The 57,671-nt window shown below is 42.2% G+C and carries 50 protein-coding genes, 22 tRNA genes, 2 rRNA genes and 1 riboswitch (1 of these 75 running past the window's edge); of the genes, 58 read left to right on the top strand and 16 right to left on the bottom strand.

Annotation, left to right across the window (positions count from 1 at the left end):
* The 29 genes from AB685_RS12505 to AB685_RS12645 form a co-directional block, all read left to right on the top strand.
* Nucleotides 1-273, top strand: a 23S ribosomal RNA gene (locus AB685_RS12505); the annotation flags it as partial.
* Nucleotides 274-386: 113 nt separating this feature from the next.
* Nucleotides 387-503: ribosomal RNA gene (gene rrf / locus AB685_RS12510) — 5S ribosomal RNA — on the top strand.
* Nucleotides 504-515: 12 nt separating this feature from the next.
* Nucleotides 516-591, top strand: a tRNA-Val gene (locus AB685_RS12515).
* A 48-nt stretch (nt 592-639) separates the two neighbouring features.
* Nucleotides 640-715: transfer RNA gene (locus tag AB685_RS12520), tRNA-Thr, on the top strand.
* Between the two features lie 4 nt (nt 716-719).
* Nucleotides 720-795: transfer RNA gene (locus AB685_RS12525), tRNA-Lys, on the top strand.
* An 8-nt stretch (nt 796-803) separates the two neighbouring features.
* Nucleotides 804-884: transfer RNA gene (locus tag AB685_RS12530), tRNA-Leu, on the top strand.
* 16 nt (nt 885-900) lie between these two features.
* Nucleotides 901-975: transfer RNA gene (locus AB685_RS12535), tRNA-Gly, on the top strand.
* 8 nt (nt 976-983) lie between these two features.
* Nucleotides 984-1,072 (top strand) — tRNA-Leu (locus AB685_RS12540).
* Nucleotides 1,073-1,109: 37 nt separating this feature from the next.
* A tRNA-Arg gene (locus tag AB685_RS12545) sits at nt 1,110-1,186 on the top strand.
* A 4-nt stretch (nt 1,187-1,190) separates the two neighbouring features.
* Nucleotides 1,191-1,267: transfer RNA gene (locus AB685_RS12550), tRNA-Pro, on the top strand.
* A gap of 21 nt (nt 1,268-1,288) precedes the next feature.
* Nucleotides 1,289-1,361, top strand: a tRNA-Ala gene (locus AB685_RS12555).
* Between the two features lie 162 nt (nt 1,362-1,523).
* A tRNA-Met gene (locus AB685_RS12560) sits at nt 1,524-1,600 on the top strand.
* A gap of 4 nt (nt 1,601-1,604) precedes the next feature.
* A tRNA-Ile gene (locus AB685_RS12565) sits at nt 1,605-1,681 on the top strand.
* Nucleotides 1,682-1,696: 15 nt separating this feature from the next.
* Nucleotides 1,697-1,789 (top strand) — tRNA-Ser (locus AB685_RS12570).
* Nucleotides 1,790-1,971: 182 nt separating this feature from the next.
* Nucleotides 1,972-2,048: transfer RNA gene (locus AB685_RS12575), tRNA-Met, on the top strand.
* A gap of 3 nt (nt 2,049-2,051) precedes the next feature.
* Nucleotides 2,052-2,127: transfer RNA gene (locus AB685_RS12580), tRNA-Asp, on the top strand.
* A gap of 19 nt (nt 2,128-2,146) precedes the next feature.
* Nucleotides 2,147-2,219, top strand: a tRNA-Phe gene (locus AB685_RS12585).
* 65 nt (nt 2,220-2,284) lie between these two features.
* Nucleotides 2,285-2,360: transfer RNA gene (locus AB685_RS12590), tRNA-Thr, on the top strand.
* Nucleotides 2,361-2,384: 24 nt separating this feature from the next.
* Nucleotides 2,385-2,457 (top strand) — tRNA-His (locus tag AB685_RS12595).
* A gap of 7 nt (nt 2,458-2,464) precedes the next feature.
* Nucleotides 2,465-2,538: transfer RNA gene (locus AB685_RS12600), tRNA-Gly, on the top strand.
* Nucleotides 2,539-2,545: 7 nt separating this feature from the next.
* Nucleotides 2,546-2,622: transfer RNA gene (locus AB685_RS12605), tRNA-Ile, on the top strand.
* A gap of 30 nt (nt 2,623-2,652) precedes the next feature.
* Nucleotides 2,653-2,727: transfer RNA gene (locus tag AB685_RS12610), tRNA-Asn, on the top strand.
* Nucleotides 2,728-2,732: 5 nt separating this feature from the next.
* Nucleotides 2,733-2,823 (top strand) — tRNA-Ser (locus AB685_RS12615).
* Nucleotides 2,824-2,830: 7 nt separating this feature from the next.
* A tRNA-Glu gene (locus AB685_RS12620) sits at nt 2,831-2,902 on the top strand.
* A 541-nt stretch (nt 2,903-3,443) separates the two neighbouring features.
* Nucleotides 3,444-5,327, top strand: coding sequence for a 1,4-alpha-glucan branching enzyme (gene glgB / locus AB685_RS12625; RefSeq protein ID WP_047971376.1), 1,884 nt, complete (start codon nt 3,444-3,446; stop codon nt 5,325-5,327).
* Between the two features lie 4 nt (nt 5,328-5,331).
* Nucleotides 5,332-6,489, top strand: a complete 1,158-nt coding sequence (locus AB685_RS12630) for a glucose-1-phosphate adenylyltransferase (RefSeq protein WP_047970975.1) — start codon at nt 5,332-5,334, stop codon at nt 6,487-6,489.
* A gap of 36 nt (nt 6,490-6,525) precedes the next feature.
* On the top strand, nt 6,526-7,542 hold the full coding sequence (locus tag AB685_RS12635; protein ID WP_047970976.1) for a sugar phosphate nucleotidyltransferase: 1,017 nt from the start codon (nt 6,526-6,528) through the stop codon (nt 7,540-7,542).
* A complete protein-coding gene (gene glgA / locus AB685_RS12640; RefSeq protein ID WP_047970977.1) occupies nt 7,539-8,990 on the top strand; it encodes a glycogen synthase GlgA in 1,452 nt (483 codons plus the stop codon). The genes AB685_RS12635 and glgA overlap by 4 nt, the downstream gene beginning before the upstream one ends.
* Nucleotides 8,980-11,385, top strand: coding sequence for a glycogen/starch/alpha-glucan phosphorylase (locus AB685_RS12645; protein ID WP_047970978.1), 2,406 nt, complete (start codon nt 8,980-8,982; stop codon nt 11,383-11,385). The genes glgA and AB685_RS12645 overlap by 11 nt, the downstream gene beginning before the upstream one ends.
* An 84-nt stretch (nt 11,386-11,469) precedes the next feature.
* Here the strand turns inward: AB685_RS12645 and AB685_RS12650 are convergent, their stop codons facing one another.
* Nucleotides 11,470-12,207, bottom strand: coding sequence for a lipase family protein (locus AB685_RS12650; RefSeq protein ID WP_047970979.1), 738 nt, complete (start codon nt 12,205-12,207; stop codon nt 11,470-11,472).
* A gap of 152 nt (nt 12,208-12,359) precedes the next feature.
* Between AB685_RS12650 and AB685_RS12655 the strand changes: the two genes are divergently transcribed.
* Nucleotides 12,360-12,788, top strand: coding sequence for a DUF1801 domain-containing protein (locus AB685_RS12655; RefSeq protein ID WP_047970980.1), 429 nt, complete (start codon nt 12,360-12,362; stop codon nt 12,786-12,788).
* Nucleotides 12,789-12,830: 42 nt separating this feature from the next.
* Here AB685_RS12655 and AB685_RS12660 read toward each other — a convergent pair whose 3' ends face one another.
* Together AB685_RS12660 and AB685_RS12665 are read right to left on the bottom strand one after the other, a co-directional pair.
* Nucleotides 12,831-13,574 (bottom strand): TraR/DksA C4-type zinc finger protein, encoded by a 744-nt coding sequence (locus tag AB685_RS12660; protein ID WP_047970981.1) that lies wholly within the window; start codon nt 13,572-13,574, stop codon nt 12,831-12,833.
* A 112-nt stretch (nt 13,575-13,686) separates the two neighbouring features.
* A complete protein-coding gene (locus AB685_RS12665) occupies nt 13,687-14,625 on the bottom strand; it encodes a 1,4-dihydroxy-2-naphthoate polyprenyltransferase (protein WP_047970982.1) in 939 nt (312 codons plus the stop codon).
* Between the two features lie 278 nt (nt 14,626-14,903).
* Here AB685_RS12665 and AB685_RS12670 point away from each other — a divergent pair, with 278 nt between their 5' ends.
* The 10 genes from AB685_RS12670 (at nt 14,904) to AB685_RS12715 (ending at nt 26,920) form a co-directional block, all read left to right on the top strand.
* The gene (locus AB685_RS12670; RefSeq protein ID WP_047970983.1) at nt 14,904-16,298 is read left to right on the top strand and encodes an isochorismate synthase; all 1,395 of its coding nucleotides are present in this window, start codon (nt 14,904-14,906) and stop codon (nt 16,296-16,298) included.
* Nucleotides 16,295-18,064, top strand: coding sequence for a 2-succinyl-5-enolpyruvyl-6-hydroxy-3-cyclohexene-1-carboxylic-acid synthase (gene menD / locus AB685_RS12675; RefSeq protein WP_047970984.1), 1,770 nt, complete (start codon nt 16,295-16,297; stop codon nt 18,062-18,064). The genes AB685_RS12670 and menD overlap by 4 nt, the downstream gene beginning before the upstream one ends.
* Nucleotides 18,054-18,863: a 2-succinyl-6-hydroxy-2,4-cyclohexadiene-1-carboxylate synthase gene (gene menH / locus AB685_RS12680; RefSeq protein ID WP_047970985.1), complete on the top strand. Its 810-nt coding sequence runs from the start codon at nt 18,054-18,056 to the stop codon at nt 18,861-18,863. Before menD ends, menH begins: the two co-directional genes overlap by 11 nt.
* Nucleotides 18,864-18,886: 23 nt before the next feature.
* Nucleotides 18,887-19,708: a 1,4-dihydroxy-2-naphthoyl-CoA synthase gene (menB, locus tag AB685_RS12685; protein ID WP_047970986.1), complete on the top strand. Its 822-nt coding sequence runs from the start codon at nt 18,887-18,889 to the stop codon at nt 19,706-19,708.
* 93 nt (nt 19,709-19,801) lie between these two features.
* Complete coding sequence (locus tag AB685_RS12690; protein ID WP_047970987.1) at nt 19,802-21,286, top strand: o-succinylbenzoate--CoA ligase; 1,485 nt, start codon at nt 19,802-19,804, stop codon at nt 21,284-21,286.
* Nucleotides 21,276-22,382 carry an o-succinylbenzoate synthase gene (gene menC, locus AB685_RS12695; protein WP_047970988.1) on the top strand — a complete coding sequence of 369 codons (1,107 nt, stop codon included), beginning with the start codon at nt 21,276-21,278 and terminating at the stop codon, nt 22,380-22,382. The genes AB685_RS12690 and menC overlap by 11 nt, the downstream gene beginning before the upstream one ends.
* A gap of 410 nt (nt 22,383-22,792) precedes the next feature.
* Complete coding sequence (locus tag AB685_RS12700; protein WP_047970989.1) at nt 22,793-23,719, top strand: zinc ABC transporter substrate-binding protein; 927 nt, start codon at nt 22,793-22,795, stop codon at nt 23,717-23,719.
* A gap of 198 nt (nt 23,720-23,917) precedes the next feature.
* Complete coding sequence (locus AB685_RS12705) at nt 23,918-24,664, top strand: metal ABC transporter ATP-binding protein (protein ID WP_047970990.1); 747 nt, start codon at nt 23,918-23,920, stop codon at nt 24,662-24,664.
* A gap of 10 nt (nt 24,665-24,674) precedes the next feature.
* On the top strand, nt 24,675-26,033 hold the full coding sequence (locus tag AB685_RS12710) for an iron chelate uptake ABC transporter family permease subunit (protein WP_047970991.1): 1,359 nt from the start codon (nt 24,675-24,677) through the stop codon (nt 26,031-26,033).
* Complete coding sequence (locus tag AB685_RS12715; RefSeq protein WP_047970992.1) at nt 26,030-26,920, top strand: metal ABC transporter permease; 891 nt, start codon at nt 26,030-26,032, stop codon at nt 26,918-26,920. The genes AB685_RS12710 and AB685_RS12715 overlap by 4 nt, the downstream gene beginning before the upstream one ends.
* Nucleotides 26,921-26,967: 47 nt before the next feature.
* Here the strand turns inward: AB685_RS12715 and AB685_RS30305 are convergent, their stop codons facing one another.
* Entirely contained in the window at nt 26,968-27,129 is a 162-nt protein-coding gene (locus AB685_RS30305) for a DUF1540 domain-containing protein (protein WP_082153614.1), read from the bottom strand.
* Between the two features lie 186 nt (nt 27,130-27,315).
* On the opposite strand from AB685_RS30305, the gene AB685_RS12720 reads away from it, so the two are divergent.
* A complete protein-coding gene (locus tag AB685_RS12720) occupies nt 27,316-27,600 on the top strand; it encodes a DUF2325 domain-containing protein (RefSeq protein ID WP_047970993.1) in 285 nt (94 codons plus the stop codon).
* A gap of 34 nt (nt 27,601-27,634) precedes the next feature.
* Here AB685_RS12720 and AB685_RS12725 read toward each other — a convergent pair whose 3' ends face one another.
* Both AB685_RS12725 and AB685_RS12730 read right to left on the bottom strand, forming a co-directional pair.
* The gene (locus AB685_RS12725; RefSeq protein ID WP_047970994.1) at nt 27,635-28,663 is read right to left on the bottom strand and encodes a cytochrome d ubiquinol oxidase subunit II; all 1,029 of its coding nucleotides are present in this window, start codon (nt 28,661-28,663) and stop codon (nt 27,635-27,637) included.
* A 15-nt stretch (nt 28,664-28,678) separates the two neighbouring features.
* A complete protein-coding gene (locus AB685_RS12730; RefSeq protein ID WP_047970995.1) occupies nt 28,679-30,031 on the bottom strand; it encodes a cytochrome ubiquinol oxidase subunit I in 1,353 nt (450 codons plus the stop codon).
* A gap of 248 nt (nt 30,032-30,279) precedes the next feature.
* Here AB685_RS12730 and AB685_RS12735 point away from each other — a divergent pair, with 248 nt between their 5' ends.
* Nucleotides 30,280-31,251 carry a GTP-binding protein gene (locus AB685_RS12735; protein WP_047970996.1) on the top strand — a complete coding sequence of 324 codons (972 nt, stop codon included), beginning with the start codon at nt 30,280-30,282 and terminating at the stop codon, nt 31,249-31,251.
* A gap of 49 nt (nt 31,252-31,300) precedes the next feature.
* Here AB685_RS12735 and AB685_RS12740 read toward each other — a convergent pair whose 3' ends face one another.
* Together AB685_RS12740 and AB685_RS12745 are read right to left on the bottom strand one after the other, a co-directional pair.
* Nucleotides 31,301-32,593 carry a zinc ABC transporter substrate-binding protein gene (locus tag AB685_RS12740; RefSeq protein ID WP_047970997.1) on the bottom strand — a complete coding sequence of 431 codons (1,293 nt, stop codon included), beginning with the start codon at nt 32,591-32,593 and terminating at the stop codon, nt 31,301-31,303.
* A 92-nt stretch (nt 32,594-32,685) separates the two neighbouring features.
* Nucleotides 32,686-33,870 carry a GTP-binding protein gene (locus tag AB685_RS12745; RefSeq protein WP_047970998.1) on the bottom strand — a complete coding sequence of 395 codons (1,185 nt, stop codon included), beginning with the start codon at nt 33,868-33,870 and terminating at the stop codon, nt 32,686-32,688.
* 167 nt (nt 33,871-34,037) lie between these two features.
* Here AB685_RS12745 and AB685_RS12750 point away from each other — a divergent pair, with 167 nt between their 5' ends.
* Complete coding sequence (locus tag AB685_RS12750) at nt 34,038-34,604, top strand: carbonic anhydrase (protein ID WP_047970999.1); 567 nt, start codon at nt 34,038-34,040, stop codon at nt 34,602-34,604.
* Nucleotides 34,605-34,648: 44 nt separating this feature from the next.
* On the opposite strand, the gene yidD is transcribed toward AB685_RS12750, so the two are convergent.
* Nucleotides 34,649-34,891, bottom strand: a complete 243-nt coding sequence (gene yidD, locus AB685_RS12755) for a membrane protein insertion efficiency factor YidD (RefSeq protein ID WP_047971000.1) — start codon at nt 34,889-34,891, stop codon at nt 34,649-34,651.
* Nucleotides 34,892-35,032: 141 nt separating this feature from the next.
* On the opposite strand from yidD, the gene AB685_RS12760 reads away from it, so the two are divergent.
* Nucleotides 35,033-35,506, top strand: a complete 474-nt coding sequence (locus AB685_RS12760; RefSeq protein WP_047971001.1) for an S-ribosylhomocysteine lyase — start codon at nt 35,033-35,035, stop codon at nt 35,504-35,506.
* Nucleotides 35,507-35,728: 222 nt separating this feature from the next.
* Here the strand turns inward: AB685_RS12760 and AB685_RS12765 are convergent, their stop codons facing one another.
* On the bottom strand, nt 35,729-36,910 hold the full coding sequence (locus AB685_RS12765) for an FAD/NAD(P)-binding protein (protein WP_241773301.1): 1,182 nt from the start codon (nt 36,908-36,910) through the stop codon (nt 35,729-35,731).
* Nucleotides 36,911-37,122: 212 nt separating this feature from the next.
* Between AB685_RS12765 and AB685_RS12770 the strand changes: the two genes are divergently transcribed.
* Nucleotides 37,123-38,133 carry a permease gene (locus AB685_RS12770; protein WP_047971003.1) on the top strand — a complete coding sequence of 337 codons (1,011 nt, stop codon included), beginning with the start codon at nt 37,123-37,125 and terminating at the stop codon, nt 38,131-38,133.
* Between the two features lie 19 nt (nt 38,134-38,152).
* Nucleotides 38,153-39,154 carry a TIGR03943 family protein gene (locus AB685_RS12775; protein WP_047971004.1) on the top strand — a complete coding sequence of 334 codons (1,002 nt, stop codon included), beginning with the start codon at nt 38,153-38,155 and terminating at the stop codon, nt 39,152-39,154.
* A gap of 58 nt (nt 39,155-39,212) precedes the next feature.
* On the opposite strand, the gene ytzI is transcribed toward AB685_RS12775, so the two are convergent.
* Nucleotides 39,213-39,365, bottom strand: coding sequence for a YtzI protein (gene ytzI / locus AB685_RS30310; RefSeq protein WP_082153615.1), 153 nt, complete (start codon nt 39,363-39,365; stop codon nt 39,213-39,215).
* A gap of 167 nt (nt 39,366-39,532) precedes the next feature.
* Here ytzI and AB685_RS12780 point away from each other — a divergent pair, with 167 nt between their 5' ends.
* Nucleotides 39,533-39,973 carry a Dps family protein gene (locus tag AB685_RS12780; protein WP_047971005.1) on the top strand — a complete coding sequence of 147 codons (441 nt, stop codon included), beginning with the start codon at nt 39,533-39,535 and terminating at the stop codon, nt 39,971-39,973.
* A 297-nt stretch (nt 39,974-40,270) separates the two neighbouring features.
* On the opposite strand, the gene AB685_RS12785 is transcribed toward AB685_RS12780, so the two are convergent.
* Nucleotides 40,271-40,507: a DUF6154 family protein gene (locus tag AB685_RS12785; protein WP_047971006.1), complete on the bottom strand. Its 237-nt coding sequence runs from the start codon at nt 40,505-40,507 to the stop codon at nt 40,271-40,273.
* 143 nt (nt 40,508-40,650) lie between these two features.
* On the opposite strand from AB685_RS12785, the gene AB685_RS12790 reads away from it, so the two are divergent.
* From AB685_RS12790 to ytkD, 3 genes are all read left to right on the top strand, one after another.
* On the top strand, nt 40,651-41,049 hold the full coding sequence (locus tag AB685_RS12790) for a phage holin family protein (protein ID WP_047971007.1): 399 nt from the start codon (nt 40,651-40,653) through the stop codon (nt 41,047-41,049).
* Between the two features lie 73 nt (nt 41,050-41,122).
* Nucleotides 41,123-41,443 (top strand): hypothetical protein, encoded by a 321-nt coding sequence (locus tag AB685_RS12795; protein WP_047971008.1) that lies wholly within the window; start codon nt 41,123-41,125, stop codon nt 41,441-41,443.
* Between the two features lie 105 nt (nt 41,444-41,548).
* Entirely contained in the window at nt 41,549-42,022 is a 474-nt protein-coding gene (gene ytkD / locus AB685_RS12800; RefSeq protein ID WP_047971009.1) for an RNA deprotection pyrophosphohydrolase, read from the top strand.
* Between the two features lie 13 nt (nt 42,023-42,035).
* Here ytkD and AB685_RS12805 read toward each other — a convergent pair whose 3' ends face one another.
* Genes AB685_RS12805 through AB685_RS12815 form a run of 3 tightly spaced genes read right to left on the bottom strand, consistent with a single transcriptional unit; the run spans nt 42,036 to nt 44,606 of the window.
* A complete protein-coding gene (locus AB685_RS12805) occupies nt 42,036-42,842 on the bottom strand; it encodes an ABC transporter permease (protein ID WP_047971010.1) in 807 nt (268 codons plus the stop codon).
* Nucleotides 42,820-43,599 (bottom strand): ABC transporter ATP-binding protein, encoded by a 780-nt coding sequence (locus tag AB685_RS12810; protein ID WP_047971011.1) that lies wholly within the window; start codon nt 43,597-43,599, stop codon nt 42,820-42,822. The genes AB685_RS12805 and AB685_RS12810 overlap by 23 nt, the downstream gene beginning before the upstream one ends.
* An 11-nt stretch (nt 43,600-43,610) precedes the next feature.
* Entirely contained in the window at nt 43,611-44,606 is a 996-nt protein-coding gene (locus AB685_RS12815) for an ABC transporter substrate-binding protein (protein WP_047971012.1), read from the bottom strand.
* A 123-nt stretch (nt 44,607-44,729) separates the two neighbouring features.
* Between AB685_RS12815 and AB685_RS12820 the strand changes: the two genes are divergently transcribed.
* Nucleotides 44,730-45,518, top strand: coding sequence for a prolyl oligopeptidase family serine peptidase (locus AB685_RS12820; RefSeq protein WP_047971377.1), 789 nt, complete (start codon nt 44,730-44,732; stop codon nt 45,516-45,518).
* 22 nt (nt 45,519-45,540) lie between these two features.
* On the opposite strand, the gene pckA is transcribed toward AB685_RS12820, so the two are convergent.
* On the bottom strand, nt 45,541-47,127 hold the full coding sequence (pckA, locus tag AB685_RS12825) for a phosphoenolpyruvate carboxykinase (ATP) (RefSeq protein WP_047971378.1): 1,587 nt from the start codon (nt 47,125-47,127) through the stop codon (nt 45,541-45,543).
* Nucleotides 47,128-47,583: 456 nt separating this feature from the next.
* A riboswitch (SAM riboswitch) is annotated at nt 47,584-47,749 on the top strand.
* A 177-nt stretch (nt 47,750-47,926) separates the two neighbouring features.
* On the opposite strand from pckA, the gene metK reads away from it, so the two are divergent.
* From metK to AB685_RS12860, 7 genes are all read left to right on the top strand, one after another.
* Complete coding sequence (gene metK / locus AB685_RS12830) at nt 47,927-49,126, top strand: methionine adenosyltransferase (RefSeq protein WP_047971013.1); 1,200 nt, start codon at nt 47,927-47,929, stop codon at nt 49,124-49,126.
* Between the two features lie 441 nt (nt 49,127-49,567).
* Complete coding sequence (locus AB685_RS12835) at nt 49,568-52,126, top strand: PIG-L family deacetylase (RefSeq protein ID WP_047971014.1); 2,559 nt, start codon at nt 49,568-49,570, stop codon at nt 52,124-52,126.
* 169 nt (nt 52,127-52,295) lie between these two features.
* Nucleotides 52,296-53,510: an ROK family transcriptional regulator gene (locus tag AB685_RS12840; protein ID WP_047971015.1), complete on the top strand. Its 1,215-nt coding sequence runs from the start codon at nt 52,296-52,298 to the stop codon at nt 53,508-53,510.
* Entirely contained in the window at nt 53,511-54,995 is a 1,485-nt protein-coding gene (gene argH / locus AB685_RS12845; protein ID WP_053073804.1) for an argininosuccinate lyase, read from the top strand. It abuts the gene before it with no gap.
* A 16-nt stretch (nt 54,996-55,011) separates the two neighbouring features.
* On the top strand, nt 55,012-56,298 hold the full coding sequence (locus AB685_RS12850; protein WP_047971016.1) for an extracellular solute-binding protein: 1,287 nt from the start codon (nt 55,012-55,014) through the stop codon (nt 56,296-56,298).
* A 116-nt stretch (nt 56,299-56,414) separates the two neighbouring features.
* Complete coding sequence (locus AB685_RS12855) at nt 56,415-57,365, top strand: sugar ABC transporter permease (protein WP_241773287.1); 951 nt, start codon at nt 56,415-56,417, stop codon at nt 57,363-57,365.
* 14 nt (nt 57,366-57,379) lie between these two features.
* Nucleotides 57,380-57,671 carry the start of a carbohydrate ABC transporter permease gene (locus tag AB685_RS12860; RefSeq protein ID WP_047971017.1) on the top strand. Its footprint extends 524 nt past the window's final position, so the window shows 292 of its 816 coding nt (coding positions 1-292); it begins with the start codon at nt 57,380-57,382; its stop codon lies beyond the right edge, outside the window.

Below are 57,671 nucleotides of genomic sequence, written 5' to 3' on the forward strand. Positions count from 1 at the left end.
GCAGGAAATTTGAGAGGAGCTGTCCTTAGTACGAGAGGACCGGGATGGACGCACCGCTGGTGTACCAGTTGTCTTGCCAAAGGCATAGCTGGGTAGCTACGTGCGGACGGGATAAGTGCTGAAAGCATCTAAGCATGAAGCCCCCCTCAAGATGAGATTTCCTTTTGCTTCGGCAAGTAAGATCCCTGAAAGATGATCAGGTAGATAGGTTCGAGGTGGAAGCGTGGCGACACGTGCAGCTGACGAATACTAATCGATCGAGGACTTAACCCAAAACATTTGAACGATAGGAATGCCTTGATATGAACACATTATCTAGTTTTGAAGGAACAAGATAGTTGAAAAACTTCTTGATTTTCTTTCTTAATTCTATATAATATTATTTGTCTGGTAATGATGGCGAAGAGGTCACACCCGTTCCCATACCGAACACGGAAGTTAAGCTCTTCAGCGCCGATGGTAGTTGGGGGATCTCCCCCTGTGAGAGTAGGACGTTGCCAGGCAGATTTATATATGGAGGATTAGCTCAGCTGGGAGAGCACCTGCCTTACAAGCAGGGGGTCGGCGGTTCGATCCCGTCATCCTCCACCAATATTTTTTCATACAATGGAAAAAATCCAAAAAATCCAACTTTAATATGCCGGTGTAGCTCAGTTGGTAGAGCAACTGACTTGTAATCAGTAGGTCGTGGGTTCGACTCCTATCGCCGGCACCATTTAGTGCCATTAGCTCAGTCGGTAGAGCATCTGACTTTTAATCAGAGGGTCGAAGGTTCGAGTCCTTCATGGCACACCATTTATCTTGCGGGTGTGGCGGAATTGGCAGACGCGCTAGACTTAGGATCTAGTGTCTTTGACGTGGGGGTTCGAGTCCCTTCACCCGCATTTTAATCTTATATTAGCGGAAGTAGTTCAGTGGTAGAACATCACCTTGCCAAGGTGGGGGTCGCGGGTTCGAATCCCGTCTTCCGCTCCAAGAGACTTGCCGGGGTGGCGGAACTGGCAGACGCACAGGACTTAAAATCCTGCGGTAGGTGACTACCGTACCGGTTCGATTCCGGTCCTCGGCACCAGAGATTTTTAAAGCAGTAAAATAACTTTCATTTATAAGCGCCCGTAGCTCAATTGGATAGAGCGTTTGACTACGGATCAAAAGGTTAGGGGTTCAAGTCCTCTCGGGCGCGCCATTATCGGGGAGTAGCTCAGCTTGGTAGAGCACTTGGTTTGGGACCAAGGGGTCGCAGGTTCAAATCCTGTCTTCCCGACCATTAATTTCCTTTATCATTTACGGGGCCTTAGCTCAGCTGGGAGAGCGCCTGCTTTGCACGCAGGAGGTCAGCGGTTCGATCCCGCTAGGCTCCACTTTAATACTTTTTCTTTTTGGCGGTGTAGCGACGAGCGTTACTACAAGAATATGCTCCGAGTTGTCCCGACGGATTTACATCCTTGAATTTGCTTGCAGAGGAAGGGACACAGACCAATAACAATGGTACCAGTAAATCTAATGAAATACTTTTTCTTTTTGGCGGTGTAGCTCAGCTGGCTAGAGCGTACGGTTCATACCCGTGAGGTCGGGGGTTCGATCCCCTCCGCCGCTACCAAAAAGGACCTTTAGCTCAGCTGGTTAGAGCAGACGGCTCATAACCGTCCGGTCGTAGGTTCGAGTCCTACAAGGTCCACCAGTTCTTTCTATACGCGGAGGAATACCCAAGTCCGGCTGAAGGGATCGGTCTTGAAAACCGACAGGGGTGTCAAAGCCCGCGGGGGTTCGAATCCCTCTTCCTCTGCCATATTATTTAATTGTTATGGTGAGTATAGAATGAAGTTATTATCGCAGGATGGAGCAACGAGCATCTGCTTCTTGCAAAAGCTTCGAGTTGTACCGATCGATATACTTCACTGAATAAGCTTTCAGAGGTCGGGACAGTCAGTATGAAAAGTACATACGTAAACAAATCTTAATTAATATTATCGCGGGGTGGAGCAGTCCGGTAGCTCGTCGGGCTCATAATCCGAAGGTCGCAGGTTCAAATCCTGTCCCCGCAACCAAATGGTCCCGTGGTGTAGCGGTTAACATGCCTGCCTGTCACGCAGGAGATCGCCGGTTCGATCCCGGTCGGGACCGCCATTTTTCAACTCAATAGTATGGCTCGGTAGCTCAGTTGGTAGAGCAATGGACTGAAAATCCATGTGTCGGCGGTTCGATTCCGTCCCGAGCCACTTTGATTTTTTTACGTGGTGAAAATAATAAGATTTTTTCAAACAGTGAAAATAATCATTATCATGCCGGTGTAGCTCAGTTGGTAGAGCAACTGACTTGTAATCAGTAGGTCGTGGGTTCGACTCCTATCGCCGGCACCATTTTTACAAAAAAATATTATTATGGCGGTTGTGGCGAAGTGGTTAACGCACCTGATTGTGGTTCAGGCATTCGTGGGTTCGATTCCCATCAGTCGCCCTTTTTAGCGGGTGTAGTTTAATGGTAAAACCTCAGCCTTCCAAGCTGATGTCGTGGGTTCGATTCCCATCACCCGCTCCATTTTTATGGGCCTATAGCTCAGCTGGTTAGAGCGCACGCCTGATAAGCGTGAGGTCGGTGGTTCGAGTCCACTTAGGCCCACCATAGAGTATTATATTTAAATCTTTGTAATATTCCACCATAGCTCAGCGGTAGAGCATTCGGCTGTTAACCGAAGGGTCGTAGGTTCGAATCCTACTGGTGGAGCCATTTCTGGGGAAGTACTCAAGTGGCTGAAGAGGCGCCCCTGCTAAGGGTGTAGGTCGTGTAAGCGGCGCGAGGGTTCAAATCCCTCCTTCTCCGCCAGAATTTAGGCCCGTTGGTCAAGCGGTTAAGACACCGCCCTTTCACGGCGGTAACACGGGTTCGAATCCCGTACGGGTCATCAAAAGTTGTGGTATTTTTAAAATATCATGGCTTTTTTTATTTGTCCTCTTTCTTCTTTTCTATCAATAGTTTTTATCGCTCCTGCAATTTCCTTTTCCTACTAATTTCAATACACCCAATCTTTTTTTTATAACTTATTCCATTCCCTTTTTCAATTCCTTTTAAACCTGATTTTCAATAATAAATTTAGTATTTAAATATAACAATAAAATGTAAGCGTGTACATTTTACTAATCATACTCTAGTTATCGAAAAAACTTTTCGACATATAACTACAAAAATCCTCCTAGTATTTAGTCGAATCAACTCAGTTTGTAACCCCTTACAAAAACGTTGATAAATCAAGAGTTCAAGTAGAACAACAATGAAAACGATTTCCTAAAAAATTGAAATTTCGACAAATTCCCCTATGAGAATAAATTCTGTTGCTTTATGTCATACGATTCTGACTTGTCGTATAAAGGAGAATATTATAAAAAAGAGAATATGTAGTGTATAACAATATTCTTTTTATAGGGAATGACGGAAGGGTGAAAAATTTGATTGCTACAAGTGCCACTGATTTTCAACTGCACCTTTTTCATGAGGGGACGTTATATAAAAGTTATGAGCTTTTTGGAGCACATATCATACGCCATCGAAAGAAAGTATTAGGGACAAGATTTACTGTGTGGGCTCCCAATGCGAAGGCTGTTCGTGTAATGGGTTCTTTTAACGAGTGGAACGGAGAGAAGCATCCACTTGAAAGGTTAAATAATGAGGGTGTGTGGAGCATCCATATTGATGAAGATCTAAGCAAACATTTATATAAGTATGAAATTGTTACAGAGTCGGGAGATGTATTACATAAGGCGGACCCATTTGCTTTTCATGCTGAGGTTCGTCCTAAAACGGCTTCCATAGTCTATGATTTGGAAGGATATAAATGGAAAGATCAGAACTGGCGCAGAAAGAAAAAGCGAAAGCTGGTTTACGAGAAACCCATGTTCATATATGAGCTGCATCTTGGTTCCTGGAAGAAGAAAGATGGAGGCGAGCTCTATTCCTATAAAGAACTGATTGCCGAGCTTATCCCTTATGTAAAGGACCATGGATTCACTCATATTGAATTGCTTCCGCTTATAGAGCACCCCTATGACCGTTCTTGGGGGTATCAAGGTACTGGCTACTATGCAGCGACAAGTAGATATGGAAATCCAAACGATCTGATGGCTTTCATCGATGCATGTCACCGGGAGGACATTGGAGTGATATTGGATTGGGTTCCTGGTCACTTCTGTAAGGATGCACATGGACTATATATGTTTGACGGAGCACCAGTCTTTGAATATGAAAATTATCATGACCGGGAGAATGAAATATGGGGTACTGCGAACTTTGACCTTGGTAAGCCTGAAGTCCGAAGCTTTCTGATTTCCAATGCTCTGTTCTGGATGGAGTATTTCCATGTGGACGGTTTCAGGGTAGATGCAGTGGCAAATATGCTGTATTGGCCCAATTCACAGGAGGAGCATGCTAACCCTTATGCACAGCAGTTTTTGAAAAAGTTGAACGAGGCGGTATTTGAGCAGGATTACAGTGCGCTGATGATTGCGGAAGATTCTACGGATTGGCCTCTTGTAACTACTCCTACTACCAGTGGTGGATTAGGATTCAATTATAAATGGAATATGGGATGGATGAATGACATTCTAAGGTATATGGAGGCTTCACCTGAGCAAAGAAGGCACTTACACGATAAAGTGACATTCTCCATCGTGTATGCATTCTCCGAAAATTTCATTTTACCTTTTTCACACGATGAGGTCGTTCATGGTAAAAAGTCATTGCTAAATAAAATGCCGGGAGATTACCACGAGAAATTCGCACAGCTTAGATTATTATATGGCTTCCTTCTTGCGCACCCAGGAAAAAAGCTTCTATACATGGGTGGAGAATTTGGTCAGTTTGATGAGTGGAAGGATCTGGAGCAATTGGATTGGTTTTTATTGGACCAATATGAATCCCATCAACAAATGCATCACTATGTTAAAGAGTTATTGGATTTTTACCATAAACAGAAAGCTTTGTATGAATTGGATCATGTTCCTGAAGGGTTTGAATGGATAGATGCAGACAACCGGGATCAGAGCATCTTCTCCTTTATCAGAAAAGGTAAAAAGCCTGCGGATATGTTAGTTGTAATATGTAATTTCACTGGAGCATCTTATGAAGGTTTTAGAGTAGGTGTGCCTTTGCTTGCGGAATATGAGGAAGTGTTCAACTCGGATGAACAAAGATACGGTGGGAACGGACTTTTAAATGATCAGGAAATTAGTGCTGTAGAGGGAGCATATCATGGCAAGGACTATCATATGATGGTCAATGTTGCTCCATTTGGTGTGAGTATGTGGCGGCCGAAGAAAATTAGAGGGGAGAGATAACGCGATGTCGAAAAATAAATGTGTAGCTATGTTACTAGCAGGAGGAAAAGGAAGCAGACTCAGTTCCTTAACGAAAACTTTAGCAAAACCGGCGGTACCTTTCGGAGGGAAATATAGAATCATTGATTTTGCATTGAGCAATTGCACAAATTCAGGAATTACTACTGTAGGGGTTTTGACTCAATACCAACCTCTAGTACTGAACTCATATATCGGAATCGGAAGTACATGGGACTTGGACCGTAAAAATGGTGGAGTGACTGTATTGCCGCCTTATACGGAATCTTCCGGTGTCAAGTGGTACACAGGTACTGCCAGCGCAATCTATCAAAATCTCAATTACCTTACGCAATTTGACCCTGAATATGTCCTTATTTTATCAGGAGACCATATTTACAAAATGAATTATGAGGAAATGTTGGATTATCATATACAGAAAGACGCGGATGTATCAATTTCGGTTGTGGAGGTTCCGTGGGAGGAAGCGAGCCGATTCGGAATTATGAATACGAACGAGAAGATGGAAGTGGTGGAATTTGATGAGAAACCGGCACATCCAAAGAGCAATCTGGCATCCATGGGAATCTATATTTTCAAATGGTCTATTTTGAAGGAGTATCTGGAAATGGATGATAGAAACCCTGATTCCAGCCATGATTTCGGGAAGGATGTTATTCCTTTGCTATTAGAAGAGAATAAGAGCCTGATAGCATACCCATTCAAAGGTTATTGGAAGGATGTCGGGACAGTAAAAAGTCTATGGGAAGCAAATATGGATTTATTGAAAGAGGATTGCGAGCTGAACCTCTTTGAGTATGACTGGCGCATTTATTCTGTCAATCCGAACCAGCCTCCTCAGTTTATTGCCCCGTACGCAGATGTGAAGGATTCCCTTGTGAATGAGGGGTGCTTCATCGAAGGAAAGATTGATCATTCCGTATTATTCCAAGGTGTAAATGTCGGAAAGAATTCGGTGATCCAGAACTCCGTTATCATGCCTGATGCGATAATAGGAGAAAATGTGTATGTGAACAAGGCGATCATTCCGTCCGGTATCAGAATTCCTGATGGTGCAGTCATTTGTCCGGAGAAAAATGAAGACGAGATTATTTTAGTGACTGAGGAAATGATGGATAAAGGTATCTTCTCCATAACCCGATAGATGACACAAAATCAAACACAGGAAGGGTGTCCGTTTATGAATAAATCTATGTTAGGAATCATCGATGCAACGATCCATAATGAAGAAATGCAGGAGCTGACGTTAAAGCGTTCCATAGCTGCTGTTCCTTTTGGAGGACGTTATCGTTTAATAGACTTTGTACTTTCAAATATGGTCAATTCGGGAATACAGAATGTAGCTATCTTCCCGCGTTACCAGTATCGTTCTTTGATGGACCATCTCGGTTCAGGGAAGCAGTGGGATCTGGACCGCAAACGTGATGGATTGTTCTTCTTTCCAAGTTCGGAAAATGTGAATACAGGTTCTTTTCAGCATTTCAAAGAGAATGAGGATTTTTTCGTGCGAAGCAATCAGAAATATGTTGTAATCGCCAATAGTTATACTGTTAGCAATATGAATTTTAAGCAGATTTTAGATCGCCATATTCAAAACAGATGTGATATCACGCATGTTGTGAAAGAGGAAGAAACGCTGGATTTGTATGTGCTGGAAAAAGATTTACTCGTAAAATTGTTCATGAATCATGAACAAACAGGGTATAGAAGTATTATGGATGTTGTGCAGGACATTACCGGCGGGTATAAGATATGCAACTATGAATATACAAGGTACGCCGCCGTGATAGACTCCTTGGAAAGTTATTATGAGCATAGTCTGGAACTGCTTGATCCTGTCGTTTGGAAACAGGTATTTGTTAAAAACCAGCCTGTCTTCACCAAGGTTAAAGACGAGCCTCCGACAAGCTATTCGAAAGATGCCTATGTGAAGAATTCAATGATCGCAAATGGTGTAATCATTGAGGGGCATGTGGAGAACAGCATTATTTTCCGGGGAGTTAAAATCGGTAAAGGTACAGTCATCAAAAACAGCATTGTAATGCAAAAGGGTGTAATTGGGGAGAATTGTGTTTTAGATTCCGTCATCTTAGACAAAGATGTTAAGGTTGAGAATCGTACGGTGTTAACAGGGAAAGAGGATTCCCCTTATTTAGTGAAAAAAGGGTCAATACAAGGAGCTCTGATGAATTCGTGAAAGTATTATTTGTTGTTTCAGAATGTGTCCCGTTTGTAAAATCAGGTGGTTTAGGTGATGTTGCTGGAGCATTACCTAAGGAATTGAAAAAGCTTGGCACGGACGTACGGGTCATCCTACCAAAGTACGGACAGATTCCAGAAGTATTTAAAAATAAAATGAAAAGGATACAGACCACTTTTGTGGACGTGGGTTGGCGTCACCAGTATTGTGGTGTGGAAGAATTGATACATGATAATGTAACCTATTATTTTATCGATAATGAATACTACTTCAACCGCGATTCCCTGTACGGTCACTTTGATGACGGGGAACGCTTTTCCTTTTTCTGTCGGGCGGTTCTGGAGAGCATGACAGCAATCAATTTTATCCCGGACGTGATTCATAGTCATGACTGGCATACCGGAATGGTCAATTTTGTTTTGGAGCGGGAGTACAAGCAAAACCCACGCTTTGAACATATCCAAAGTGTATTTACTATTCATAACCTTCAATTTCAGGGTGTGTTCCCACCAAGTATTCTTCATGACCTGTTGCGGATTGATGATAAGCATTTCAACTCGGATGAGCTCGAATTTTTTGGCAATGTCAATTTCATGAAAGGGGCATTGGTATCTTCCGGGTACATTACCACTGTAAGTCCAACCTATAAGGATGAAATTCAGACTGCTTATTTTGGTGAAAAGCTTGATGGTGTTCTGCGTAATAGGAGCGACTCTCTTGTGGGGATCATTAATGGAATTGATGATGATCTGTACAGTCCTGAAACAAATGAATACATTGAAGCGAATTATTCCGCTAATAAAATGGGGAATAAAGTGCTGAATAAAGAGGCTCTTCAAAACTTATGCGGTCTTCCTGTAAAAGAAGAGACTCCAATTATTGCAATGGTAAGCAGATTGACAAAGCAGAAAGGGTTGGATCTTATCACATGTGTCCTCCACGAGGTGTTGGAAGAGGATGTGCAGATAGTTGTACTGGGAACGGGTGAACCACAGTTTGAGCAATATTTCCGTGATTTGTCTTATCGCTTTCCACAAAAGGTGAGGACATTCATTGGATTTGATGAACCGCTTGCTCATCAGATCTATGCAGGGGCAGATATGTTTTTGATGCCGTCTCAGTTTGAACCATGTGGGCTTGGCCAGTTGATTGCTCTGCGCTACGGGACTATTCCGATTGTAAGGGAAACAGGTGGGCTGAATGATACAGTCACGTCCTACGATGAGACTACATTGGAAGGGAACGGGTTTTCGTTTACCAATTTTAATGCTCATGATATGTTGTACACCATCAGGCGTGCAATCCATATATATGAGCAGCCGGAAGTATGGAAAGGTATCATGAAAGAAGCGATGGAGCGAGATTATAGCTGGGCTAAATCTGCGTTTAAATATAATCAATTGTATTCAACATTAATGGCTAGGAGTGGAGTGCATGTTCTCTGATAAGGAAAAATTCAAGGCTACTTTTTTGAAAAAACTAGAGAGTATGTACGGAAAAAGCTTTCAGGAATCAACCTCACGAGACCATTATCATACACTCGGAAATATGGTGCGGGAGTATATCAGCGCCAATTGGATCACCACCAATGAAAGGAATCGGGCTGCAGATGAGAAACAAGTGTATTATCTTTCCATCGAGTTTCTATTAGGAAGACTATTGGGAAGTAACCTCTTGAACCTCGGAATCCAAGGTGTCGTGGAAGAGGGATTGAAAGAGCTCGGTCTTGATCTATCAGAAATCGAAGAGATTGAAGCGGATGCCGGGCTAGGTAACGGCGGTCTTGGCCGTCTTGCTGCATGTTTCCTGGACTCTCTCGCTTCCTTAGATTTACCGGGACATGGATGCGGTATCCGTTATAAGCATGGTCTGTTCGATCAGAAGTTTGTCGATGGCTATCAGGTGGAGCTGCCGGAGCAATGGTTGAGACATGGTAACGTCTGGGAGGTGAGAAAACCCGATCAAGCGGTGGAAATCCACTTCTGGGGCAAGGTAGAGTCCTATAAGGAAGATGGGAAAGAGAAGTTCAGACATGCCAAAGGGGAGGCAATAACAGCTGTTCCTTACGACATGCCGGTTGTCGGCTATCAGACGGAGACGGTCAATATGCTTCGTCTCTGGAGTGCAGAGCCTGCGCCGTTTCCTACCAACAAAGACATTATGCAATATAAACGCGATACAGAGGCGGTTTCGGAATTTCTTTATCCGGATGATACCCATGATGAAGGGAAAATTCTGCGCCTCAAACAGCAATACTTCCTTGTTGCTGCTAGTATCGGGAGCATAATACGTTCCTATCGGAAGAAGAATGGTAGTCTAATAGATTTCCATAAGCGTGTCACAATCCATATCAATGACACACATCCTGTTCTGGCTATTCCAGAGCTGATGAGGATCTTGTTGGATGAAGAAGATATGAGCTGGGAACAAGCGTGGGAAATCACTTCCCATACTATTTCTTATACGAATCATACAACCCTTTCGGAAGCTTTGGAAAAATGGCCGGTCAACATCTTTCAACCGCTGTTGCCGCGTATTTATATGATTGTGGAAGAGATCAATGAGCGTTTTTGTGCCGACTTATGGAAAAAGTACCCTGGTCAGTGGGGGCGAATCGAGGAAATGGCGATTCTTGCTCATGGCTTGGTGAAGATGGCACATTTAGCGGTTGTTGGGAGCTTCAGCGTGAATGGTGTTGCGAAAATCCATACTGAAATTTTAAAGAATCGTGAAATGCGTTTATTTTACGAAGCTTTCCCGGATAAGTTCAACAATAAAACAAATGGCATTACTCATCGCCGCTGGTTATTGAAGGCTAATCCCCAACTGACCTCCCTAATCCAGGATACTATTGGATATGGATGGGTGAAGGACACGACACAGCTTCGACAGCTTGACGTATATGCAAACGATTCCGTGTTCTTGGAGAAGCTTGATCAGGTGAAGCGTGAGCGCAAATTGATACTTAGTGAAAGGATCCGAAAGCAGACTGGGATAATCCTGGATCCGGACAGTATTTTTGATGTGCAGGTAAAACGATTGCATGCCTATAAGCGTCAACTGCTGAATGTGTTTCATATCATGTATCTTTATAACCGTTTAAAGGAGGATAACAGTTTTGATATCCATCCTAGAACGTTCATTTTCGGTGCGAAGGCATCACCAGGCTACTATTATGCCAAAAGGGTCATTAAATTGATCAATTCTTTGTCTGATAAAGTGAATAAAGATCCCGCGATTGATGGCCGCTTAAAAGTTATCTTTCTGGAAAATTACCGAGTTTCCTTGGCAGAAGATATCTTCCCGGCAGCAGATGTTAGTGAGCAAATTTCTACTGCCAGCAAGGAGGCATCGGGGACCGGGAATATGAAGTTCATGATGAATGGGGCCTTGACTATCGGTACTCTGGATGGTGCCAATATTGAAATCAAGGATGAAGTCGGCGAAGAAAACATGTTCATTTTCGGACTGACAGCTGAACAGGTACTCAACTATTACCAAAACGGAGGGTATCGTTCGAGTGAATATTATCATCATGATAAACGCATCCAACAGGTGTTGGAGCAGTTGGTTAACGGCTTCTTCCCAGATGTGGATGACCACTTTGAGCCGATACACGACTCGTTGCTCATGCAGAATGATGAGTATTTTGTCTTGAAGGATTTTGCATCTTATATTGATGCGCAGAAGCGGGTGGATGCCGCCTATCGTGATCGTAATCGCTGGCTGACCATGAGCGCCAAAAACATTGCACATTCCGGCTTCTTCTCAAGCGACCGCACAATCAGACAATACGCCAATGAAATCTGGGGGCTTGAGCCAAGCTATAGCAAACGTTAAAAAAGAGGGGCTGCCTGCCCCTCTTTTTTGCGCCCTTCGACGTCGAAAGGAAAAATCCTTTAGGGGTCTGACCCCTTTAGTGAATTATTTTTTCAATTTCTCCTTCATTGCCTTAATATACGTTTCGATGCTGTGGTTTTTGACGATGGAGCCTGCGGTCAGCAGGAAGCGTGATGGGGTTTGGGTATGTTTGTAGTGCCAGGTCTTTTTGCTGATAGGAGCAACGACTTTTGTAGGTGGAACAAAGGGAACGAGATCGGCCAGGTTTACAAAGCGTATGGAGGCAGGGACATATTCGTTGTACACCCTGGAGAAGGCTTCGTCTCCTATACGTGGGGATCCATAATTGTACATATAAATGGAGGGGAATTTAGAGTTTATGGCACAATCCAATGAAAATAGGGTTGCCAGTGCTCCTCCCAGACTATGTCCGGTAACAAACAAAGTTTTGGAAGGGTCTAGCTTGTTCATACTATTCAATAGTTCGTCACGCATCGATTCATATACAGACAGGAAACCCCCATGAACGAGCAGATTGGATGAGCCACTGTACGGAAAAGGCCTCTGGAATATCTCCGCATCCGATATCCAATCTAGGTCTGTCTGTGTTCCTCTGAAGGAAACAACAATTGCATCCTCATTTTCCAAAATGAATCCAAACCATTCCAATGTATGAAAGGAAACTCCTTTAAATTCTTTTGTCAACTCAAAACCATGAGGTATGGAAAAAATCCCATTTTGAAAGTACTGATCATAGGCTATCTGACAGCATTCGGCTAGAAAAACAGCCCATTCTCTTGATAAAATATTTCTGTAGTACATTTCTCATATCCCTCACTTTTTAAAAAACGTGATAACGGTCTATGATAATGTATTGATGCAGGAATGAAGTGGTGCATATTTATGCGAGGGAAAAGGGAAAGTTACATGGTTTGTGGAACTACTAATTTAGATGAAAAATCAAAGGGGGAAAAATGGTGGCATATGAGTTGAAAACAAAAGAAACGGATAACAGTGTAATTGAATTTATTGAAGCGGTGGAAAGTCCGAAAAAACGCGAAGATGCCTATAAGCTTTTAGATATTTTTACGGAAACGACGGGGTATGAAGCGAAAATGTGGGGGCCAAGCATTATCGGTTTCGGCTCCTATCATTATAAATATCCAACCGGGCACGAAGGGGATTTTATGCTGATAGGTTTTTCACCACGGAAGGCAAAAATCAGCCTCTATTTTGCAACAGGAGATTCGAAAAGGGAGGTTCTGTTGAAAAAATTCGGTAAGCATACGACCGGGAAGGCTTGTGTGTACATAAATAAAGTGGCGGATATTGATGTGAATGTATTAAAAGAATTAATCAAACAGTCTATTGCGTTTTTAAGAGAAACTTACCCGGAAAAATAAGAAAGAGGCAACCTTCTGATGCTGAAGGTTGCCTCTTTCGACTTATTCCGTATAGGGATCTTTCTCATACCCATGTAAATCTCCAAAGGTTGTCATTATTCCTTCTTCATCTAGCGCATCCTCGTAGGCCTCATGTTTGATGGACGGATACACGGTTACATTCTGGCCATACATATCTGTTCCGACAAAATTTTCGTAGTCCTCTACATACCCTTCATTCTCTTCACTCTCCACATAGGTGCGGTCATAATTCTCCACATCATCAGAGAAATCGGAAGGGGATTCGGATGTACCATATCGCTGAACGATTTGCCACGTGTCTTCTGCATCAAAAGCGACGCCTTCTGACTCGTCGTATTCAAATCGTCCATATGGTGGCATCAATACTTGTTCTTCCACCGGACGGTCATGGGAAACAACTTGATCTGGGCTGTGCTCTTTGCAATAAGTGGTGGTTGGAAGAGCTTCCAGCCTGTCTTCATCAATATTTTTTCCGCAAACCTCACATTTACCATAGGTGCCATCTGTCATTGCTTGGAGAGCGTGATTTATATCCTGCATCTCTTTTTCAGCATGTTCATTTAAGGCCAGATCTTTCTCTCTTTCGTACAATTCGGTCCCGAGGTCCCCCGGGTGGTTATCATAGGCAGAAAGCTCACTGACTGTTTCGTATGGGTGTTCTTGTTCCAACTGGTAATGGTCATTCTGGTCCAGGTGGGCTTGAAGTTCTCTTTTTGTATCTTCGAGTTGTTGCTTTAATCGATTTATTTTATCAGTGGATATCATACAAATAGACTCCTTTCAAATTCCTGTCTATTTGTATTATGAACGTTCCTCTGAAAAACATGATTGCCAATTAAAAAAAGCTGACACGGATTAGGTATCAGCTGATTGATGGTTAAATAAAGTATCCTACGAGCAACCCAATTCCGAGTAGAAAGCCGAAGATGGTGTTGGTTTTTGCAGTTGCCACCATGGCAGGCATCATTGTGACATTGCTGTTATTATTCGTGAATCCTTTGATTGCAGAAAGTGGTTTAGCTATTGACAGAAAGACTAATAATAACCAGAATGATGCGTAGCCCAAAGCGATAAAGAGCACAATAAGAGCATAGGAAAAGATGAACATCGCCGCGAGTAATAAGATTGCGTTTTCTCTTCCTAAAAGGATTGCGACCGTCTTACGGCCATTCTCTTTATCACCGACAATATCCCGGATGTTATTTGCCAAAAGAATTGCTCCGACAAGAATGGAAATCGGTATAGAGATCAGCATGGCTGTATCTGAAATGGTACCTGTTTGTATATAGAAAGAAATCAAAATAATAACAAATCCCATGAAGAAACCTGCTACAATTTCTCCAAAAGGGGTATAGGCAATAGGGTAAGGACCACCTGTATAAAAATATCCGGCTGCCATACAGGCTGTCCCGATTGCGGCCAACCACCAGGTGCTGTTCATGCAAATATATATTCCAAGTAAAGTGGCGATCCCAAAGAATATGAAAGCTAAACGTAAAACGGTGCCAGGTTTGACGCCATGTCGTACAATGGCTCCGCCGATTCCTACCGAGTTTTCATTATCCAGTCCTTTTTTGAAATCGTAGTATTCATTAATCATGTTTGTTGCTGCTTGAATTAATATACTTGCCACTAACATTGCAAAGAATAGCGGACAATCAATGACTGTATCATAAAGTGCAAGTGCAGTACCGATAAATACCGGTACAAAAGCCGCGGTCAGTGTATGTGGACGCAGAAGGTTCCACCACACCTTCCATTTCTTTTCTGTAGGTGCTTGATAGCTTGTCTCTGTTTGTATTGTCTGAGGCTGCATTATGACCCCTCCATCTATTAGTAAGGCTATATAAAAATAGCCATCAAAAAAACGAAAATATATATTATAAATACAATATAAGTGTATGTAAAGGGACATAGGGTGTCAACGGTTTTTCAGAAGAAACAAAGGAAGATTTTACATGTAAATATTATAAGGAAGAAACTCGAAGGAAAAAGGCTCATTTTGTTGACATAAAAAGGTTTTGAGGTGTATCTTTAAGGAAGCTATTCGAGAGACAAAGTCTTGCGGTATCAAGGCCTCGGGGGGAGTCTTACATGATTACAATACCATTTCACCATATAGTGAATTTATGGGAGGAAGCGAAAACGAAAGCGACCTCGATAAATCAGTCGGTTTTAATTAGTTATACGAAAAAAGTAGAGCAGCTAGATCCCCTGCAATTTTTCCAAAGAAGTGAACGATACTTTCCAGGTCAACGTTTCTTTTGGTCAAATCCCGATCATTCTCATATGATGGTTGGAGCAGGTGTAACTGCAGAGTTCACTGCAGATGGAGAAGAAGACAGGTATCAAAATATTGAAAAACAATGGAAACGCTTTATACAAAAAGCGGTTTGCAAAAGTGATGCTCAAACGGTAGGGCCCGTCATCTATGGTGGCTTTTCTTTTGATCCGAAAAAGGAAAAAACGCTGCTGTGGAATCAGTTTTCGGACGCGCTCTTCATTTTACCTACATTCATGCTTACAAAAATAGAGAACAACACATATATTACAATAAATTACTTGAGTGATTGTGATGAAGCTACACTTAAAGGCTTAGTTAATATGGAAGAAGAGCTATTAAATGGCTCTTCTATTCAGCATGAGGGTACTACCTCCATTGTAAAATGCCTGGAAATGGATCCGGTCGAATGGAAGGAGTCCATCTCCAAAGTGACCAAGCGAATAACGGAAGGCCAGATGGATAAGGTTGTACTGGCAAGAGAGCTGCGCGTACTTTTTCAGGATAAAGTAAATGTCACATCTGTTCTGCATAACCTTTTGGAAGAGCAAGCGAACAGCTATTTATTCACGATTGAAAGAGGAACGGACTGCTTCTTGGGAGCAACACCTGAACAATTGGTTAAAAAACAGGGCGAAAAGGTCCAATCCATGTGTTTGGCTGGCTCGATTGCACGTGGAGCTACAATGGAAGAAGACGATCAATTTGGTAAGGCACTACTTACTGATGAGAAAAACATGCATGAACATGACCTTGTTGTCCAAATGATTCGTGCTTCATTAGAGAAAGTTTGTGAGCAGGTACGTACACCATCAGAGCCGAATTTGTACAAAATGAAGCATATTCAGCACTTGCATACACCAGTAATGGCACATGCGAAAAATGATAACAGCATTACAGCCTTGGTGAAACTGCTTCACCCTACTCCAGCGCTTGGTGGATTTCCACAAGAGATTTCCTTGGAGACCATTAGGGAAGTGGAAAGATTGGATAGAGGCTGGTATGCCGGCCCGATTGGATGGATGGACTGGAAGGAAGACGGGGAATTTATCGTGGCAATTCGTTCAGGATTGTTGCAGGGCAGGGAAGCCTCTTTATTTGCAGGTTGCGGAATTGTCGGAGATTCCGATCCAGAGAGCGAATATCATGAAACCCAGATCAAATTCCGACCAATGTTATCAGCACTAGGGGGCAATTTGACACAATGAATGCAACAAACGACATGACGTATTACCTTGCAGCATTTGTAGATGAATTAGTTAAAAGCGGTCTGGAGAATGTGGTTATCAGTCCTGGATCCCGCTCCACCCCTATAGCGCTTTTAATGGCCGAACATCCTGACCTGCATGTAACTGTGTTGATTGACGAACGCTCCGCAGCATTTTATGCTCTTGGTTTGGCAAAAACAAGCAACAAGCCTGTGGCCATTCTTTGCACGTCCGGTACTGCAGCGACCAATTATTATCCTGCAATTGTGGAAGCCTATCAATCAAGGCTTCCTTTGATTGTCTTAACAGCTGACCGGCCCCATGAGCTCCGTGATGTGGGGGCGCCACAAGCAATCGACCAGTTGAAAATGTATGGGGATTATGTGAAGTGGTTTGTGGAAATGTCCATTCCACAGGATACACCGGCAATGGTTCGCTATGCGCGCACGATGGCTGCACGGGCTGCGGGAGCTTCCTTAAGTGCTCCAGGCGGGCCTGTTCATCTCAACTTTCCACTGCGTGAACCGTTAATTCCTGATTTGGATGCTGTGGATTTGTGGACAAAATACAAGAAAAACAATGAATCTATTGTGGAAGTCAATGTTGGGGAATATGCCATTTCCTATGAAAAAGCCTCCTATTTTGCTAAGCTTTTGAGTGAGAGGGAAAAAGGAGTCATTGTATGTGGAGAAATACCTCAATCAAAGACTAGTGCCTTTACGGATGCCATTACGAAGCTCTCGGAAGCGCTGCAGTACCCTATTTTTGCAGATCCTTTATCTGGGTTGAGGACTGGATCCCATTCTAAAAACACAATAGTGGAAGGCTATGATGCATTTCTGCGCCCTGATGAAGTGAAAGAAGCATTGCAACCGGAAGTTATCATCCGATTCGGCGCTATGCCGGTGTCCAAGTTTTTGATGCAATACATAAGTAAATCCAGCCACGCCATTCAAATTATCGTGGACGGGGATGGAGGATGGCGAGATCCGACACTTGAAGCAACCTATATGGTCCACGCCGAAGAAACTCGTTTTTGTGAGGAAGTGGCGAAACAACTGGAACCTCGAGCAACCTGTGAGTGGTTGGATCTTATCAAATCATTGAATGATAAAACAAAAATGGCCCTGTCAGTGGGGCAAGTTGATAGCATGTTCGAGGGAAGAATCATTACAGAGCTTCAAGCACTTCTTCCTGATAAGTCAGCTATTTTTGTAGGGAACAGCATGCCGATAAGAGATGTGGATACATTCTTGCACAGCAATGATAAAAAGCTTGCCGTGCTTGCCAATAGAGGAGCAAATGGTATAGATGGCGTTGTTTCCACCGCACTTGCAGCAAGTAATGCTTATAAGAATCTGGTACTAGTCATTGGTGATTTATCCTTCTACCACGATATGAATGGTCTGCTTGCAGCCAAATTGGAGAAGCTTAATGTAACCATTGTTCTTGTAAATAACAATGGAGGAGGAATCTTTTCCTTCCTTCCTCAGTCAAAAGTGGAGAAGCATTTTGAGACATTGTTTGGCACTCCGACTCATATGGACTATGAGCATGCGGTCAGGCTATATGATGGGAAATACACACCCGCTCCTAATTGGCACGATTTCAGGGCTGCGGTTGTTGACTCTTTAAACAGAGGTGGATTAAAAGTTATCGAAGTGCCGACTAATCGAAAAGAAAATGAAGAACTTCATCGGGAATTGTGGAAAAATGTTTCCCAGGAAATGATCTTGTCGATGGAGACGAAATTCAATGAAAATTAATGGTGTATCCTATCATGTCGAGATAATAGGTGGTGGCGAACACCATGTACTTATGTTGCATGGCTTCACTGGAAAAGGAGCAAACTTTAAGGACATGCTTGCGGATTTTCCGCATTCTGATTGTTACACTTTTATATTGATAGACCAACTTGGCCATGGGAAATCAGAAAGTCCGATGCAATCGAAACGGTATAGCATGGAAAATACTACAGCTGATTTGAAGGCGATACTTGATCATCTTGGTATTTCACGTGTTTCGCTTTATGGATATTCCATGGGAGGACGGCTGGCTCTTTCCTTTGCCACTTCCCATCCTTCAATGGTAAGAAAATTAGTGCTGGAGAGTGCCTCGCCCGGTTTGGCAACGAAAGAGGAGCGTCTCAAAAGGAAGCAGGCTGATGAAAAGCTAGCTGATAGGATTCAAAATGAAGGACTTGAAGCCTTTGTTGAATTTTGGACAAACATCCCCCTGTTTCAGTCACAAAAGAAACTTCCTGAGAGTAAACAGGCGGAAGTTCATGAGCAGAGAATGGGGAATAACGTTGTTGGTCTTGCAAACAGCCTGCGTGGAGTAGGGACAGGGGTTCAGCCTTCTTATTGGGAGCACCTAAGACTAATTGAATTTGCCGTGCTTATAGCTGCAGGTGAGTGGGACGAGAAATTTGTCTTGATTGCTCAGGAAATGGAAAATAGGATAGAAAAATCGCATTTTATAAAAATAAGTGAAGCGGGACATGCAATTCATGTGGAACAACCGCGAAAGTTTGGTAAAATAGTAAGTGAGTTTTTGTCGAACTAATTTATTTAGGGAGGAAACAAATGATGGCAAGAGAATGGATAGCAGGTCCAAAACAGTTTGAAGACATTTTATATGAAACATATAATGGAATTGCAAAAATTACAATCAACCGTCCGGAAGTACATAACGCATTCCGTCCGAAAACGGTAATGGAATTGATTGAGGCATTTGCTTATGCACGCGATGATTCCAGTGTTGGAGTAATTATTTTAACAGGTGCAGGAGACAAAGCATTCTGTTCCGGCGGGGACCAAAAGGTTCGTGGTCACGGCGGATATGTAGGGGAGGACGAAATTCCCCGCTTGAACGTTCTTGATCTTCAACGTCTAATTCGTGTAACTCCAAAGCCGGTTGTGGCAATGGTTGCTGGTTATGCTATTGGTGGAGGACATGTATTGCACGTTGTGTGTGACTTAACGATTGCTGCAGACAATGCACGATTCGGTCAGACTGGACCTAAAGTGGGAAGCTTTGACGCGGGTTACGGTTCCGGATACCTTGCTCGTATCGTAGGGCATAAGAAAGCTCGTGAAATCTGGTACCTTTGCCGTCAATACGATGCTAAGGAAGCACAGGACATGGGCCTTGTTAATACCGTTGTTCCTTTGGAGCGATTGGAGGATGAAACCGTGCAATGGTGTGAAGAAATGCTTGAGAACAGCCCGACTGCTCTTCGTTTCTTGAAAGCTGCTATGAACGCTGATACTGACGGATTGGCTGGTCTCCAACAGTTCGCTGGAGATGCAACACTATTGTACTACACTACGGAAGAGGCAAAAGAAGGTCGTGACGCTTTTAAAGAAAAGAGAAAGCCGGACTTTGGACAGTTCCCTCGTTTTCCTTAATATATTCGAATTTTTTGAGGGCAATCTAAGAGCTTTTGGCTTTTGGATTGCTCTTTCTTTTATGGAAAAACTATAGAAAGGAGGTTGTGACATATGACAGCTTTGCCGAATTTTTTAATGAAACGGGCTGCTTTGACTCCGGAGCGGATTGCGCTTGAAATGGATGATAGAAAAGTTACTTTTGCAGAACTATACACGAATTCGGTTCAAATAGCGGAAAAGCTTTTAGAATTGGGAGTGAAAAAAGGCGACCGGATTTCGATTTTTATGGGCAATAGTATCGAACTGGTGGAATTGCTGTTTGCCTTGAAGAATATTGGAGCGCTTACTGTTTTACATAACTTGCGATTAACTTCAAAGGAACTATCGTATCAGGTGGAGGATGCGGGGTCGCGTTTTATTATGGTGGAAGACGATAAGGAGTCTTTTTTATCCCATGTTTTTGATTCGGAGAGAATTATTCCGTTTAGCAGGTTGGCTTCTTTGAATGGACGCACCATTGAAGTGGTGGAAGAGTTTGATTTTGATGCTACGGATACCATTATGTACACAAGCGGCACGACCGGATTTCCGAAAGGTGTAAAACAGACATATGGCAATCATTTCTGGAGTGCCACCGGTTCTGCGTTGAATTTGGGACTTCATGAGAATGACTGCTGGTTGTTAGCTGTGCCAATTTTTCATATCAGTGGCTATTCCATTTTGATGAGAAGTGTTGTGTATGGAATGAGAGTTATTATCCACAAACGTTTTGTTGCGGAGGCCGTGCATCAGGATGTGATGGAGCGGAATGTAACGATTGTTTCTGTTGTAAGTGCGATGCTGAATGGGATGCTGGAGAGTCTGGGAACCAACAATTATCCACCTGCTTTTCGTTGTATGCTAGTAGGAGGAGGTCCTGTGCCAAAGTCCATGCTGGAAGAATGTCAGAAAAAAGCCATACCTGTGTTTCAGACTTATGGCATGACGGAAACATGTTCCCAGATTGTCACGCTTTCCCCCGACTCAGCCATCTTTAAATTGGGATCAGCAGGTAAACCGTTATTTCCTTGCCAATTAAAGATTATTCAGCATGGGAAAGAGGCTACTCCAGGTGAGACAGGCGAAATTGTAGTGAAAGGGCCTAATGTTACTCCGGGATACTACAACATGAAGGAAGCCACCATAAATTCGATTCATGATGGGTGGTTATATACTGGTGACCTGGGATATTTGGATGGGGAAGGTTTTTTATTCGTTGTAGACAGGCGAAGTGATTTGATTATTTCAGGCGGTGAAAATGTGTATCCTGCTGAAATAGAAGAGGTACTTGTTTCGCATCCTTATATAAAAGAGGCAGGGGTAACAAGTGTGCAAGATGAACGTTGGGGACAGGTTCCCGTGGCGTTTGTTGTGGCAAACAAGACCGGAATGAAGGAAAAAGAAGTGCTTGCTTTTTTGAAAGAGCGTCTGGCAGGCTATAAAGTGCCAAAGCAGCTATACATAGTAGAGGATCTACCAAGAAATGCTTCAAATAAACTGATGCGCAGAGAGCTTTTGAAATTGGTGCCGGAGAGGGAGTGCCATTATGAAGATTGACAAGGTAGAGTTGTACTTAACATCCATGCAACTTGTCCAGCCTTTCCGTACGCATCTGGAAACCGTTACAGACCGGGAAAGCATTTTGGTGAAGATGACTGATGTTGATGGGAATTATGGATGGGGAGAAGTGGTGGCGTTTTCTTCCCCCTGGTACACAGAGGAGACCATTGAAACAGCTTGGCATATGCTGACAGAGTTTTTTGTACCTTTTGTAATGAAGGGTGAATGGCATGGCCCTCAGGAAGTGAGTGTAGCTCTTGAACGCTTCAAGCGGAATCCGATGGCCAAGGCGGGGCTGGAAATGTCGGCGTGGGATTTGTTTGCAAAGCGGTCGGAGTTGTCGTTATCGGAGTATATAGGTGGAGTGCGCAAATCGGTGAAAGCCGGGGTGGTCGTAAGTGTCGATTCTCCCGAAAGGATGCTTGCCACGATTGGTAAGCGTTTGGAGGAAGGGTATGAACGGGTGAAGGTGAAAATAGATCCCAATAATGATTATGAAATGCTGAAAATAATTAGAGATGCTTATCCAGATCTTGCGTTGCTTGTGGATGCCAATTCGGCCTATTCTCTTGAAGATGCAGAACGGTTATCTGCTTTTGATTCTTTGAATCTGCTGATGATCGAGCAGCCACTTGCCTCAGACGATATTGTAGAACATGCTGAACTGCAGAAGCGATTATCCACACCGATTTGCTTGGATGAAAGCATCGTTTCCTTGCAGGATGCTAAAAATGCAGTAACGCTTGGCAGCTGCAAGGTAATGAGTATCAAAATAGGGCGTGTTGGCGGATTGGCCAACGCCATCGCTATTCATGATCTGTGTCAGGAGAGTGGTATTCCTGTATGGTGTGGAGGGATGTTGGAGACAGGGATTTCCAGAGCATTTAATATCGCTTTGGCTTCCCTTCCTAACTTCATTATTCCGGGTGATATTTCTGCATCAAGTCGTTACTGGAAAAGAGATGTGACGATTCCTGAGGTGGAAGTGGAGGACGGAGAAGTGCAAGTCCCAACCGAACCTGGAATCGGCTATCAGGTGGACGAGGAGTATGTGAAGGAAATCAGTAGAAGAATTCAGACCTTCCAAAGGTAATTCAAGTAAATACTCAAACAAATAATTTTCGACAGAATGAAAAATGAAGACGAACTAGATTCAAAAGCCCCGCCGGGATTCCGGCGGGGCTTTTGCTCGTTAACCTTATTTATATTCGACGAAAAGGGCAAAAATCCTTGAAGGGTCTGACCCCCTTCTTTTTATTTTTTCAGTTTTTTTGTTCTTGACAAAAGTTTACTTAGGGTTTAAGTTTTGTATGAGGGCAACTTTTTAAGTCGAGGCTTAAATTGGTGTGCTTGGTCAAAATTCGGTGCACATTTTTACGTAGTTTTGCATAAATTGGTCTAGGTGTTTTGTTGATTGTTTGTATTTTTTTACCATAAAAATTGCATTAGAGAAACTTTTGTTACTTAGTACAATACAGATAGATATAAAGGAGAGGGTAAGAAATGAGAGCATTGTGGATTAAATTATTGATTTTTGGAGCAGTTGTGTTGGGACTTACAGGGTGTAACGCAGCCGCTGGAACAGATGGGGATGACACCCTTAAGGTTACTACAACGATTGCTCAGATTGGGGATATCGTTAAGAATGTGGGGGGAGATAAGGTACAGGTAGAGAGTTTGATGGGACCTGGGATCGACCCTCATTTGTATCAGGCTTCCCAAGGAGATCTTCGAAAGCTTAGTGATGCAGATATCATTTTCTACAATGGGCTTAGACTAGAGGGGAGAATGGGGGATATTTTGAATAAAATGTCCAATGATAAACCGACAATTGCTGTTGCCGAAACCATTCCGACAAATCTGCTCCTGAATGATGAGGAGGAGGCCGGAAAAATGGATCCCCATGTATGGTTTGATATTTCACTTTGGCTGCATACAGTGGAAGAAGTGAAAAATTCCTTGATTGAAATGGATGAAGAAAATGCTTCTTACTATGAAGAAAATGCAACTGAATATATTAATAAACTTAAAGAATTAGATACGTATGCAAAAGAGCAAATTGCCACAATACCTGAGGAAAGTCGAGTTCTTGTAACAGCTCATGATGCATTTAAATATTTCGGTGAGGCATATGGCATGGAAGTGAACGGGCTGCAAGGCCTTAGCACAGATGCTGAGTTTGGATTGAATGATGTTCGTTCCATTGTGGATCTCCTAGTGGATAGAAACATAAAAGCTGTGTTTGTAGAAAGCAGCATTTCAGAGGATTCCATCAATGCCGTAGTAAAAGGGGCAGAGAGCAGAGGACACACGGTTGTGATCGGTGGAGAACTCTACTCTGATGCTATGGGTGCGGATGGAACTGAGACGGGGACATATTTAGGGATGTTCCGACATAATATTGATACAATCGTTGCTGCTTTAAAGTAAAGTTGCTTTAAAATAGTTACTATCAGCTAGTAAAAACCCCCTGTTGACTGGAGTGCAAGGTGAGAGACTCCAGCGGGAGGTAGCGGTAGACTTGAGACCCACCGCCCCGCGGAAAGCGATCACCTGAAACGGAAGGGAACAGGAGTTACACAGAACATAAAAAGTTCTAAGATACAAAAAAGGAAAAGGTGAACGAATATGGAGCCAGTAAAAATAGAAAATCTGACAGTAGCCTACCATCGTAAACCTGTACTGAAGGAAATCAGTTTCAGTGTACCGGAAGGGAAATTGATTGGTATCATCGGACCGAATGGCGCTGGGAAGTCCACCCTGATAAAGGCGGCTTTAGAGTTGATTCCAAAAGCTTCCGGAAACATCTCCATCTATGGAAAATCCTATAAATCTCAAAGGAAGCTAATCGGGTATGTACCACAACGGGGGTCGGTGGATTGGGATTTCCCGACTAATGCGTTGGATGTTGTGTTGATGGGCAGGTATGGTCATATCGGCTGGTTGAAACGTCCGAACAAAAAAGATGTAGAATTTGCATATGAATGTTTGGATAAAGTCGGAATGCGTGAATATGCAGCAAGACAGATCAGCCAGCTTTCCGGCGGGCAGCAGCAGCGTGTGTTCCTGGCAAGAGCACTTGCACAGGACGCAAGCATCTATTTCATGGATGAACCATTCGTAGGGGTTGATGCCGCAACGGAAAAAGCGATAATCACAATCCTCAATGAGCTGAAGGCACAAGGGAAAACGGTGCTGGTAGTTCACCATGATCTGCAGACGGTAAAAGAGTATTTTGATTGGACCTTATTGATCAACCTTAGGAAAATAGCAATCGGTCCGACTGAAGAAGTGTTTACGATCGATAACCTGCAAAAAACATATGGTGGTCGGTTAGCGTTTTTAGATCAAAATAAAGCCATTGTCGAACAATAGGAGTGACAGTATGGAAACATTGCTAAATATGCTTCAAGATCCGAATGTGCAATGGGTGCTTATCGGAACCATCTTATTGGGCATGGCAAGTGGGGTGCTTGGCAGTTTTGCTCTATTACGAAAGCAGAGTCTGTTGGGGGACGCCATGGCACATGCAGCACTTCCGGGAATCTGTATCGCCTTTCTTCTATATGGTGCAAAGTCCATGTCCTGGTTTTTAATTGGAGCGGCAATTTCAGGATTAATCGGTACCTACTGCATTCAGGCAATCATTAAACATTCAAGAATTAAGGAAGATACAGCCATCGGGCTTGTGCTTTCTGTATTTTTCGGATTCGGAATTGTACTTTTGACCTATGTCCAACACCATGGCAAAGGCAATCAGGCTGGTCTTGACTCCTTTATTTTCGGTCAGGCGGCGGCGATTGTAGGGACGGATGTACAAATCATCAGTGTCATCGCATTTGTTTTGATTTTAATCACATTCATTCTTTTCAAGGAACTGAAATTAATTACGTTCGATCCTCAGTTTGCCCAAGGGTTGGGACTGCCTGTTAAATGGTTAAATGGGCTATTGATGACATTAATTGTTGGAGCGGTCGTTATCGGGCTCCAGGCGGTAGGGGTCATTCTGATGGCTGCTATGTTGATCACGCCTGCCATTACCGCCCGTTACTGGACGGAACGGCTTGATTACATGGTCATTCTTGCAGGTCTGGTCGGAGGGATTTCAGGAGTTGTGGGAACGCTACTCAGTACCCTTTCAAGAGGGATGCCGACAGGGCCCCTCATCATTATGGCTGCGACCATCCTTTTCATCGTATCCTTACTATTTGGAACCAAAAAAGGATTGTTGCCGAAGATCTTGAAGCAATGGAAAGTGAAGCGTCTCGTTTCACGTGAGAATATTCTGTCCAGCTTGTATGAACTGACAGAATCCAGGTTAAAAGAATCGGAAGGAAGAGAAATGGGATGCTATTCCTATCAGCAAATCACGAAAATTCGCCCAGTTTCTTCAATCAATCTCCTTACGGTGGTAAAAGGTTTGAAAAGGGAAGGCGCTATTCAAGAGCAGGAAGACAAGCAAATTGTTCTGACGGAAAAAGGGCTGGAGCTTGCGCATGATATCGTGTTGAAAAATCGGTTGCTGGATATGTATCTTATGTTTGAGAGCAAATTTCCTGTATCTGACTGGAAAGAAGGAAGCATGGATCTCTTAGATGGGCCAAAGGAAACCTTGGATGAACTGTTGACATTATTAAAAGATTTCGGCAGGGAACCCAAAGGACTGTTTCTATACAGAAAAAAGAAAAATCTTGGTTCATCAGGCTTCCATTCCAAGATGAAAGGAAGTGAAGGAAGCTTATGAGTTACGAGGGCTGGATTATCATAACTGGATCACTCGTAGGAATTACATGTGGCATAACCGGCTGTTTTCTCATTCTGAGACGTATGGCGATGCTTGCCGATGCAATCAGCCACACTGTGTTGCTCGGAATAGTTGGTGCCTATCTGGTATCAAACAGCCTTGAGGGGATCTATATGTTTGTAGGTGCACTTATAGTGGGGTTGCTAACAGCATTTTTTATACAGCTCCTTCACTCTTCAGGAGTTCAATCGGATGCTGCCATCGGAGTTGTATTCACATCGCTTTTCGCGTTAGGAGTAATTTTGCTTTCTTTATATGCCGGCCGGATTCACTTGGATGTGGATCACGCATTAATGGGAGAGATCGCATTTGTACCATGGGACACCTTTGTGCTGGCAGGAATGGATCTTGGACCAAAGGCGGTCTGGATGCTAGGGACTGTATTCCTTATTAATTTGATGATTATAATTTTCTTTTATAAGGAACTGAAAATATGCGCATTTGATCCGGAAATGGCACTTGCCATTGGAATTCCCGTCATGTTCATGCACTATTTATTAATGGGGATGCTCTCCATTACAACGGTTGCTTCGTTTGACAGCGTAGGAGCTATACTAGTGGTTGCGATGTTGATTGCACCTGGGGCAAGCGCCTATCTGTTGACGGATAAACTTGGTGTCATGCTGGTATTAAGTGCCTTGATTGGTGTTGCTTCAGCAGTACTAGGATATTATGCCGCGTATTTGTTTAACGTGTCGATATCCGGATCGATGGCATCTATGGCTGGAGTCCTGTTTGTTCTGACATTCTTCCTGTCACCGAAGCACGGATTAATTATGAAATGGTTTTTTAGAAGAAGTTTATCAAAAAGTATAGAAAACCCATGAGCTACCTGCCACGTAGTTCATGGGTTTCTTTGTTTTTCATCTACCCTTTAATGGGCAGGCTTAAATGTTTTGCAGTCTGTGTCTTTTGTGTCATGTGCAGTGTTGCCTTTATGGCTCACTACATAGATAGAATCTGCCTGGCAGTGGTTCCCTTGACCCCAGTAGTTGCAGTTTTCCACTTCACATAATACTTCAACGTCTCTTGCCATCTCTTCGTCCTCCTTTTTTGTGCAGAAGATACATACTTAATGTTCGCAAGAAATAATTTTTCATACTAATTTTCAAAAAAAGAGGTATAATTTTAAAACTTATTGACAAAGAGAATCATTCTCAACTATTATATATATAACAATAGAGAATCATTCTCAATTAAAAACGGAAAGGGTGTTTGAGTAATGGCTTCATTAATGGTAGTTGGTGCAGATCACTTAGGGAATATCCACGATAAACTAGTAACCCAAGGATTTGAGAATGTGTTACATATTGACGGCAGAAAAGTGCAGGTGGTAAAAAGGACAATCCCTGAGAATATTGATATCATTCTCGTCCTTACGGATTACATTAACCATAATCTTGCCAAGGTGATCAAGCAAAAAGCGAAAGAAAGCAATAAGCCTGTTTTTTACTGTAAAAGGTCATGGAGTTCCATTCAAAAGGTGCTCGGTAATATAACAAAATGAAAAAGCCAGGAGTCGATTCTTCAGCTTCCTGACTTTAATTTTCGCTTCTAATATAACGTTCATCCTTCATAAACAGTCTCCAGAAGTAGATGAATCCTGGAAACAGAATGATGAATCCGATGATATAGGTAATAAACAGCGCCCGAAAAGAGGCCGGGTCGGTAAATCCGTTCTGAATTGTGACATTAGGATAGACGATATATGGAAGGTGGGCTCTCCCATATGCATAGCTTGCAAGGGCATATTGGATGAAGGCTGATACCACCCCAAGGCGAGGGAGGCCGGTCCAGCCATTTTTACTAGGCAGAACTAGGGCAACTCCAGTCACAACAAACATCCCTGCGGAAATGAATAGCCAAACAAGATAGTCCATCATTCCATCAAAAAGCCAAGTTGCTTCATAACGCATCGTAATCATGATCAGCAGTGCACCTAACAAAGAGACAGGTCCGAGAATGAGCGCGTCTCTCCGGTAAATTTCATAGGCATGCTTGTCTTTTGCCACTTTCGAGAAATCGGCCAGCAAAAGAGAGGAAAGGAAAAGTGTGCTGCTGATAGCAAAAAGGACGAAGGATAGGGCATGTGGGCTCGTTAGCAAACGTCCGAGCATGAGAGTATCCACCCCATCAATATTATCCACAAATCCCCCATGAGTAATCGGTAATACAAGAATGAGAAAAGCAGGAATGATAAAACCGCTGATCCCCGATACATATGTCAGTGGTTTATGATAGTCATCCACGATATGGGAGAACACAAGAAATCCACTGCGAACTGCAAGCAAAAGCAGAATAATGCTACCGGGTATCAAAAGTACAGTCCCGAGGGTGTAGGCAGCACTCGGGAAAAAGCTGTATATGGCCACTACCACAGCTACGATGAAAACATTGGTAACTTCCCATGTCGGGGATAGATATCGGTTGGCAATGTTCGTCGCATTGGTTTTCTCATTTTTTATATAGAGCATCGACCAGAAGCCTGCCCCGAAATCCATTGTTGCCATTACGGCATAAATAAAAATGAAGCCCCATAGGACGGTGATTGCCAATATCACATCTGTCATGCAAGAAAACCTCCCTTAGGCTTGGACCCCTGAAGATGCTGGGGGAATGTCGTTCAACTCATCCTCAATTGGATGGCGCTTGAAGTAATAGCGTAAAACAAGGACTACTGCAGTACCAAGTAGTACATAAATGCCTGCAAAAGCAATGAATAATGCTGCAAGATTCTGGTTGCCTGTTACAGCATCCTCGGTAAGCATGACTCGATAGATTACCCATGGCTGTCTACCCGTACAAGCGAAAATCCATCCGAATTCTATGGCCATCACAGCAAGTGGCCCGGCTGCAACAAAAAGCCACATCATCCATTTTGGGAAGACCCGTTTCTTAAGTATTTTGCTCCAGAAGAACCCAATCAAAGAGAGCATAATCAGAAACGAACCAATTCCAACCATTGCATTGAAAAGCGTATGGACAAATAATGGCGGCCAATACTCCTCAGGAAAATCGTCCAGCCCGACAACAACTGTATCAAAGCGGTCATCCGCTAAAAAGCTCAACGCCCAGGGAATCTCAATACCCCATTTCACTTCTTTTGTTTCCCGGTCGGTAAACCCGCCGACTGCAAGGGGAGCATGGGACTGTGTTTCAAAGAGACCTTCTGCTGCTGCAAGCTTTTCTGGTTGGTATTGATGAAGGAGCTGTGCGGATTCATGCCCGTTTATTGCCGTCATGAATGAGAATATTCCTCCTACCACAAGCCCCATGATTAGTGCCTTCCTATGGAATTTATAAACACGCTCGTCATGTTTGTTCCTTAGCATTTTATAAGCAGCAACCGAGGCAATGACAAATGCTCCTGTCATAAAAGCGGAAACTGCAACATGTGCTGCTGTTATGATGAAACTCGGATTGAAAAAGGCGGCCCAAGGATCGACATCGACAATCTGGCCGTTCTCAATACGGAAGCCCGCTGGTGTTCCCTCAAAAGCATGGACATTGGTGATTAGGACCGCTGAAGCTGCCGCACCGATTGTCACAAGTGTCACACTCAAGATCCGCATCCAAGGTGATATGCGGTCGGCTGCATACACGTAGATGGAGATGAACAATGCTTCAATGAAAAAAGCATAGATTTCAATCTGAAATGGCAAGGCCATGACCTTTCCAATTACCTCCATGAAGCCTGGCCATAAAAGAGAAAGCTGAACCCCTGCAATTGTACCGGTCGGTATGGCCACTCCAAGTAGCACCGCCTTCGCTTTTGTCCACCTTTTAGCCATAATGGCATATTCGCGATTCTGGGTTTTCTGATACATCAATTCCGCAATCAATATCATTAAAGGTATGCCAACACCAAGTGTGGCGAAAATGATATGGAAACCCATGGTTGTTCCAAACAGTGACCGTGCAATTACGACATCTTCCATGTGGCTACGTCCTTTCAAGTTAATTTTATAAGTTTATGGTCCACATTTTTCCACTAATTATGCATATTTTACTAAAAGAAAGAAGGACCCTGCTCGAATGAAAGGTATCAAATTGCTTGAAAGAGTATGAGATTAGCGTTAAAATATAAAAGCGTAATGATTCCGATTTATATGGTTGTTTTATTACTTTTGGAGCAGCGGTATAATGGGTAATAGGATAGTAAGATGAAACGATAGGAGTGCTTATAATGACAAAAAGGGTACCAGTGTACGTTATTAGCGGATTCTTGGGCAGTGGAAAAACGACTGTGCTTTTACATATGTTGAAACACTTCAAAAACCAAGGCATGAAGCCGGGTATCATTTTGAATGAACTAGGTGATGAGAACGTCGAGGACCATCTTTTTAAGGGAGAGAAAGTGGTGGAACTGCTGAATGGCTGCATCTGCTGCACCATCCAGGATGACCTTAAATCCACACTCGATCAATACCTAAATGAAGAGATAGACGTCCTAATCATTGAAGGGACAGGAGTGGCAAATCCGCTGGAAATTAAAGATGTCCTTTTAACACCTTCTTACATGGAGCATTTCGAGCTGTTGTCCATGATTAGTCTTGTGGATGCAAGTCATTACCTGGAGTATCAAAGCTTCTTCAGCAGTTCCAAGGAAATCCGCGGGCTTTTGAAGGAACAGGTCACGTCAGCTCATCTATTAGTTTTGAATAAAATGGATCTTGTCTCGGAAAAAGAACTAATAAAAGTGGAGTCTAAGCTTGCCGATGAGCTAGAGGATCATGTACCGGTTTATCGCACGAGCCATGGAGAGGTACCTTTGGAGATACTCTTGGAAAAGAGGATGCATCTGAGAGAGATTAGGGAAGATGGACATGAGGTGGACGAAGACGGACATGAACATAGCCATGGCGACCACCATCACCATCACCACCACATCGAAGCGGTCAAAGTATCGTTTTCAGAGCCGATAAATCGAGTGGTGTTAGAAAATCAGTTAAAGAAGCTTTCTAAACATGTTGTCCGCGCAAAAGGAATTGTCAGGATTGATGAAACTCCTGGAATATACGAGTTTCAATATGCTGCTTCCACTTTAGTGTTGAACAGAATCGAGAAAACGGAAGTTCGTCCATCCATTATTTTGATTGGCAAGGATATTGATGACCGGAAAGTGGAAAAATTCTGTGAGGCTTTGAGGGAAGAATAAGAATAAGAAAACAGGCAGCCCACCTCAGGCTGCCTGTTTTCTTATGCTATTAATTCAAAGCTTTCTTCAACGTCTTCAGGTTCTTGCGCATCAAGCTGAAATAATCTTCTTCATTATTCACATCTTCTTCCGTCACAGCCTCCAAATTATGAAGTACTAGTGCTTCGGCCTTTATTTCATTCTTCACCACTTCAGCAATTTTTCCACTGATATTCTGGTCGAAAATGACATATTGGATTTCATTCTCTTTTGCAGTGTTGATAATTTCAGTCAGTTGTTTCTGTGAAGGCTCCTGGGTAGGAGATAGGCCAGTTACACTGATCTGTTCCAACCCATAGCGTTGTTCCCAGTAACCATATGCTGCATGGGAAACTAAAATTTTGTTCGTTTTCGCAGTCTCGACTGTTTCTGTGAACTCTGCATCCAGCTCTTCAAGGTCAGCCTTCAGTGTTTCGAAATTCGCTTCAAAATCCTTTTTTGCTTCAGGCTTCAATTCCACAAGTGCATTCTTGATATTTTCAGCAAGTGTAATGGAAAGAGTAGGATCTAACCATACATGCGGATCGCCATCAGAATGGTCATGTCCTTCATGTCCATCTTCCTCATGTTCATGGTCATGATCGTCCTCATGAGCTTCTTCTTCATGCTCGTGGTCATGATCGTCCTCATGAGCTTCTTCTTCATGCTCGTGGTCATGATCGTCCTTGTGAGCTTCTTCTTCATGCTCGTGGTCATGATCGTCCTTGTGAGCTTCTTCTTCATGCTCGTGGTCATGATCGTCCTTGTGAGCTTCTTCTTCATGCTCGTGGTCATGATCGTCCTTGTGAGCTTCTTCTTCATGCTCGTGGTCATGATCGTCCTTGTGAGCTTCTTCTTCATGCTCATGGTCGTGATCGTCCTTGTGAGCTTCTTCTTCATGCTCATGGTCGTGATCGTCCTCATGAGCTTCTTCTTCATGCTCATGATCGTCATCCTCACCACGCAGATCAATCCCTTCACCAGCTGCAACAATTGTGACATCTTCGTTTTCCAGAACGCCTTTTGCCTTGTCGGCGAATCCTTCGACACCAACACCAGTGTAGATGAAGGCATCAGCAGAAGCCATTTCACTCATTGTTCTAGTAGAAGGTTCAAAAGTGTGTGCATCTGCACCAGGTGGGTAGACAGATGTCACCTCAACATGATCTCCGCCAATTTTCTTTGTGAAATCCTCCAAAGGGAAGATGGTCGTATAGACGTTTAACTTTTCATTCCCGTCAGAGGCTTTATTATCTGAATTACACCCCACTAGGAATGTGAAAACTACTAACATCATTGTGATTAAAATAGATTTAGTTTTCATTGTTTTCTCCTCTCGTTTATTATCCCAACACATTATATCGTAATTATTACGATTTGAGAACTAAAAAGACAAATGTTATAAAATTTTTACAATTAATCTACGATAAAAGCGGGAACGGGATCATAAAGTTTGGACCAATCATCTTGCATTTCTTTATCGGTAAGAAGACAAGTGTCCAAGGATCGTTCTATTTGTTTACGATCCATTTCAAGACCGATGAAGACTATTTCGGTCATTCTATCACCGTATGTTTCATCCCATCTCTCCAGCAACTCTGGCTCTTCTTTTAACGTTAATCCCTTTTCCTCATCGCTGTAGCTTGCAACCCATTCACCTGCACCTTGAATCATAATGGATGCACCTGCCTGAGAAATCAGACCTGCCATATTATTTCTTGAAGCCAGCCAGAAGAACCCTTTCGCTCGGACAATGTTTTCTGGCCAATTATCCAACCAACTCTTAAATCTTTCTGGATGAAACGGTTTCTGGCGGCGATAAACGAAGGAGGAAATCCCGTATTCTTCAGTTTCAGGTGTATGCTCTTCGTTTAGTTCCTTGATCCAACCGGCTGCTTGGCTGGCTTTTTCAAAATCAAACAGCCCGGTGTTCAATATGGATTCCAGCTTAACTTGACTATTAACCGTTTGAATTATCGTTGCTTCAGGATTCAATTTTTTCAGTAGCCCCACTAATTCGTTTACATATTCGGGTTCTAGTAAATCTGTTTTGTTTAATAAGAGGATATCAGCAAATTCAATCTGATCGATTAATAGGTCTGATATTTCACGAATATCCGTTTCGTCTGTTCCCTGTTTCCGATCGAGGAGACTTTCACCCGATTGATAGTCATCATAGAAACGGAAACCATCAACCACAGTGATCATCGCATCCAGCCGGCATTTTTTTGTGAGGTCAATGTCAAATTCCTCATCCAAATATGTAAAAGTCTGCGCAACAGGAATCGGTTCACTTATCCCTGAAGATTCGATAACGATATAGTCGATATTCCCTTCGTCTACGAGGCGCTCGACTTCCATCATCAAGTCTTCTCGCAAAGTACAGCAGATACAGCCGTTCTGCATTTCCACCAACTTTTCTTCGGTTCTGGAAAATCCACCTTGCTTAATAAGGGCAGCGTCAACATTCACTTCACTCATATCGTTAACGATTACGGCAATCTTCAAACCTTCTCTATTGGATAAAATATGATTTAGCAGCGTTGTTTTCCCAGCACCAAGGTAGCCGCTTAGTACTGTCACAGGTATTTTCTTTTCCATAAAAATAAAACTTCCTTCCTTAATCAAAACGTAACGTTTACGATTTATAAGTAAAATAGTACTAAAAACCTAAAAAGAAAACAAGCTATTTTTGTTGTCAATTTGTTCTGAGTTTGTCATATTGAGAGTAAGGGATTTAAAATTCTTTCAGAAAGAAGGTCAAAATGATGAAACTACTGGATGAAATTTTAGAACACAATACGGGTTTTGTAGAAAAAGAAGAGTATATTCAATATCAGACCACCAAATTTCCTGATAAAAAATTAGTGGTTTTATCATGCATGGATACTAGGCTAATGGATTTATTGCCAAAAGCGATGAATCTGAAGCATGGCGATATGAAGATTGTAAAGAATGCGGGAGCGATTGTATCGCATCCGTTTGGAAGTATCATGAGAAGTATTTTAGTGGCTGTGTTTGAGTTACAGGCAGATGAAGTTTTGGTAGTGGGGCACCATGACTGCGGGATGGGAAAAATCAACCCTGAGAGCATGCGAGAGAAAATGGAAGCGCGTGGTGTGACCAAGGAAACGATAGATGATTTGAAATATGCAGGAATTGATGTGAAAGGCTTCCTTAAAGGGTTCGATAGTGTGGAGGAAAGTGTCCGGGAGAGTGTGGATATGATTGCAAATCATCCATTGATGGCAGAGGGTGTACCTGTGCATGGATTGGTGATTGATCCACACACAGGTAAGTTGGATCTTGTGGTGAATGGGTACGAGAATAACTAGGTTAAGTTGTCGTTAACTCCCTGTAGCCTTCCGCTTATGGTGTATCAAGTGTTTTGCTTTGCTTTGGTTTCCTTTTTTTCCGGTACATGGTCGATGCCACCGGGGTGAAAGGGATGACATTTGAGAATTCTTCTTATTGTCAGCCATCCACCTCTGATTGCGCCAAATCGCCCGATGGCCTCCATTCCGTATTGGGAACAAGTAGGATAGAATCTGCAAGTAGGCGGCTTAAGGGGAGATAGGAATTTACGGTAAAAACGGATTATTAAAAGGAATATTTGCTTCATTTCGTGTCACCTCTACTATGATTATAGTGGAAACCGTTTGAAACGGAAAATTTCATTAATTCATGTAAATCAGATGAATTTAATTGGAATTAAATCTGTGTTATACTGTAAATAACTTTTAAATTAAGGGAGAGTGCAATTATGCCTTCAGTAGAAAGTTTTGAATTAGATCATAATGCGGTAAAAGCTCCTTATGTTCGTCATTGTGGGGTACACAAGGTCGGAACAGATGGTGTTGTCAATAAATATGATATCCGTTTCTGCCAGCCAAATAAACAGGCGATGAAGCCTGATTCGATTCACACATTAGAGCATCTACTGGCATTCAACATCCGTACACATGCCGAAAAGTACAGCCATTTTGATATTATCGATATTTCTCCTATGGGTTGTCAGACAGGTTATTATCTGGTTGTAAGCGGAGAGCCGACAGTGGATGAAATTGTAGATCTGATGGAAGATACTCTTAAGGATGCGGTACAGATTGAAGAAATTCCGGCTTCCAACGAAAAGCAGTGCGGTCAAGCAAAGCTTCATGATCTCGAAGGTGCGAAACGATTGATGAAGTTCTGGTTGGAACAAGATAAAGAAGACTTGAAAAAAGTTTTTGGATAGGCTCTTTTCTCAAAAATGTTGCTAATTGCTAGCAAAAGTCGGCATTTGGACTGTTGCTGCTTGCCCGTTCTAAATATGGCATGCAATTTATCCTGTACCTTCAGGAAAAGAGCACGATAGCAACAGTTATAACGGGTGGATTTAAACTGCGATAAAGCAACAAAGCATGCGAAAAGAACCTATGGATAAAAGGAAAGGATGACACATAGGGGTCATCCTTTTTTAGTTTGAAGATATAATGTTCGCCGCCACTCTTGCCCCTGAGATATTACGGGCAATTGGGCCGACTTCAAGTTCTGCAAGTGCTCCGCTGACATAAAGATTTGGAGCCCATTCTAACATATTGCTGACTATAGGGTAGCCGCATTTCGAACATGGAAGCTTCTCTTGCTTTATCACAGGCTCCAACCATTCCTTGCCCGGAAGATTCTGCTCAAACCCTGTTGCCATAAGGATGGTGTGACCATCTATCGATTCATCTGTATCTAAATTTAGGTAGATCCTATTTCTATCCTCGTTGTAATCAATCACAGTCCCATCTATAATCCTCAACTTATCTGTTCGCATCAATTGACTAAGCCTGTTTCGTAATTCCACAGGGATTGAGCCTTTATGCCTTGCTGATCTTATGGCGATACGTCTTTTGGTATAGTCTTTTGTCTGGACAAATGGACGGCGCATTTTGGGGCCAAGCCATTCAGGATTGCTGTCAAAATCATGAATCCTAAATGGATGACGCTTCAGCATGGTCACTTCTCCAGGAAACAAGGAAGCCAGTTTGATTGCTAAATGGGTGGCTGTTATTCCACCGCCTACTACGATAAACGGGGCACTCATTTTCTCGAAAAGTGGAAGTTCTTTGTCGAACACATGATATAAGGAGTTTGGGTTAGCCTGTTTTAGATTTCTTGCCCAATCCGGTAGGTGCAACTGATCACTGATTCCAATGGCTATCACCACTTTTTTCGTTTTAAATGCTTCTCCGTTTTGAAGGTGTACATTCCAATACCCATCGCAATTTTCAATATTACGAACCCTTGAAGCGACATAAGCTTGTTGAATTTTTAACTCATCTATTAGGTGATCACAGTGGTCATTGAACATTTGTAAGGAGGGCCGTTTATACCTTCCATAAAAATCTGTGTTAGGTTTATATTTATGTTCTCTTTTTGAAAAAGATTGCAAGCTGAATGGTTCTGTATCCAAATGATGGACAGAGGGCGATCTCAAGTATGGCATGGAGATGGTGGATGTACATCTTTTCCAATTTTCCAATGGCTTTGGATTTGGATCGACAATTCTTAATTGATTTATGGTGGTTTTATTCTTTTTTAGTAGAAACGTTGCAACAGTTAAACCTTGGATTCCTCCGCCGATGATAACCCATTGAAGCAAAGTGAACACTCCTTTTTGAAAATAGTAATCATTACGATTATTGATATTACATATAGTATAGGAAGATTCATAAGGAATCAAGAAGGAAAGTACGAAAAAACTTTCCAAACTTTTCTATCATACAGTTAATAGATTAGACATATATTACTAGTATCAAAGGTAAAGCTTTACAAGATTCATATGTTATAATACAAAATAGAAAATATGATAGGAGTAGAAGAATGAGAAAAAGCAATAGTCTTTTGAAGGATTTGATCGGGCTTGCTTTAATTGGAGTTTTCCTATACCTATTCTTTTTTATAGACTTTAAGGAAATCTCGCTTGATATTCCAAGCTCGTGGCTGAATGTAAATACTATTTTTCTTAGTATTGTTATTGAAGCCGTTCCATTTATCTTACTTGGTGTATTCGCCTCTGCATTGATTCAAACATTCGTGTCAGAGGAAAAAATAAAAAAATATCTTCCAAAGAATCCAATAGGTGCCATTATTCCGGCAGCATTACTTGGAGTTATACTTCCTATTTGTGAATGTGCGATTATACCTGTTGTACGCAGGCTAATTAAAAAAGGGATGCCGCTTCATGTTGGTGTGGTTCTGCTTGTTGGTGCACCGATCCTTAACCCGGTAGTTGTGGCTTCTACATATTTTGCGTTTAATGGGGACCCTACCATTTTGTACGGTAGATTTGGACTTGCCTTCATCTTATGTATTGTCATCGGTTTTTTGATGTTATTACTTTTTGATAACAAGAATCAGCTGCGATGGACGAAAAGCGAGCTGCAGGGTAGACAGGACCTAGAGCTTGAACAGCCGGCTCTGCAGCAGAACAAATGGAAAGCGACATTCTACCATGCAAGCGATGAGTTTTTTGACATGGGGAAATACTTAATCGCCGGTGCGTTTATTGCGAGTTTATTCCAGACATTCCTTGACCGTAGTGTATTGATGGCGCTTGGCCAGAATGAGGTATTGTCACCAGCTGTCATGATGGCTTTTGCTTTCGTGCTCTCACTCTGCTCAGAAGCAGATGCATTTGTAGCAGCCTCATTTGGTTCTACATTTACAGTCGGCTCGCTTTTAGCCTTCATGATTTATGGGCCGATGCTAGATCTTAAAAACGCATTTATGCTATTTGCTTATTTCCGTACCAAATTTGTGCTTGTATTCATGGCAGTTGTGACCATTGTAGTGTTCGCGGCGATACTTATTTTCCAACAGCTTGTGCTGTAAGGGGAGAGGATGATAATAAATGGAAAGTAATCGGGATTATGGATTCCATATTTATTTGCGTGGGATTATATTACTAGGGTTTACTCTATTATTTTTTAAACTTTTGGTTACAGGTAATATAACGAATTTCATAGCCCCCCGGATGATGCCGTTCATGTATTTTGCAGCTGGAACCTTGTTCATTCTTGGTATTGTACAGATATGGCGTAGTGGTTCGAAAAATAAAGAAGAATTGGTGTGTAATTGTGGATTTGATCATGGGGAATCCTCTACACCGATTCAATCTATATTAATCTATTCGATGTTTGTATTGCCTATTGTTACAGGCTTTATGTTCCCGGATAATATATTGGACAGCTCGATTATCGATAAGCGCGGGTTTACGAACTCCAAACAGCTTGTGGAGCAACGTCAGCAGGCGGGGGCATTTGATGGTCCGGCTGGTTCCGGTGCAGATGGGACAAGCGGTGACACGGATACATCCAGAGCGGAAGCCTATTTGGATGATCCGGAAGGGTATATGGAAGACCAGGAGAACCAGGAACCTACTATCGATGAGCAATTAGCTGATGCACCTTTGGAACATCCTGATGACTTTGAGCTTCAGGAGCCGCCTGAAGGGTACTATGAGGAATTGAAAGCTGAGATGCTTGAGATGGATACAATTATTGTTGATGATGAACGGTACATTCCGATGATGAATATCATTGATATGAGTATTGATGAGTTTGTCGGCAAGAAAATAGAGATGGTCGGATTTGTGTACCGTGAAGAGGACTTTACGGAGAATCAGTTTGTTGTCGCGCGTTTCGGATTGTCTTGCTGTGTGGCGGATGCCAGTGTTTATGGGACGTTATCGAATATGAGCGGGGCAGGGGATCTGGAAAATGACGATTGGGTCAAAGTAAGTGGTACACTGACCACTACCCAATACAATAACTGGACCCTTCCGTACGTGGAAGTAGATACACTTGAGAAAGTAGATCAACCGGATTCACCATATATTTATGAGTACTACTAACAAGAGAACCCCCTGAGCAAATAAAGCTCAGGGGGTTTTGACGCATCTGCGTAAAATTTTATTTCTTTTCTTCTTGTTCATGTTCTTCTTTAGGTTCAGGGTCGATAGGATCTATTTTGTGTTCGTATTTGTAGGCTTTGTTAGTTGAAAGCAGGGTAAGGAAGAGCACGACAAATACAATGATGATACAGATGATTAAGATAATCATCATGGTGATGGCAAACCTCCTTCTGAAAAAAAACGCTTCCTTTATTTTATCACTATATATGAAGATTATGAAAAGCTTTCTCGTAGCATAAGTCATCTGTTTAGGGGGAGGCTAAAAGGGGTAAAAAATCTATGTAAGTTGCTGATATTTTTAAGGAGGTAGTGAGTCATATGTCTACACAATTAACCGAAGTGGTGAATAAGCAAGTTGCAAACTGGAGCGTACTTTTTATCAAATTACATAACTATCATTGGTTTGTGAAAGGCCCTGAATTCTTCACACTTCATGAGAAATTTGAAGAATTGTATGGTGAGGCTGCAACTCATATTGATGAACTCGCAGAAAGACTTTTGGCAATTGAAGGAACTCCGGTTGGAACGATGAAAGAAATCCTGGAAATTTCTACAATCAATGAAGCGGAAGGGAAAGAAACGGCAGAGCAGATGGTACAATCCATTGCAAGTGACTTTTCAACTCTGATTAATGAGTTGAAGGAAGGCATGGAGATTGCAGACCAAGCAGGGGATGAAACCACTGGGGACATGTTGCTTTCCATCCACCAGAGTGTGGAAAAACACAATTGGATGCTACATGCATTCTTAGGAAAATAAGGCTCTTTTCTCAAAGATTGTTGCTATTCGCTTGTAAAAAGTCGGCAATTGGACTTTTTACCAAGAAAAATCGGCCTTTGGATTTTTCGTAGCTTATCTACTCAAAAATTGGCAGAAAGCCTATTAAGATAGCCAGGAAAAGAGCACGACAGCAAGGATTATAACGGTTGGTTGATAAATGTGAAAAAGCAACAAAGTTTACGAAAACAGCCGAAAATAAAAAGCAAAAAGCCCGGAGCCTGGACGTATTTGTAGTCCTTGGCATCGGGCTTTTATATGGTTTGGTAAGTATTATAGTCAATGAAGCAATCCTCGGTCCTCGTCGTCTCCACTGATCAAAAACTCTTTTACCTGCTCCATCACCAATTCTGAAACCACTTGATGAAGTTCCTCGTCCGATAATTCATTCAGAAGGTCGATACATTGCTCTCTAGTGAAACCGTTCACGATAGAATAGGCCACAGCATCGATATCTTCATCATCCCTGATCAATTTTTTATGATATTTGTTCACGAACGTGTCAAATGTTCTCATGGTAAACTATCTCCTCTAGTAAATATTGATTAGTTTTCACCAATATTAAAAGTTCATGCACAAAACTCTATTAACTCGTAACAGGAAGTTTGCAATTTGCATACTATGCAGTATAGAAAAATGATTGTGTAGGGGGATTTGTCATGGACAAGTACAATTTTATCTATTTGGGGACTGTATCATTTCTGGGATCCATGGCTTCTTTATTGTACGGGGGCTTTAGTTCGCTTTTATTATTTTTAATAGTGTTTGTCGTCGTGGATTATTTTACTGGGATATTGGCGGCTTTTGTGGAAAAGCGGCTGTCAAGTCGAGTTGGTTTTAAAGGTATTGCACAAAAGGTGTTTATTTTTGCATTGGTTAGTATTGCACATGTGTTGGATATTATTTTAGGGACTAATTTGATAAAGGACGTTACGATTTTATTTTATTTGGTGAATGAATTCATTTCCATTATGGAAAATGCATCTCGTTTAGGGGTACCGATACCAAATGTATTGAAAAAAGTAATCGATGCAATTAAGAAAAAAGCAGATTCTTAACAACTTGATAGGGAAGAATAAAGCCGGGATTTTGTGTGAAAATAAGAGAAGATACTGGAAAGGGTGAAAACACATGGAGCGCAAAACATATTACATTTCACTTGCAGAGGGTTCAATTTCACAAGTGAGTACAGCATCTTCTTGGGACTACCAAATACAGGCGACTGATGATGAAATAACACATCTAAGGGAAATATTCGATCAGAATTATTCTTCCGATTGGCAAGGCTTTTGGAGGGCCCACATCCCGTTTGTTCAATATCATTTTGACCGTTCAAATGATGCTTATGACAACGGATTGCAGCAGGCGTTCAAGATGATCTATGAGCTTGGAGATGAAGCAACAAAGGCCCACATCAAGGATCAAGGGCTCATGGATGATATAATTGAATAGAATTTTTTTAGGAATGATGGTCTAAACGGGGTACTTGACTCTCACATTTTCGATGCTACTATGATAAGATAAATAAGAAAAAAGAGATATTGGAGTTTCGATAGTATGTATGAGTTTGAAGATATTTATAACAACCGAGTGATGTTATCCTTTGAAGACCATCCTTTTTCTCGAGACCCCAAACACGTCTGGGTAATTTGCCGTTATCAGGATCAGTGGTTGTTGACCAACCATAAGAACAGGGGAATGGAGTTTCCCGGCGGTAAGGTGGAAGCTGGAGAAACAGCGGAGCAGGGTGCAATCAGGGAAGTGAAGGAAGAAACAGGTGGACATGTGTCCCAATTGCAATACATAGGGCAGTACAAGGTAGATGGAAGAGAGAAAGTCATTATTAAGAATGTTTATTTTGCAGTCATTGATAGGCTGGAAAAGCAGTCTACATACTTTGAAACGAATGGACCTGTCTTATTGAAGCAAATACCTGGAAACATAAGAAAAGATAATCGATTCAGTTTCATTATGAAAGATAATGTACTGACACATAGCCTGGAAAAGATTAAGAAGAGCAACTCCATTTAAGGGGTTGCTCTTTTTAAGAATGTTTTACCAGCTTCTTTTCCAAATACTCTACCATTTGATACATGATGGTGGCAAAGACAGCAATGATCAACAGGCTCAACAGGACAAGCGTGAAGTTGAACACTTGGAAGCCATAGATGATCATATAGCCAAGTCCTTTGGAGCTGACCAGAAACTCCCCGACAATGACTCCGACCCAGGCAAGCCCGACATTCACTTTCAAAGTTGAAATAATTGTGGGGTAGGATGCAGGAAGAACGGCCTGCTTAAAGAGTTGAGCTCGCGTTGCCCCAAATGTCCTCAGTACCTTCAGATAGTTATCATCCACTTCCTTAAATGCGGTGTAGACTACAATGGTCGTGATAATCACCGAAATGATGGCACCCATCGTAATAATAGACCCCATATTAGGTCCAATCGCGACAATCAGAATAGGTCCAAGCGCCACTTTCGGCATTGCATTGAGAATGACCAAGTAAGGCTCTAGCACTCTTGAGATCATCGGTGACCACCATAGAATGGCTGCAAGTATGGTTCCGATTAGTGTCCCCAGAATAAAGCCGAATATGGTTTCGGTTACGGTGATGCTGATGTTGGAGAGTAGTGTACCGTCCTTTATTTTGTCAATGAACAGTTTCCAGATTCGGCTCGGGTAGCTGAACAGCAAAGGGTTGATCCAGCTGTTTTTTCCGGCAAGCTCCCACGAGGAAAAGAAGACGATGAAGATGATCAACTGATACAGCCTTACCTTATAGGTGACTTTTTTTCGCTGCTTTAAATATCCCTGATGAAGATGTTCAATGTTCGCTTTCTTGTTCAAGTTGCTCCAGCTCCTTCCAGATCTTTTGGAACAAGGAGGAGAAATCCGGATGCTGCCTTGCTTCAAATGGTACAATCTTTCTCAGTTCTTCCGGAACAATGAAAGTTTTTGCTAAACGTCCAGGGTTTGCTTTTAATAGAAATATCCGGTCACTCATTGCAATGGCCTCACCAATGTCATGGGTGACGAGCAAAGCAGTTTTATGAAATGACTTCAAAGTGGAAAAGACCAGATCCTCGAGCTTCAGCTTTGTTTGGTAGTCCAGGGCTGAAAATGGTTCGTCAAGAAGTAGAAGCTGAGGGTCTGTGGCAAGTGTCCTGACAAGTGCTGTCCGTTGCCTCATTCCACCGGATAACTGGGAAGGATATAACTTCTCCACATCGAGAAGTCCCATATCTTTTAGCAGTTGTAAAGTCTTATCTATATTCTGTTTGGACCGTTTATCCGCAATGTTCAATCCAAGAAGTACATTTTCCTTAATGGTCTTCCATGGGAAAAGATAATCCTGCTGCAGCATATAGCCAATGTCTGCTACGCACTCCTTGGAAGGTTTGCCACCTAATAACACGGAACCTTCTGTCGGACGAAGAAGACCTGCAATAATAGACAAGAGTGTCGTCTTCCCACAGCCACTGGGGCCTAGGAAGGAGATAAACTCCCCTTCCTCAATTGTGATAGAGATATCCTCAAGCACCTTGGTGGCACGTTCTGGTGTAAAATATATATGTTGAATGTTATTGATTGATAATAAACTCATCGTTCATCTTCCTATTCTTCCATTACCTCTTCTGCAATGGTTGTATTTACTAACGTACCGTATTCCACATATTGTGGAAGTTCACCGGCTTCCTCCATAATGTTCTGCAAGTTATCCCACTCTTCCTGATCAAGTATCGGGTCAGTGGCGAAAGAACCTTGACTTTTATAGCGGTCGACGACTGTTTCAATCAATTCGACCGATGTATCCTCAAAATAAGGAAGAATCACTTTAGCAGTTTCAGATGCGGGGTTGTTTTCCACCCATTGCTGAGCCTTGTAGAGCGCACGGGTGAACTTCTCGGCTGCCTCCGGATTCTCTTTCAGGTAGCTTTCCTTTGCCATGAAGGTCGTGTATGGAAGGTGGCCTGACTCTTCCCCAAAGGAAGCGACGATATAACCGATCCCTTCCGCTTCAAAAATACTTGCCTGTGGTTCAAAGAGCTGAACGTACTCGCCAGTGCCGGAAGCGAAGGCACTAGGGATGTTTGCGAAGTCTACGTTTTGTATGAGGTTCAAGTCATTCTGCGGATCGATACCATGTTTTTTTAGGACAAACTCTCCCGCCATTTGTGGCATGCCGCCTTTTCGCTGACCAAGGAATGTACTGCCGTTTAAATCCTCCCATGAAAAATTATCAAGTTTTTCTCTGGACACTAAGAATGTTCCGTCTGTCTGAGTAAGCTGGGCAAAGTTGATGATCGGGTCATTGGAGCCCTGGGCATACACGTAAATGGACGTCTCAGAACCTACCAATGCAACATCTACACCATCCGCAAGCAAGGTGGTCATGGTTTTGTCGCCACCCCAAGTAGTGGTGAGTTCCACTTCCAGCCCTTCTTCTTCGAAAAATCCTTTTTCAATGGCGACATATTGGGGAGCATAAAAAATAGAGCGGGTGACTTCGGCGATTCGAACTGTTTCTTGTTTATCACCACCGCAAGCTGCAAGGGCAGCGATTAAAACAAAGGATAATAAAATGCTTAACGCTATTCTTAAACCTTTCATGTTCTACCTCCTCATAAATTTGGGGCATATGCTTTGTATGTTTTTATAGATTAGAGTATGATTTGGGCTAAATATGTGTGAATGCCTAGTTCGTCAAAAGGAGGCAATATTTTGCAAGACGGGATGATTATTGAAAAGACTCCATTTCCATCACCGAGTCCCCATATCAATGTGTACACGGTGACCTATTATAGTAGCGGCTTGAGAGTGAAGGGATTGCTTGCCGAACCGAAAGCGGAAGGAAAGTATGATGGATTTCTTTACTTAAGAGGTGGCATCAAAAATGTCGGACAAGTTCGTGTCGGCAGGATTGTCCAGTTTGCCTCGGAAGGGTTTGTGGTGATGGCACCTTTTTACCGAGGAAACCAAGGTGGCGAGGGAAATGAGGACTTTGCTGGTGATGACAGAGAGGATGCGTTTTCTGCTTATAAACTATTGGCGCTGCACGAAAAGGTTCTACCGGGGCGTATTCATGTATTCGGTTTCTCCCGCGGAGGTGTGATGGCTCTTATGACAGGAATTGAATTTCCTGAGGTGTGTTCGGTCGTGTCCTGGGGCGGGGTATCCGATATGTTTCTGACATATGAGGAAAGAGTGGATCTTCGTCGGATGATGAAGCGAGTAATTGGAGGGACGCCGAATAAGTATCCGGAAAGGTATGAGTGGAGAACACCGCTGTTGGAGCTTGACCGGCTAAATGCGCCGATCTTGATTATTCATGGAGAGCTGGACAAAAATGTTTCCATAGAGCATTCCTACAGGTTGGAAAAGTGTGCGAAGGAGATGGGGAAGACGGTGGGGGCGTGGTATTATCCGGAGTACACGCATTATTTTCCTCCAGGAGAGAACCGGAGGATAGTGGAGCGGCTTACAAGATGGATGAAGGAACAAAAGAAAGAGCGGAACCTTTGATGGTTACCGCTCCTTTTTCTTATTATACAGTTGGTCCGCCCATTTCAAGGACTTCCCCAGGTACATTTTCAAACTTCTTGAAGTTCGCTTTGAATTTGCCTGCAAGCTCGCGAGCAAACTGATCATATTTCTCTTCGTCATGCCATGTTTTCTTAGGTTGTAACACTTCATCAGGTACACCTGGTACATGAACAGGAATGGAAACGCCGAAGTATGGATCCTTTTCCACTTCAACATTTGTCAAGTCGCCCTCAAGTGCGGCCTGCACCATCGCTCTTGTGTAGGAAAGCTTCATGCGGTTTCCTACGCCATATTCCCCGCCAGTCCAACCTGTGTTGACAAGGTAGACCTGTACGTTGTGCTCATCGATTTTCTTACCAAGCATCTCTGCATAAGTGGTAGCAGGAAGTGGCAGGAACGGTGAACCGAAGCAAGTAGAGAATGTTGCTTGTGGTGATGTAATTCCGCGCTCTGTCCCTGCAAGCTTGCTTGTATATCCACTTAGGAAGTGGAACATTGCCTGTTCCTTGGAAAGCTTGGAGATTGGAGGCAATACGCCCGTTGCATCGGCTGTTAAAAAGACGATCGTTGTCGGATGGCCAGCAATACTAGGTTGAACGATATTTTCCATTGCATCCAAGGAATAGGCTGCACGAGTATTTTCGGTTAAAGTTGAGTTATCATAATCGGCAATTCTAGATTGTCCGTCAATGACCACATTTTCAAGGACAGATCCGAAGCGGATTGCATCAAAAATCTGAGGTTCTTTTTCATGTGTCAAACCGATGCATTTCGCATAGCAACCGCCCTCAATATTGAATACGCCCGTATTGGACCAACCATGCTCATCATCACCGATAAGCTTGCGGTTCGGATCAGCGGAAAGAGTTGTTTTACCAGTACCAGAAAGTCCGAAGAATAATGCTACATCGCCTTCACGTCCAACGTTTGCAGAGCAGTGCATCGGCATGATGCCGTTTTCCGGTAGAAGATAGTTCATCACAGAGAAGATGGACTTTTTCATTTCACCAGCATATTCTGTGCCGCCAATCAGTACCACGCGCTTAGTGAAGGAAATGATGATGAATGCTTCTGAGTTCGTTCCATCAACAGCTGGGTCAGCCTTGAAGTTTGGTGCAGAAACGATGCTGAAGGCAGTTTCATGTTTGGCCAATTGCTCATCATTTGGTTTAATGAATAATTGTTGCGCAAAAAGGTTATGCCATGCGAATTCGTTGATTACCTGGATTGGTAATTGATATTTTTCATCAGCGCCAGCAAATCCTTTAAAAACAAATACTTCATCTTTATTCTCTAAGTATGTTAAAACTTTACTATATAGACGGTCGAATACTTCTTCGGAGATTGGGCTGTTTACAGAGCCCCAATCGATTTTATCCTTGCTCAAGTCTTCTTCTACAATAAATTTATCTTTAGGGGAGCGACCCGTGTATTTACCAGTGGTTGCGAGTACCGCACCTGTTGATGTCAGGCAGCCTTCGTTACGGTTTAATACTTTTTCCACCAATTGGGGAACAGACAATTGTACATGTGTGTTGCTTCCGTAAATTAATTTTGTTAACCCATTATCGATACCAACCGTTTTCATCATGGATAACTCTCCTTCAACTTGAATTAATAATTTTATATTGTTTTTCTCATCTGTTAAAAAGTATAACACATTCGATCTAATAGTCCATACTAATTAGCTTATTTTATGAAAATTAATGTGAATTCGTTAACGTTTTGTGAAAAACAGGCTTATCCGAGTGGAAAGCAGAAAGCAGTTAGATAGAGTTGCACGTGTGAAAGCGTTATCAATTTTAGCGCAAAGTGAGCGGATGGACATGTATGAGCCCGAATCCCTCTCCCATTATAAACCCTGTTGCCGATAAGTAAAAGAGAATGATGGACCAAATTCTTAAGGCTTAGAATATCAGTAGAAGTAAAAGAAGGACAATGATAATAAGGAAGCAATAATTTCCTGTAAATCATTGTCGAATTATTTCTCTTTTTTATTGACATGAAAGGTTTTAGTGCGCTAATATAGAACCTTGAACGGATACTCTTATTCCGAGCTGGTGGAGGGACAGGCCCTATGAAACCCAGCAACCTGCTCAAAGGATGAGCGAGCGCAAAAAGCACGCCGCTTTTTTTATTTTTAGACCAGATATGGTCGCTTGAGAAAAGGTGCTAAACCTGAGCAAGGCTCTGACCTTGACCGATAAGAGTGAAAGGCTAATTCTTGAAATCAAACCTTTCCTCAATTTTGTGGGAAGGTTTTTCTATTTTTACACAAGATAACAAAGAACATCACAATAGGAACTGAGATCCGTATCAAATATAACTGCTGTACATGAAGAGAAATCAAACACTTTTCATAAACAAAAAAGGAGGAACTTTTTTTAATGACTAAACAACGTCGTTTATTTACTTCTGAGTCCGTAACGGAAGGGCACCCGGATAAAATTTGTGACCAAATTTCCGATTCCATCCTGGATGCAATTCTAACTAATGATCCGAATGCACGCGTAGCGTGTGAAACTTCTGTTACTACTGGATTAGTATTGGTAGCTGGAGAAATTACAACTTCCACTTATGTAGATATTCCTAAAATCGTTCGTGAAACGATCCAAGGCATCGGTTATACTCGTGCAAAATACGGCTTTGATGCGGAAACTTGTGCAGTATTAACTTCCATTGATGAGCAGTCTGCTGATATCGCGATGGGTGTTGACCAGGCATTGGAAGCACGTGAAGGCCAAATGTCAGATGCTGAAATCGAAGCAATCGGAGCAGGAGACCAAGGTCTAATGTTCGGATATGCTTGTAATGAAACAAAAGAATTAATGCCATTACCTATTTCACTTGCACATAAGCTTTCCCGTCGATTAACAGAAGTAAGAAAAGATGAAATTCTTCCTTACTTACGTCCGGACGGAAAAACGCAAGTAACAGTGGAATATGATGAGAACAACCAACCTGTTCGTGTTGATACAATCGTTATTTCCACTCAGCATCATCCTGAGGTTTCTTTAGAGCGCATCCAACGCAATATTAAAGAGTTTGTTATCAAGCCTGTAGTTCCTGCAGAATTGATTGACGAGAACACAAAATACTTCATCAACCCGACTGGCCGTTTCGTAATCGGCGGACCTCAAGGGGATGCTGGTTTAACTGGACGTAAAATCATTGTTGACACTTACGGCGGTTACGCGCGCCATGGTGGTGGAGCATTCTCCGGTAAGGATGCAACGAAAGTTGACCGTTCCGGTGCATACGCTGCACGTTATGTTGCAAAAAACATCGTAGCAAGCGGACTTGCTGACAAATGTGAAGTTCAATTGGCTTACGCTATCGGTGTTGCTCAACCGGTATCCATCGCGGTTGACACATTCGAAACTGGTAAGGTTTCTGAAGAGAAATTAGTAGAATTGGTTCGCAACAACTTCGACCTTCGTCCAGCAGGAATCATTAAAATGCTAGACCTTCGTCGTCCTATCTACAAGCAAACTGCAGCTTACGGCCACTTCGGACGTAACGATCTTGACCTTCCTTGGGAGCAAGTCGACAAAGCAGCTACTTTGAAAGAGCAAGCGAACGCTTAATATAGATATAAAAAAACGCCTTAGAATGAGAGCTCCCAAAAGAGCTTTTGTCCTTGGGCGTTTTTTTAGTAAAGTATAAAATTCGGGTCTTTCCCTTGGTTGACGTAAAGGGGTTGATTTCCGTTGCAGGCGCTACGCTTTCCAATGGGCGGTCCGGGAGACTTTTCAATACGTTGCAAGGTCACACTAGTCCCTTCCTCCCACAGGAGTCTGCGCGCCTTTCACTGCAATCAACTGGTGTGTTGCATCCAGCATAAAGTAATAGTACTTTTGCATCTGACCTTGATTCCGAAAAACAGGAATTTCGTCCCGTTCAAATTATTTTGAATTTTGTGTATATTTAGATAGTAAGGAAAGTTTACTAACTAATTATAAGGAGGGATGAACAGGGTTTCATCTCAACAAGACATTACATAGAAAAATAATTTGGGAGGTTTTGAATTGAATAGGAGAGTAATATTAGTCCTGTTGTCAGTCATTTTTCTTTTTCCTTTGTTGATGCCAAATGCCGCTAATTCTTATGCAGTGGAACATGACCCTGAATTGTGGAAAGTCGTTAACCCATTGAACACAACTACAAGCTTTCTGAATACGGGGGCTCATCCCGATGATGAGAGAAGTAATTTACTTGCCTATATGTCTTTAGGGAAAGGGGTCAGAACAGGAAGTCTGATTGCCAACCGAGGTGAAGGAGGACAGAACCAGATTGGACTGGAACTTGGTAACGGACTTGGAATTATCCGTTCGGAAGAATTGATTGAGGCATCTGCAGTTACAAATGTTGACTTAATTATTTTGAGTGAAAATTTGTCAGATCCAATTTATGATTTCGGTTTTTCTAAGTCTCCGGACGAAACCTTGGAGGAATGGGGAGAGGAAGTTGTTTATGAACGTTTGATCAGAAAGATAAGGGAGTATCGCCCTGAAATAGTATTTCCGTCTTTTTTGAATGTTGACTCTCAGCACGGTCACCACCGAGCAATAAATGTACTGACTTTAAATGCGTTTGAAGATGCTGCAAACCCGGAAATCTTCCCGGAGCATAAGGAAGAAGGGCTTACACCTTGGCAAATCAAGAAAATGTACCTGCCTGCTCAAACAGTAAGTGGTGCTTCTTGGCAAGTATCCAATAATTATCAACAGGGAGTTGCAGGTCAAACCGTTTCCATTGAAGTAGGGAATGAGATTGATGAAGTGTATGGAAAGACATATGCGCAGTTGGGAGAAGATTCCCGCTATCTCCATAAAAGTCAAGGGATGGGACGTGATCTCCCTGTACAGCCCATATATGTAAACCTGGAATTAGTCAAATCCATCAGTGAAATACCAGGGGAGGAAGATACCATTTTTGATGGTTTGGACTTTAATTTCGAAGATACTGCAAAACGTTTGACCAAAAAAGATAATCAGGTACGCGGATCCCTTCTTAAAGTGCAAAAAGCACTTGATAAAGTAGTAAATCAATATCCATCCAGAGCGGGCACTTTTGTAGAATCGCATAAAGCTTTAGCTGAAGTCTCCAAAACGATCAACCATGTAGAAAAGAGCAGAATTGATTCAAGACTTAAGGATGATCTGCTATTTAAATTACAGGTAAAAAAAGACCAGTTGAATAAAGTAAGTCAAGTAGCCTCCGAGTTAGCTGTGACTGTAGAGGTGGAAAATCCTACATTAACTAAAGGTGGGGAAACCGCCGTTCAAATTACAGCAAGCAATAATGGGGATAAAACAATTCAAGATATAATACTTGAACTTAACACGCCTGAAAGCTGGCATGTAAGCGACGGGGGAGAGAAGAAAAACCTGAAGCCAGGAGAACAGGTATCTGCCAGCTTTACTGTGGAAGTGCCGGAAAACGCAGCATATTTTCATCCATATGAGAAGTCTACGATTACTGGACAGGTAACATATAAACAACAAAAAGAAAGCGCTTCCTTTAATGTGCAACCAAACACTACTGTAGCAGTCCTACCGGATGTATCAGTTGACCTCCACCCAGATCAAATTGCAATCAACCAATTGGATGTTCCAGAAACCGTAGAGGTTGAAATGATGCTAACAAACTATGTGAACGGCCCATCAGAAGCAATTCCTTCTCTGGAACTCCCATTGGGCTGGAGTGCTACATCTTCTCAAGAGGTCGTTAATTTTGAAGAACAAGGAGAAATACAAAATGTAACATTCACCGTTACTCCTGGTAATGCTATTCCGGAAGCTTTCGATGTGACAGGGGTGGTGGAAGTAGATAATGAAAGCTTCAGAACTACGGTACAGCCGATCACTTACAACCATATAAGAGACCAATACTATCCATATGAGGCGGTTTCAAAAGGAATCTCCTTTGAACTTACTATTCCTGAAGGTTTGAAAGTAGGATATATCGATAGTGGTTTCGATCAGATAGCAGATTATCTGAAGGAAATTGGAATGGATATTACGAAACTATCCAATGAAGAAATCGCTTCGGAAGATCTATCACAATATGATTCCATAGTTCTTGGTATCCGTGCTTACAGAAAAGAAGGACTTCCGGAGCTAAGTGATAAGTTGAAAGAATATGTGGAACAAGGGGGGCATGTGGTCGCCCAATATCACACTCCAAATGACAGCTTCAATGGAGATGTACATCCGCCTTACCCAATAACAATAGGAACACCTTCCATTCGTTGGAGAGTAACAGATCAGAATGCAGAAATAACTGTTCAGAATCCTGAGCATCCACTTTTCAATTATCCGAATGAGATTGAAACAGCAGATTGGACCAACTGGGTGCAAGAAAGAGCATTATACTTCCCGAGTGCTTGGGATGATCAATATGAAACGTTTATCAGCATGGCAGATCCAGGTGAAGAGCCATTTACAAGTGGGATATTAATGGCTGAGTATGGGGAAGGAACTTATATGTACACAAACCTGGTTTGGTACCGTCAAATTCAAGGGCAGGTTTCAGGAGGATACAGAATCTTCACGAACTTAATAAGTTATCCTCTGCAAAAATAGATAGTATTCGGGGCAACATATTGGTTGTTGCCTCGCTTTTGTTGTAGATGGTATTATTTGAAATTTCTAAATTTTACGTTGACAATGAATTAAATAGGAAATAATATGTAATTAAGTTGGTAAGTAAGGTTTACGAACTAACGTCGAAATCATTTCAAGGGGCTTATTTATGACTCAGACAAGAAGTAATACACCAAATTACTTAAAATATTTAAATAAGAAGAAAATTCTTCAATACCTACAAAAGAACAGTGGATTATCCCGAGCAGAAATAGCTACAGCTCTATCTATCAGTAAGCCGACTGTATCTTTGATTGTAGAGGAGCTTATTGTGGAGGGTTGGGTTCGGGAGGAGGGAAGTCCGGTTTCCAGTGTGCTTGGAGGAAGGAAGCCTATCCAGTTATTTTTCAACCCGAATGCCAAATATTTGATAGGTATTGATATCGGGGGAACCAATATCGAAATTGGTCTACTGAATGTAGAAGGCGAAGTAGTTGCTTTTGACAGATTAAAGACTCGTGATGCATTGGAAAACGGTTTGATAGAAACAACAATCCAAAAGGTTAATAGGTTGGTAGAGGAATCAAATATCCCCATGAGCAAAATAATGTCAGTAGGCGTTGGTGCACCAGGAATAACTGATTCGGAAGAAGGAGTTGTATTAGAAGCTCCAAGTTTGGGGTGGGTTGATTTCCCGTTGAAGTTGGAATTGGAAAAAGCGTTAAAGCTACCTGTTTACGTAGATAACGATGTGAATATCGCTGTATTGGGTGAACAGTGGAAGGGTAAAGCGAAGGATGCAGAACATGTGATACTTATTACTCTTGGTACAGGTGTTGGGTGCGGCATCATTGTCAACGGACAATTATACCGAGGATCTTCATTTGCAGCAGGGGAGATTGGTTATATGATTACAGACAAAAATGAAGCGAAGGAAGATTATGATCATATTTTTAAAGGTTACGGTTTTCTTGACAGTCATGTTGGTGGCCCTTCCATTGTGAAAAGAATGGAAAAGAAACTGGCAGGGTTAAAATATGAACATCCGTTGTCCCAAGAATCACTTTCCGCTAAATTGATATTCCAATATGCAATAGATAATGATGAAACTGCAAAAGAGGTAATTGATGAAACCATTGATCATATTGCCTTTTCTTTAGTGAATGTTGTATGCATTTTTAACCCGCAATGTGTGATTTTAGGTGGAGGGATCTCGAAATCGGGTGACTGGTTCCTTCCAAGGGTTAAAGAAGTCCTGGCAAAACATCTCCCAATGAAAACGGAATTGTTTATCACAGAGCTTGATAGACTTTCACTTATTGGAGCAGGGGCATTGTGTTTAAGGGAGCATGAATCGTTACTTAAAGAGGAAGGGGGCTATTGAATGTCTAGCAGATCAACGCTATATATAAAGACTACATTAGAACCGACATTCAAATTCACAAAGCTTCATTTTTATAAATACATTATGCAAATCAACTTGGCACATGTGCTGATGCTAAAAGATCAAGCAATCCTTCCACAAGAACAGGCTTCCAAAATATTGGAGGCAACCGATACTCTCTACAAAGAAGGATATGCTAAGAATTATAATACCAACTTTGAAGATCTGTTTTTTATGATAGAAGATGATCTTACCGGTTTGATCGGGGCTGATTTGGTAGGGAATATGCACATTGCTTTCAGCCGTAATGATATGGATACGACTATGTTCCGAATGTTCTGGCGGGAAAAAATTCTGGAATGGCTTGATAAAATCAATGCTTTGCGCTCCACGATTCTCACGCTTGTCCAAGAACATTCAGATACCATCATGACAGCGCATACCCATAACCAGCAAGCGCAACCCACTACACTTGGCCATTATTTACTTGCCGTGGAAAATAACCTCTTACGTGATATTGAAAGAGGGATAGAATTATTTAAGCGTATAAACCGGTCACCTATGGGTGCTGCAGCACTTTCTACAAGCGGATTTCCCATTGACCGGCATAATATCAGTGACAGATTAGGCTTTCAATCACCCATGAACAACTCCTACGACGCCATCTCTTCTTCTGACTTCATGATGGAAATAAACAGTGTACTTTCCATTTCTCTCTCAACCTTATCACGATTTGTCTATGATTTGATTTTTATGACCACAAATGAGGTGAATACTCTTCGTTTACATGATATGCATGTTCAAACATCGAGTATTATGCCGCAAAAGAGAAACCCTTCAGCCCTTGAACATACACGGGCATCCATCAGCAAAGCAATCGGGGATTTGAAAGGCACAGTAATGCTTGCGCATAATGTTCCATTTGGGGATATAGTGGATATCGGGGATGACATTCAACCCCCACTATTTTCAGGATTTCAACATACACAGGATGTATTGACGATACTTAATGAAATTTTGACATATGCTTCTTTTGATAAAATTCGACTGTACAGTCAAGCACAAGCGGGATTTGCAACTGTAACAGAATTAGCCGATGTATTGGTGAGGCATCACCATGTACCGTTCCGACAGGCTCATGGAATTGTGAGTAGTTTTGTAAAAGAGCTTATGGCAGAAGGTGCTGGTATTTCGGCAGGAAGTGCAGAAAGAATCAATAGAATTGCCAAAAATCATTATCATTTACTATTGAGCATGACAAAAGAAGATTTTACAAAAGCGATATGTCCAAAGAATTTCATACAGGTTAGAAGCGTTTATGGGGGGCCTGCCCCGGAAGAGACCCTGCTCCAAGCTGAGGTGTCCATTCAGCATTGTGAAAAAACGTCCGGATGGGTAGCAAGTGCTTTGAAAAAGCTGGAAAGATATGAAGAGGAATTAGATGATAATGTGGCTTCATGTATTACCAATATAAAAGAAAACTAGAGGGGGAAGAGAAAAGATGAAAAAGTTTTTACTGCTTTTGCTAACGCTTACACTTGTTGTGTTGACTGCCTGTAGCGGTGATCAGGAAAGCTCAGGTGAACAAGATGGTGATGTGATTGAAATTGAATACTGGCAATACCATTTTGATTCCAAGGTTAAACTTGTGGATGAACTGATAAAGGAATTTGAAGAGGATAATCCAGGGATAAAAGTAAAACACACAACTTTTCCTTATGATCAGTTTAACGAGAGAGTAGCAGCACAAGTGCCAGCAGGGCGAGGGCCGGACGTCATCAACCTGTTTTATGGGTGGGTGCCGCGTTACGTTGATTCTGGTTATCTGCAACCTTTGCCACAGGATGCTTTTCCTCATGACGAGCTTGAATCCGAATTTTTCCCGATGGTGGAATCTGTTAAATTAGATGATGAATATTGGACAATTCCGACAGCGGTAAGGACTATTGCCTTGTTCTATAACAAGGATTTATATGAAGACGCCGGATTGGACCCGGAGAGCCCTCCAACAACATGGGATGAACTGGTGGATTATTCTAAGAAACTGACTAAAAGGGATTCCAATAACCGTTTGACACAGGCAGGTATGGCTTGGGAACCAAGTCAACAGGGTCACCACTGGTTTAGAGACGCATTATTGTATCAGGCAGGAGGTCAAGGCCTGAGTGAAGACCGCAAAACAATTCAATGGGCGGACTCGTCTGCCGGACTAGAAGCCTTCAAGTATTGGATGGACTTTGCAACTACACATAAAGTGGGGGAGCGAAATTTCTATACTGATGATGTTACGGCATTTAAAACTGGAAATGCTGCAATGAATATTGACGGATCTTTCCGTATTGGTACTCTGCAGGCTGATGCACCGGATCTGAATTATGGTGTTGCCCCATTACCAACAAAAGGTGAAAAAGCAACACCTGCGTCATTCTGGAGCAATGGAATCACAGCTAAAGTAGAGGGAGAGAAGTTGGATGCATCCGTTAAGTTTATTCAGTTCTTAACAAGTGATGAAGTAATGGAAAGATGGTTGGATGAAATTGGGGAACTTCCTGCAAAAGAAAGTGTTGCATTACAGGATAAATATTTGGAGCATGAGTTGTATGGAGCATTTATCGAGCAGCTACCATACGCAAAGGCTCATTTCTTTGTAGATGAAGCGCGTGAAAGAGATCTGGTCATTCAGGCGGTAGATAGAGTCCTTCTGCAAGATGTGCCAGTTGAAGATGCATATCAGGAGTTGGTGGAATCCACTCAATCCCTATTTGATGAGTATTGGGCAGATAAATAAAACATTAGAGAAGGGTGATGGGATATCGCCCTTCTTTTAAAGAAGCATTCTTCCTATTAGACACATTAAGCTTCTAGGTAGCCTAAAACAAAGCAATTCCGCGGGAGGTCATTCAAATGGCAGAACCATCATATCAGCCAGCTTCACCAATCAAACCCAAAAGGAAAAAGAGAATGCCGAATTTGACCTTGAACCAAAGTAAATATGTATTTGTGTATTCTTGCCTATTATTGCCGCTAATATTTTATATCTCCATACGCTTTATACCGACTCTTTATACATTTAATATCGGGTTCAGGGAATGGAATATTCTATCTCCTGAAAAACCGTTTGTCGGGCTTGAAAATTATGTGGTGCTGGCAAATGATCCTATTTTCAAGAAGTCACTGATCAATACGTTCATCTTCATTATTTTTGGAGTATCCGGTCAGGTCGTCATTGGCTTAGCGATTGCATTGTTGTTGCAGCGAATAAACAAATTTGTAGGAGTCTTCCGAGTTATTTATTTCATACCCTATGTAACTAGTATTGTGGCGGTTAGTTGGGTGTTTCGCTGGTTGTTCATGAACAATGGGATAGTAAATGAAACACTTGTGAAGCTTGGGTTGCCACCTCAACTATTCCTTAATTCACCCGATCAAGCCATTTACATAATTATTGCTACCATGATCTGGCAGGCTCTTGGATTCCAGATGGTCATTTTCCTTGCAGGTTTGGAGAATATCCCGAAAATATTTTATGAAGCTGCAGAAGTTGATGGAGCTAATAGTTGGCAGAAGTTCAAATCGATCACTATACCTATGCTGAATCCTACCATCGTATTTTCGGTGGTAATCGGAAGTATTAACTTTATTCAAGTTTCCTTTACACAAGTGGTGAATATGAGTGTGGATAGTGCGGGGGGGCCACTTCACTCTACCATTTCTTTGGTGGTTTACATATACCAGCTGGCATTCAGACAATACAGTATGGGACTTGCTTCCGCAGCTACGGTCATTCTGTTCCTTTTCATCTTGGCACTTACCATTTTCCAAATGAAAGTACTGTCCAAGAAGTATGACTATTAAGGGAGGGGAAAACAATGAACAAACGATTGAAATCAACTATCGTATATACACTATTAATACTCGGATCGCTTATTATGATTTTTCCTTTCATATGGATGGTTTCCACTTCCTTGAAGTCAGCAATGGATGTCTACTCCCTGGGCATAATTCCTGAAAATCCTACTTTAGAAAATTATACAAAAATCTTTCAGGATACTCTTTTTGGCAAGTGGTTTCTCAATAGCTTGCTAGTTGCGTTTGCAACGACTATCAGTGTCGTATTCTTCGACTCTTTGGTTGGCTACATCATTGCCAAGTTCAATTTCA

Source organism: Bacillus sp. LL01, from assembly GCF_001037965.1.

Coding starts and splice junctions, on each gene's coding strand:
- menD (WP_047970984.1), top strand. CDS start 16,295: ATGAATGCAACAAACGACATGACGTATTACCTTGCAGCATTTGTAGAT.
- AB685_RS12795 (WP_047971008.1), top strand. CDS start 41,123: ATGGAGCGCAAAACATATTACATTTCACTTGCAGAGGGTTCAATTTCA.
- AB685_RS12745 (WP_047970998.1), bottom strand. CDS start 33,870: ATGGAAAAGAAAATACCTGTGACAGTACTAAGCGGCTACCTTGGTGCT.
- AB685_RS12750 (WP_047970999.1), top strand. CDS start 34,038: ATGAAACTACTGGATGAAATTTTAGAACACAATACGGGTTTTGTAGAA.
- AB685_RS12810 (WP_047971011.1), bottom strand. CDS start 43,599: ATGAGTTTATTATCAATCAATAACATTCAACATATATATTTTACACCA.
- AB685_RS12650 (WP_047970979.1), bottom strand. CDS start 12,207: ATGTACTACAGAAATATTTTATCAAGAGAATGGGCTGTTTTTCTAGCC.
- AB685_RS12815 (WP_047971012.1), bottom strand. CDS start 44,606: ATGAAAGGTTTAAGAATAGCGTTAAGCATTTTATTATCCTTTGTTTTA.
- AB685_RS12720 (WP_047970993.1), top strand. CDS start 27,316: ATGGCTTCATTAATGGTAGTTGGTGCAGATCACTTAGGGAATATCCAC.
- AB685_RS12715 (WP_047970992.1), top strand. CDS start 26,030: ATGAGTTACGAGGGCTGGATTATCATAACTGGATCACTCGTAGGAATT.
- AB685_RS12850 (WP_047971016.1), top strand. CDS start 55,012: ATGAAAAAGTTTTTACTGCTTTTGCTAACGCTTACACTTGTTGTGTTG.
- AB685_RS12645 (WP_047970978.1), top strand. CDS start 8,980: ATGTTCTCTGATAAGGAAAAATTCAAGGCTACTTTTTTGAAAAAACTA.
- AB685_RS12710 (WP_047970991.1), top strand. CDS start 24,675: ATGGAAACATTGCTAAATATGCTTCAAGATCCGAATGTGCAATGGGTG.
- AB685_RS12630 (WP_047970975.1), top strand. CDS start 5,332: ATGTCGAAAAATAAATGTGTAGCTATGTTACTAGCAGGAGGAAAAGGA.
- AB685_RS12725 (WP_047970994.1), bottom strand. CDS start 28,663: ATGACAGATGTGATATTGGCAATCACCGTCCTATGGGGCTTCATTTTT.
- AB685_RS12840 (WP_047971015.1), top strand. CDS start 52,296: ATGACTCAGACAAGAAGTAATACACCAAATTACTTAAAATATTTAAAT.
- AB685_RS12740 (WP_047970997.1), bottom strand. CDS start 32,593: ATGAAAACTAAATCTATTTTAATCACAATGATGTTAGTAGTTTTCACA.
- AB685_RS12780 (WP_047971005.1), top strand. CDS start 39,533: ATGTCTACACAATTAACCGAAGTGGTGAATAAGCAAGTTGCAAACTGG.
- AB685_RS12655 (WP_047970980.1), top strand. CDS start 12,360: ATGGTGGCATATGAGTTGAAAACAAAAGAAACGGATAACAGTGTAATT.
- AB685_RS12770 (WP_047971003.1), top strand. CDS start 37,123: ATGAGAAAAAGCAATAGTCTTTTGAAGGATTTGATCGGGCTTGCTTTA.
- menC (WP_047970988.1), top strand. CDS start 21,276: ATGAAGATTGACAAGGTAGAGTTGTACTTAACATCCATGCAACTTGTC.
- AB685_RS12635 (WP_047970976.1), top strand. CDS start 6,526: ATGAATAAATCTATGTTAGGAATCATCGATGCAACGATCCATAATGAA.
- AB685_RS12760 (WP_047971001.1), top strand. CDS start 35,033: ATGCCTTCAGTAGAAAGTTTTGAATTAGATCATAATGCGGTAAAAGCT.
- AB685_RS12730 (WP_047970995.1), bottom strand. CDS start 30,031: ATGGAAGATGTCGTAATTGCACGGTCACTGTTTGGAACAACCATGGGT.
- AB685_RS30305 (WP_082153614.1), bottom strand. CDS start 27,129: ATGGCAAGAGACGTTGAAGTATTATGTGAAGTGGAAAACTGCAACTAC.
- AB685_RS12790 (WP_047971007.1), top strand. CDS start 40,651: ATGGACAAGTACAATTTTATCTATTTGGGGACTGTATCATTTCTGGGA.
- pckA (WP_047971378.1), bottom strand. CDS start 47,127: ATGAAAACGGTTGGTATCGATAATGGGTTAACAAAATTAATTTACGGA.
- AB685_RS12665 (WP_047970982.1), bottom strand. CDS start 14,625: ATGCAGCCTCAGACAATACAAACAGAGACAAGCTATCAAGCACCTACA.
- AB685_RS12775 (WP_047971004.1), top strand. CDS start 38,153: ATGGAAAGTAATCGGGATTATGGATTCCATATTTATTTGCGTGGGATT.
- menB (WP_047970986.1), top strand. CDS start 18,887: ATGGCAAGAGAATGGATAGCAGGTCCAAAACAGTTTGAAGACATTTTA.
- yidD (WP_047971000.1), bottom strand. CDS start 34,891: ATGAAGCAAATATTCCTTTTAATAATCCGTTTTTACCGTAAATTCCTA.
- AB685_RS12700 (WP_047970989.1), top strand. CDS start 22,793: ATGAGAGCATTGTGGATTAAATTATTGATTTTTGGAGCAGTTGTGTTG.
- AB685_RS12660 (WP_047970981.1), bottom strand. CDS start 13,574: ATGATATCCACTGATAAAATAAATCGATTAAAGCAACAACTCGAAGAT.
- AB685_RS12820 (WP_047971377.1), top strand. CDS start 44,730: ATGATTATTGAAAAGACTCCATTTCCATCACCGAGTCCCCATATCAAT.
- ytzI (WP_082153615.1), bottom strand. CDS start 39,365: ATGATGATTATCTTAATCATCTGTATCATCATTGTATTTGTCGTGCTC.
- argH (WP_053073804.1), top strand. CDS start 53,511: ATGTCTAGCAGATCAACGCTATATATAAAGACTACATTAGAACCGACA.
- AB685_RS12735 (WP_047970996.1), top strand. CDS start 30,280: ATGACAAAAAGGGTACCAGTGTACGTTATTAGCGGATTCTTGGGCAGT.
- AB685_RS12855 (WP_241773287.1), top strand. CDS start 56,415: ATGGCAGAACCATCATATCAGCCAGCTTCACCAATCAAACCCAAAAGG.
- AB685_RS12785 (WP_047971006.1), bottom strand. CDS start 40,507: ATGAGAACATTTGACACGTTCGTGAACAAATATCATAAAAAATTGATC.
- ytkD (WP_047971009.1), top strand. CDS start 41,549: ATGTATGAGTTTGAAGATATTTATAACAACCGAGTGATGTTATCCTTT.
- AB685_RS12705 (WP_047970990.1), top strand. CDS start 23,918: ATGGAGCCAGTAAAAATAGAAAATCTGACAGTAGCCTACCATCGTAAA.
- AB685_RS12690 (WP_047970987.1), top strand. CDS start 19,802: ATGACAGCTTTGCCGAATTTTTTAATGAAACGGGCTGCTTTGACTCCG.
- AB685_RS12670 (WP_047970983.1), top strand. CDS start 14,904: ATGATTACAATACCATTTCACCATATAGTGAATTTATGGGAGGAAGCG.
- metK (WP_047971013.1), top strand. CDS start 47,927: ATGACTAAACAACGTCGTTTATTTACTTCTGAGTCCGTAACGGAAGGG.
- menH (WP_047970985.1), top strand. CDS start 18,054: ATGAAAATTAATGGTGTATCCTATCATGTCGAGATAATAGGTGGTGGC.